This is a genomic window from Blautia sp. HCP3S3_C4, assembly GCF_052064095.1.
GTDB lineage: Bacteria > Bacillota > Clostridia > Lachnospirales > Lachnospiraceae > Blautia_A.
Genome location: NZ_JBQHWF010000017.1, coordinates 1 through 57,671, shown reverse-complemented (window position 1 = coordinate 57,671; position 57,671 = coordinate 1). Strand labels below are relative to the sequence as shown.

General features: G+C 42.5%; 42 protein-coding genes and 3 pseudogenes (1 of these 45 running past the window's edge). 40 read left to right on the top strand and 5 right to left on the bottom strand.

Going from position 1 to position 57,671, the window contains the following annotated elements; translation table 11 throughout:
- The 32 genes and pseudogenes from ACTNC6_RS13895 to ACTNC6_RS13740 form a co-directional block, all read left to right on the top strand.
- Window positions 1–781, top strand: partial view of a VirB4-like conjugal transfer ATPase, CD1110 family gene (locus tag ACTNC6_RS13895; protein ID WP_235360371.1) — the 3' end only. It extends 1,670 nt beyond the left edge of the window; only the last 781 of its 2,451 coding nucleotides appear in the window; the start codon falls outside the window, past its left edge; it ends in the stop codon at window positions 779–781.
- The gene (locus tag ACTNC6_RS13890; RefSeq protein WP_441044388.1) at window positions 781–3,450 is read left to right on the top strand and encodes a CD1108 family mobile element protein; all 2,670 of its coding nucleotides are present in this window, start codon (window positions 781–783) and stop codon (window positions 3,448–3,450) included. The genes ACTNC6_RS13895 and ACTNC6_RS13890 overlap by 1 nt, the downstream gene beginning before the upstream one ends.
- Window positions 3,451–3,469: 19 nt before the next feature.
- Window positions 3,470–3,754, top strand: a complete 285-nt coding sequence (locus ACTNC6_RS13885) for a cell envelope biogenesis protein TolA (RefSeq protein WP_066548945.1) — start codon at window positions 3,470–3,472, stop codon at window positions 3,752–3,754.
- Window positions 3,729–5,342: a CD1107 family mobile element protein gene (locus tag ACTNC6_RS13880; RefSeq protein WP_441044387.1), complete on the top strand. Its 1,614-nt coding sequence runs from the start codon at window positions 3,729–3,731 to the stop codon at window positions 5,340–5,342. Before ACTNC6_RS13885 ends, ACTNC6_RS13880 begins: the two co-directional genes overlap by 26 nt.
- A complete protein-coding gene (locus ACTNC6_RS13875; protein ID WP_441044386.1) occupies window positions 5,342–7,444 on the top strand; it encodes a DNA topoisomerase 3 in 2,103 nt (700 codons plus the stop codon). The genes ACTNC6_RS13880 and ACTNC6_RS13875 overlap by 1 nt, the downstream gene beginning before the upstream one ends.
- Window positions 7,445–7,599: 155 nt before the next feature.
- Entirely contained in the window at window positions 7,600–8,655 is a 1,056-nt protein-coding gene (locus ACTNC6_RS13870; protein WP_441044385.1) for a hypothetical protein, read from the top strand.
- Between the two features lie 113 nt (window positions 8,656–8,768).
- Window positions 8,769–9,074 carry a hypothetical protein gene (locus tag ACTNC6_RS13865; protein ID WP_441044384.1) on the top strand — a complete coding sequence of 102 codons (306 nt, stop codon included), beginning with the start codon at window positions 8,769–8,771 and terminating at the stop codon, window positions 9,072–9,074.
- A 14-nt stretch (window positions 9,075–9,088) separates the two neighbouring features.
- On the top strand, window positions 9,089–9,223 hold the full coding sequence (locus ACTNC6_RS13860; RefSeq protein ID WP_270252716.1) for a hypothetical protein: 135 nt from the start codon (window positions 9,089–9,091) through the stop codon (window positions 9,221–9,223).
- Entirely contained in the window at window positions 9,223–10,326 is a 1,104-nt protein-coding gene (locus ACTNC6_RS13855) for a DUF5688 family protein (RefSeq protein WP_441044383.1), read from the top strand. The genes ACTNC6_RS13860 and ACTNC6_RS13855 overlap by 1 nt, the downstream gene beginning before the upstream one ends.
- Window positions 10,327–10,410: 84 nt before the next feature.
- The gene (locus tag ACTNC6_RS13850; protein ID WP_441044382.1) at window positions 10,411–18,327 is read left to right on the top strand and encodes a DUF3849 domain-containing protein; all 7,917 of its coding nucleotides are present in this window, start codon (window positions 10,411–10,413) and stop codon (window positions 18,325–18,327) included.
- On the top strand, window positions 18,308–18,682 hold the full coding sequence (locus ACTNC6_RS13845) for a TnpV protein (RefSeq protein ID WP_001129922.1): 375 nt from the start codon (window positions 18,308–18,310) through the stop codon (window positions 18,680–18,682). The genes ACTNC6_RS13850 and ACTNC6_RS13845 overlap by 20 nt, the downstream gene beginning before the upstream one ends.
- A gap of 366 nt (window positions 18,683–19,048) precedes the next feature.
- Window positions 19,049–20,968: a tetracycline resistance ribosomal protection protein Tet(O) gene (tet(O), locus tag ACTNC6_RS13840; protein WP_109317840.1), complete on the top strand. Its 1,920-nt coding sequence runs from the start codon at window positions 19,049–19,051 to the stop codon at window positions 20,966–20,968.
- Between the two features lie 50 nt (window positions 20,969–21,018).
- Window positions 21,019–22,239, top strand: coding sequence for a tetracycline efflux MFS transporter Tet(40) (tet(40), locus tag ACTNC6_RS13835; RefSeq protein ID WP_024407615.1), 1,221 nt, complete (start codon window positions 21,019–21,021; stop codon window positions 22,237–22,239).
- 599 nt (window positions 22,240–22,838) lie between these two features.
- Window positions 22,839–23,348: a sigma-70 family RNA polymerase sigma factor gene (locus ACTNC6_RS13830; RefSeq protein WP_105116765.1), complete on the top strand. Its 510-nt coding sequence runs from the start codon at window positions 22,839–22,841 to the stop codon at window positions 23,346–23,348.
- 94 nt (window positions 23,349–23,442) lie between these two features.
- Entirely contained in the window at window positions 23,443–23,868 is a 426-nt protein-coding gene (locus tag ACTNC6_RS13825; RefSeq protein WP_000323895.1) for a sigma-70 family RNA polymerase sigma factor, read from the top strand.
- An 83-nt stretch (window positions 23,869–23,951) separates the two neighbouring features.
- Window positions 23,952–24,426: pseudogene (locus ACTNC6_RS13820) on the top strand (RNA polymerase sigma factor).
- Between the two features lie 154 nt (window positions 24,427–24,580).
- Window positions 24,581–25,613 (top strand): annotated as a pseudogene (locus ACTNC6_RS13815) (AAA family ATPase).
- A 517-nt stretch (window positions 25,614–26,130) separates the two neighbouring features.
- Window positions 26,131–27,096: a MobV family relaxase gene (gene mobV / locus ACTNC6_RS13810; RefSeq protein ID WP_001820668.1), complete on the top strand. Its 966-nt coding sequence runs from the start codon at window positions 26,131–26,133 to the stop codon at window positions 27,094–27,096.
- An 8-nt stretch (window positions 27,097–27,104) separates the two neighbouring features.
- On the top strand, window positions 27,105–27,959 hold the full coding sequence (locus ACTNC6_RS13805; RefSeq protein WP_000743700.1) for a ParB/RepB/Spo0J family partition protein: 855 nt from the start codon (window positions 27,105–27,107) through the stop codon (window positions 27,957–27,959).
- A 45-nt stretch (window positions 27,960–28,004) separates the two neighbouring features.
- Window positions 28,005–28,235, top strand: a complete 231-nt coding sequence (locus ACTNC6_RS13800) for a YdbC family protein (RefSeq protein ID WP_001206986.1) — start codon at window positions 28,005–28,007, stop codon at window positions 28,233–28,235.
- Window positions 28,236–28,306: 71 nt separating this feature from the next.
- Window positions 28,307–28,498 carry a hypothetical protein gene (locus ACTNC6_RS13795; RefSeq protein WP_001820669.1) on the top strand — a complete coding sequence of 64 codons (192 nt, stop codon included), beginning with the start codon at window positions 28,307–28,309 and terminating at the stop codon, window positions 28,496–28,498.
- 54 nt (window positions 28,499–28,552) lie between these two features.
- Complete coding sequence (locus ACTNC6_RS13790) at window positions 28,553–30,409, top strand: recombinase family protein (RefSeq protein ID WP_001820670.1); 1,857 nt, start codon at window positions 28,553–28,555, stop codon at window positions 30,407–30,409.
- A 25-nt stretch (window positions 30,410–30,434) separates the two neighbouring features.
- Entirely contained in the window at window positions 30,435–31,535 is a 1,101-nt protein-coding gene (locus ACTNC6_RS13785; RefSeq protein ID WP_441044381.1) for a helicase, read from the top strand.
- Between the two features lie 95 nt (window positions 31,536–31,630).
- Window positions 31,631–33,010 (top strand): RNA-binding domain-containing protein, encoded by a 1,380-nt coding sequence (locus ACTNC6_RS13780; protein ID WP_441044380.1) that lies wholly within the window; start codon window positions 31,631–31,633, stop codon window positions 33,008–33,010.
- 90 nt (window positions 33,011–33,100) lie between these two features.
- Window positions 33,101–36,982 carry a YodL domain-containing protein gene (locus ACTNC6_RS13775; protein WP_441044379.1) on the top strand — a complete coding sequence of 1,294 codons (3,882 nt, stop codon included), beginning with the start codon at window positions 33,101–33,103 and terminating at the stop codon, window positions 36,980–36,982.
- Window positions 36,983–36,985: 3 nt separating this feature from the next.
- Window positions 36,986–37,192, top strand: coding sequence for a transposon-transfer assisting family protein (locus tag ACTNC6_RS13770; protein ID WP_441044378.1), 207 nt, complete (start codon window positions 36,986–36,988; stop codon window positions 37,190–37,192).
- A gap of 187 nt (window positions 37,193–37,379) precedes the next feature.
- Window positions 37,380–39,491 (top strand): penicillin-binding transpeptidase domain-containing protein, encoded by a 2,112-nt coding sequence (locus tag ACTNC6_RS13765; RefSeq protein ID WP_441044377.1) that lies wholly within the window; start codon window positions 37,380–37,382, stop codon window positions 39,489–39,491.
- Window positions 39,439–40,680: a DUF6070 family protein gene (locus ACTNC6_RS13760; protein WP_441044376.1), complete on the top strand. Its 1,242-nt coding sequence runs from the start codon at window positions 39,439–39,441 to the stop codon at window positions 40,678–40,680. Before ACTNC6_RS13765 ends, ACTNC6_RS13760 begins: the two co-directional genes overlap by 53 nt.
- The gene (locus ACTNC6_RS13755; RefSeq protein ID WP_441044375.1) at window positions 40,680–41,957 is read left to right on the top strand and encodes a DUF6070 family protein; all 1,278 of its coding nucleotides are present in this window, start codon (window positions 40,680–40,682) and stop codon (window positions 41,955–41,957) included. The genes ACTNC6_RS13760 and ACTNC6_RS13755 overlap by 1 nt, the downstream gene beginning before the upstream one ends.
- A gap of 4 nt (window positions 41,958–41,961) precedes the next feature.
- Window positions 41,962–43,230: a DUF6070 family protein gene (locus ACTNC6_RS13750; RefSeq protein ID WP_441044374.1), complete on the top strand. Its 1,269-nt coding sequence runs from the start codon at window positions 41,962–41,964 to the stop codon at window positions 43,228–43,230.
- Between the two features lie 11 nt (window positions 43,231–43,241).
- The gene (locus ACTNC6_RS13745; protein WP_441044373.1) at window positions 43,242–43,682 is read left to right on the top strand and encodes a hypothetical protein; all 441 of its coding nucleotides are present in this window, start codon (window positions 43,242–43,244) and stop codon (window positions 43,680–43,682) included.
- Window positions 43,683–43,706: 24 nt separating this feature from the next.
- Window positions 43,707–44,747, top strand: coding sequence for a WD40/YVTN/BNR-like repeat-containing protein (locus ACTNC6_RS13740; protein ID WP_441044372.1), 1,041 nt, complete (start codon window positions 43,707–43,709; stop codon window positions 44,745–44,747).
- 93 nt (window positions 44,748–44,840) lie between these two features.
- Here ACTNC6_RS13740 and ACTNC6_RS13735 read toward each other — a convergent pair whose 3' ends face one another.
- The 5 genes from ACTNC6_RS13735 to ACTNC6_RS13715 all read right to left on the bottom strand — a co-directional run bounded on the left by ACTNC6_RS13735 (window position 44,841) and on the right by ACTNC6_RS13715 (window position 49,500).
- A complete protein-coding gene (locus ACTNC6_RS13735; protein WP_441044371.1) occupies window positions 44,841–46,640 on the bottom strand; it encodes a BlaR1 family beta-lactam sensor/signal transducer in 1,800 nt (599 codons plus the stop codon).
- 1 nt (window position 46,641) lies between these two features.
- Window positions 46,642–47,028 (bottom strand): BlaI/MecI/CopY family transcriptional regulator, encoded by a 387-nt coding sequence (locus tag ACTNC6_RS13730; RefSeq protein ID WP_441044370.1) that lies wholly within the window; start codon window positions 47,026–47,028, stop codon window positions 46,642–46,644.
- A 209-nt stretch (window positions 47,029–47,237) separates the two neighbouring features.
- Entirely contained in the window at window positions 47,238–47,585 is a 348-nt protein-coding gene (locus ACTNC6_RS13725) for a helix-turn-helix transcriptional regulator (protein ID WP_002582159.1), read from the bottom strand.
- Window positions 47,586–47,806: 221 nt separating this feature from the next.
- A complete protein-coding gene (locus ACTNC6_RS13720) occupies window positions 47,807–49,210 on the bottom strand; it encodes a relaxase/mobilization nuclease domain-containing protein (RefSeq protein ID WP_441044369.1) in 1,404 nt (467 codons plus the stop codon).
- Window positions 49,159–49,500, bottom strand: coding sequence for a MobC family plasmid mobilization relaxosome protein (locus ACTNC6_RS13715; RefSeq protein WP_112483074.1), 342 nt, complete (start codon window positions 49,498–49,500; stop codon window positions 49,159–49,161). Before ACTNC6_RS13715 ends, ACTNC6_RS13720 begins: the two co-directional genes overlap by 52 nt.
- 648 nt (window positions 49,501–50,148) lie before the next feature.
- Between ACTNC6_RS13715 and ACTNC6_RS13710 the strand changes: the two genes are divergently transcribed.
- From ACTNC6_RS13710 to ACTNC6_RS13675, 8 genes and pseudogenes are all read left to right on the top strand, one after another.
- The gene (locus tag ACTNC6_RS13710; RefSeq protein WP_112483072.1) at window positions 50,149–50,478 is read left to right on the top strand and encodes a helix-turn-helix transcriptional regulator; all 330 of its coding nucleotides are present in this window, start codon (window positions 50,149–50,151) and stop codon (window positions 50,476–50,478) included.
- A 531-nt stretch (window positions 50,479–51,009) separates the two neighbouring features.
- Complete coding sequence (locus ACTNC6_RS13705; RefSeq protein ID WP_112483070.1) at window positions 51,010–51,189, top strand: DUF6462 family protein; 180 nt, start codon at window positions 51,010–51,012, stop codon at window positions 51,187–51,189.
- 95 nt (window positions 51,190–51,284) lie between these two features.
- A complete protein-coding gene (locus ACTNC6_RS13700; protein ID WP_066548902.1) occupies window positions 51,285–51,479 on the top strand; it encodes a CopG family transcriptional regulator in 195 nt (64 codons plus the stop codon).
- A 14-nt stretch (window positions 51,480–51,493) separates the two neighbouring features.
- Complete coding sequence (locus tag ACTNC6_RS13695) at window positions 51,494–52,732, top strand: tyrosine-type recombinase/integrase (protein WP_112483068.1); 1,239 nt, start codon at window positions 51,494–51,496, stop codon at window positions 52,730–52,732.
- Window positions 52,733–52,906: 174 nt separating this feature from the next.
- A pseudogene (locus ACTNC6_RS13690) lies at window positions 52,907–53,365 on the top strand (lysine--tRNA ligase); the annotation flags it as partial.
- Window positions 53,366–53,439: 74 nt separating this feature from the next.
- Window positions 53,440–54,801 (top strand): diguanylate cyclase domain-containing protein, encoded by a 1,362-nt coding sequence (locus tag ACTNC6_RS13685; protein ID WP_441044368.1) that lies wholly within the window; start codon window positions 53,440–53,442, stop codon window positions 54,799–54,801.
- Between the two features lie 387 nt (window positions 54,802–55,188).
- Entirely contained in the window at window positions 55,189–55,785 is a 597-nt protein-coding gene (locus ACTNC6_RS13680; protein ID WP_441044367.1) for a recombinase family protein, read from the top strand.
- A gap of 255 nt (window positions 55,786–56,040) precedes the next feature.
- Window positions 56,041–57,600: a cache domain-containing protein gene (locus ACTNC6_RS13675; protein WP_441044366.1), complete on the top strand. Its 1,560-nt coding sequence runs from the start codon at window positions 56,041–56,043 to the stop codon at window positions 57,598–57,600.
- The last annotated feature ends 71 nt before the right edge of the window (window positions 57,601–57,671 follow it).

The window sequence follows — 57,671 nt, the reverse complement described above, 5'->3', positions numbered from 1 at the left end:
GTGTGATCTGATTGCCGGAGGAAAGGACGGTCTGGAGAATGATGAGAAGGGTATCATTGACGAATGTATCCGTCATATCTATGATGCCTATTTCGAAAATCCGGTGCCGGAGAATATGCCTATCCTTGAGGATTTGTATAATGCCCTTTTAGACCATAAGAATGCGAAAGCAGAGCGTATTGCCAATTCCCTTGTACTGTATGTTCATGGTTCGCAGAATTATTTTAATCACCGCACTAACGTGGACAGTAAGAACCGTATCATGTGCTTTGATATCAGAGATTTGGGAAACCAGTTGAAAGAGCTGGGTATGCTCATCGTACAGGATGCCGTATGGAACAGGGTGTCGCAGAACAGGGAGAGAAAAATCGCTACCCGTTATTACTGTGATGAGTTCCACCTTCTTTTAAAGGAGAGACAGACTGCCATTTATTCGGTGGAAATCTGGAAGCGTTTCAGAAAATGGGGCGGTATTCCGACAGGTCTGACACAGAATGTGGGCGACTTCTTAAAGTCGGAGGAAATCGAGGGTATTCTTGGTAACTCCGATTTTGTTTATCTGCTGAATCAGAATGCAAAGGATCAGGCGATACTTGCAGATAAGCTGGGGCTTTCGGAAAAGCAGCTTTCCCATGTAACCAATTCAGAGCCGGGTTCCGGTCTGATTCTGTTCGATAACGTGGTTATTCCTTTTGTAGATAAATATCCGACAGACACAAAGACTTATGCGATTATGAATACCAAACCGGAAGAAAGCGTAAAACAGGAGGATGTTGATTAGTGGCAGAGAATAAAAAAGACAAGTCGGCTGAGTTCGCAAGGGATAAGAGTGCTTTTGCTAAAGGTGGTTCCGAAAAGGGAACTGCTTCGAAAAAAGTACAGCATAAGCATTCCGGGACACATCAGCCAAGAGATGCAAATGACACTTCCGGAGATGTTCTGAAACAGGAACAGTCTGAAGCTTTTGGACAGAATGTCCAGAAGTCAGGGCTGTCAACAAAACGCAGAAATAAAAAGCAGTATCAGAAGCAGGACACTTTTGGATACAGTGAAAATCTTTCCGCAGAGCAGAAGGATTTGAAGTCTGAGAATACGGATGCGGACAGTAAGAAGAAAAGCGATTTTTCGCAGGAAAATAATACTTTTACAGAGGAAGGTAACAGGGAGCAGGAGGAACATCAGCAAAAGGATGATTGCCACCGCAGGGATACCTACCACCAATCCGAGAAAAAAGGAAAATACCACAGACGGGAGTATCAGAACAGGGAACGGACAAAACAATCTGATTTTGAACGTGATTTCCAGACGAAGGAAAAAACCTTTACGGAAGGAGCAGAGCCAGAGTTTCATGGAAGCAAAAAATTAGACAGACTGCAAAGTAAGGCAGAGAAAGCCGGGAAAAAGACCGAAGCTGCAAGAAAGAAGATACCAAAGACAAAGGAGTATTCCTTTGAGCGTGTCTTTGATGAAAAGACAGGAAAAGCAAAGTATGTGCTGACTGCCGTGGAAAAAGAAAAGCATTTCAAACCGGATAGTCCGGTAAAAGTGGTTGCAGGCAGGGTAGGTGCAGAATATTCCAATTTTGCCCACGGCAAGGTTGCTGAAGTGGAGAAAGAAAATTCTGCTGTGGAAGGAGCACATAAGACGGAACAGACAGCAGAGAATGTCTATCATTTTGTGAAACGCAATCATAAAAGCGGATTGCAAAGGAAGAAAGAGAAAGTCGCAAAGCTGGAGAAAAAGCAGTTTAAGAAAGAGGTCAATTTCCGGTATCAGAAGTTTTTGGAAGAAAACCCACAGATGCAGGAAAAGACCTTGAAAAAGCAGATGCAGAAACGATTGCAGAAACAGCGTATCAAGCGGGAGTATGCAAAGGCAAGGCGTGCAGGACAGGCAGCAAAGAATACAAAAGAAGCGGCTGCAAAATCAGCCAATTTTGTTACCAAGGTTGCCAAGAAAATACAGGAGATAGCAAGCAGGAATGTTTCGTTTCTGGTAACAATCGGTATCTTTGCACTGCTTCTGATTATGATCATGACAGCCATATCGTCCTGTGGGGCGATGTTCTCAGATGGTATGAGTACCACACTGGCAGGAAGTTATATGAGTGTTCCAGCAGAGATTGATGCTGCGGACCTGGCGTTTTCCGAGCTGGAAATGGAATTGCAGAAAGAAATCAATGACATAGAAACGGACTATCCGGATTATGACGAATACCGCTACAATCTGGATGCCATAGGGCATGACCCGTTTGTTTTAATCAGTTACCTGTCGGCAGTACATACGGAATTTACGGCAAGTGATGTGCAAAGTGAGATAGAAAGCCTTTTTGAAGAAATGTATGAGCTGACCTTAAATCCTACCACGGAGACGAGGACAAGGACTGTAACAAAGACAGGAACGAGAACTGTAACAGACCCGGTAACGGGCGAGGAAACAGAGGAAGAATATGAGTATGAGGAGGAAGAAGAATACACCGTAACCATACTTGAAGTAACACTGACAGCCACCGATCTGGGTGTGGTGGTAGCCGGACACATGAATGAGGAGCAGAAAGAAATCTATGCTCTTTACAATGAAACCCATGGACTGACACAGCAGTTTTATACACCGCTCAATCTGTATTGGTATAGCTATGTGTCGAGTTATTACGGCTACCGTATCAATCCGGTCACAGGGCAGGAACAGTTTCACCGTGGTGTGGATATAGCGGTGCCCACAGGGACAACCGTGCTGGCAGCGATGGATGGAACGGTTACAACAGCAACCTATGATGCTTCTTATGGTAATTATGTTGTGATAGAGGACAGCAATGGTTACTGCACCAAGTATGCACACATGGATACATTAAGTGTCAGTGCCGGACAGACTGTTACACACGGAACAACCATAGGAACAACGGGAAATACGGGAAGCAGTACCGGAAGCCACCTTCATATCGAGTGTTTGTATAACGGGGAGTATTATAACCCGTTATTTTACTTTGATGTGGGTGAGGAAACTCTTTATGGAGAAAGTCCGGGTGGTGGCGGTTCGCCGGGAAATGTCATACCACCTGATTCCTATGATGATGCAACAGTACAGGCACTAATGGAGGAAGCAGCAAGATATCTTGGCTATCCGTATGTTTGGGGCGGTTCTTCTCCGTCCACAAGTTTTGACTGTTCCGGCTTTGTATGCTGGGTATTTACCAACAGCGGCGTACATAACCTGCCAAGAACCACGGCACAGGGCATATATGACCAGTGTACTCCGGTGTCAGCGGCAGATGCCAAGGCTGGGGACATTATATTTTTTACAGGTACTTACAATTCGCCGGGACCTGTCAGCCATGTGGGTATCTATTGCGGAAACGGTGTGATGATACACTGCGGTGACCCAATCAAATATGCTTCTATCAATACACCATACTGGCAGAGCCATTTCTACAGTTTTGGAAGATTAAATTAAAAGCAGGAAGTGAGGATAAATGACAAAGGAAAGAATTGAAAAAGAGCTTCTGAAAGTCCGGGAGCAGCTTGCAGGATTGCAGGCAAGGCAGAAGGACTTGGAGGAGCAGTTACAGATGGCAGAGGATGCGGAGAAGATGAAATTCATTGAGAAAAATAAAATCTCTCTGGAACGGCTGATTTTACTGAATAAAGTCAGTGAGGAAGAAATTCTGCATCTGTTAAAGAAAAAGGAACAGGAAGAACAGACACAACAATCAGAAAAGGAGGCAGTAAGCCATGAAAAAAATGAAACTATCATCTAAGGCGGTGTTATCGCTTGTTTTATCAGCAGTTTTGTTCTGTATGCCCGCTTTGGGATTTGCCATGAACGGGAATTATGCAGTGAGTGTTCATGCGGAGGATACAGAGCCGGAAAGTGGTTCTGAGGAAAACAGAACCGAGAATGATACAGAGCCGGAAACAGAAAGCGGTTCTGAAGAAAACAGCACGGAAGAGCATATGGTATCCGGTGGTGATGTAAAAGAACCGGAGTGTACCTGTGAGGATAAATGTGGTGCGTATGAATACGACCATAATTGCGAAGTATGCGTGAAAGATTATAAGCTCTGTGCATATAAAAAGCCGAATGTCACAATCCAGATCAATCAGCCGGATGGGTGGCATAATGACAAAGCAACCGTGACATTTACGGTTGCGGATGTGGCACACACAGGAAATTTTGAAATTGCCAAGATTCAGGCGAAGGTAGGACAGAATGGAAGCTGGACGGATGTGACAGAGGACAGAAAGCTGGAGGTTTCTGAAAACTGTACGGTGTATGTGCAGGTCACTGACCAGAAGGATCATACCTATGAGAGAAGCCGTGCAATCAAATGTTTTGACACCACAAAGCCTACGCTTAATGCTGCGGTCAGTGACGGACTTCTGAGTGTACAGGTACATGATACGGATTCCGGAGCGAAAGCAGTCTATGTTAACGGATATGAATTTACAGACCTTACAAACGGAACTTTGAATATCCGCCTGCAGCAATTTGATGCGGGGTATGAGTATTTTACCATTTCTGCAATGGACAATGCCGGAAATATGTCGGAGGTCTACAAGACGAAAAATCCATACTACAAAGACCCGGCAGATGAGAGTGATGACAATCCGGCAGAACAGCTTCCGGTCAATGCAGAAGCTACAAAGCCGGGAAGTGCCACAGGAACCGTAACGGAGCATACCAAGACAGACAGTAATGGGAATACCACTTCACAGACAAATCCTGCGGAGCAGAAGAAACAGGCAATGGCGGAAGCGGATGCTTCGGAGAAAGCAGAGAATGAGGATAAGGAGAGTAAGCAGTCCGAGCAGGGCAAGGAATTTTATACCATTCAGACAGCGTCGGACAAGGTGTTTTATCTGATTATCGACAGGGATGGAGAGGAAGAAATGGTCTACTTCCTGACAGAGATTACGGAAAATGACTTGCTGAATACCACATCTGATAACAACGAAACCTTACCGAAAAACTCTGCCGCATTAGAGTCTGCAATCCCGACTTCTGAAAGTGCATTGCCAAATAATAATGCAGAACAGGAAAATAAGGAGGAGGAAGCTGCGGAAGATACAGAGGGAACCGAAGAAGATACAGAAAGCACCGAGGAACCGGAAGAAACGGAGGTTAAAGAGCAGGCAAATCCTATGATTTCCTATATCCTTATGGGAGGTCTTGCAGTGGCAGTAATCGGAGGTGCGTATTATTTTAAAGTGGTACGCAAAAAGAAAGAGGATTTCATCGAGGATGAAGATGAGGACGAGGAAGATAACGAAGAATATGAGAACGAAGATGAGGAATCAGAGGGAAGTTCGGATGATGATTTCTTTGAGGAACAGGAGGAAGAATAATGCAGTTAGTGATAGCGGAAAAGCCAAGTGTGGCACAGTCAATTGCCAAGGTGCTTGGTGCAGATGAAAGAAAAGACGGATACATGGAGGGAAACGGTTCTATCGTTTCATGGTGCGTGGGGCATCTGGTTGAGTTGGCACAGCCGGATGCCTATTCTGATGCATGGAAAAAGTGGACTTACGACAGCCTGCCTATGATACCGGAGCATTGGCAGCATGAGGTCAAGAAAGACACGGTTGCACAGTTCAGGGTATTAAAGGAGCTGATGCATGATACTAAAGTAGACAGCGTGGTATGTGCCACGGATGCAGGACGGGAAGGAGAGCTTATCTTCCGTCTGGTGTATGAACAGGCGGGATGCAGCAAACCGATGAAACGCTTATGGATTTCATCTATGGAGGAAAGTGCCATAAGAGAAGGATTTGAGAACTTAAAGCCGGGAAGTGACTATGATCACTTATACCATTCCGCACTGTGCAGACAGGAAGCGGACTGGCTTGTGGGTATCAATGGGACAAGGCTTTTTACCGTTTTATATGGCGGCAAGGTGTTAAAGGTGGGCAGAGTACAGACACCTACCCTTGCAATGCTTGTAGAACGTGAAGCAAAGATTATGAATTTCAAGAAAGAGCAGTATTTTATGGCTCATATTCTCTGTGGCGGCGTGGATGCGGTCACAGAGAGGATTGACAGTAAAACAGAAGCAGAAAATGTTGCAGGAGCTTGTCTGAACGGACAGGCTCTTGTTACGTCTGTGGCAAAGGAAGAAAAGACGGTGGCACCGCCGAAACTTTATGACCTTACCACACTCCAGAGGGATGCCAACCGTCTATTCGGTTTTACAGCAAAGCAGACCTTAGAGTACACCCAGAGCCTTTATGAAAAGAAGCTGTGTACCTATCCGAGAACGGACAGTCAGTATTTGTCTGATGATATGGAGCAGACAGCCGGAAATGTTATTGAAGCAATTTTTGGTTACATATTGTTTGAGGAAAATAGGATGTTCAATCCGGATATTAAGCGTGTGTTAAACAGCAAAAAGGTCACAGACCACCATGCGATTATCCCCACAATGGAGATTGCCAAAGCTGACCTTGCAGCCCTGCCGGAAACGGAGCGAAAGATTTTATCCCTTGTGGCCAACAGGCTGCTGTGCGCTATGGGGGAGAAACATCTTTATGAAACAGTCAAGGCAGAGTTTTCCTGTGGCGGTTACACCTTTGCCACTTCCGGCAAGTCGGTCTTAAAAAACGGGTGGAAAGATTTTGAAGATGCTTTTAAGCGTTCTTTTAGGACAACGGAAGATAAAGAGCAGGAGGATAAGAAACTGCCAGAGCTTTCAAAGGGGCAGACCTTTGACGGGGTACAGACGAAGATCAGCGAGCATTATACAAATCCCCCAAAGCACTTTACGGAAGATTCCCTTTTGTCTGCAATGGAGCGAGCCGGAAGTGAAGAAATGGGAGATGATGTGGAACGTAAAGGACTTGGCACACCTGCCACCAGAGCAGACATCATTGAGAAGCTGGTCAAGGACGGTTTTGTGAAGCGTGAGAAAAAGCAGATGATTCCCACAGAGGACGGAATGAAACTGATTACGGTGCTTCCGGATGTGGTAAAGTCCCCGAAACTTACCGCTGACTGGGAAAATGCCCTTACCCTTGTTGCAAAGGGAGAGTATTCCATGCAGGAATTTATGGATGGCATTGCGGATATGGTAAAGAACCTTGTGCAGACTTATCACAGCATTAGTGACGAGCAGAAATCCATGTTTGGAGGAAATCAGAGCGCACAGGAAGCCCTTGGAAAATGCCCGAAATGTGGCGGTGATGTGGTAAAGGGAAAATATGGAGCCTACTGCAAAAATAAGTGTGGTATGAATGTCGGCAAGGCTATGGGGACTGTACTTTCCGATACGCAGATTAAGAGTATGCTGGAGGGAAAAAAGACTTTCGTCAAAGGATTAAAGGGAAAGAAGGGAAGCTATGATGCCTACCTTATCCCGGAAGGAATTGAGGATTATTCCTATACCAAAGATGGTAAGGAAATCAAAGGCTCACAGTATAAGGTCAAGCTGGAGTTTCAAAAAAGCAAGAAATAATAGCAATTAACAGCGTAAAGGCGTGTGAAGTGTAACAGTTTCATACGCCTTGTTTTCGTAGGATAAGGGACACTTCGTTGTGGTTGAAAAGGATAAATGTTATAATCTCAGTGTTGCAGAGAGTGATAAATTGCAATTTAAAGGAGAGATTGTAAATGGCTATGAAGGATGAGGAATATTTGAAGCGAAACATTTTAGCAGTTTATTATAAACATGAACCTCAATACACGAACCTACCATATTACCGTTTCATGGGACAAAAGGAACTTGAAACATTATTTTTTAATAAGGTGATGTATTTTACAGACCCGGTTGAATGGAAAAAATCAAGTACTGGAGATGCGAACGAAACTTATTTTGAGGATTGGTTTAGAGATAAAGACAATATATATAAGGCATATAGATTGATTAAAGAATCATCGGAAAAGAGGTTAGGGCAATATTGCACACAACAATACATAATGGGTGTATATAGTGACTTTGTGGCAGCGGCAGCATTGTTGCAACAACGAACCTTTTGTTATTGTGTATCAAATAAATATGCAGATGCAAAAATGGTTCAGGAATACCATAAGAAATACGGAAGAAATTTTATTATAAAATACAAAAATGATTTTTATAAAAAACTTTCAATTCTTGATCAAGGAAATTATGTCCCAATGGGTATTTATCTGTTTGCAGATATTATGCCGATGGTATATATAAATTGCTTTGAAGATTATATCGAAAAGTATATTTGTGAAAGCCATACTTTGGATCAGGTTGCGAAAAATGCGTTTGATTTTGGTGCGTTTTTAAAGCATAGTAGTTTTAGTTATGAACACGAGATAAGAGTTAAATTAAGAATACATTTAGATGAATATTATAATTTGCAAACTTTATCAAATGAATTTTATAGAGTAGTATTTGCTTTGCAAAATGATGATGAGATAGTAAGTAAGAGCATGGCATTTATTGATTTTGTTGAAGATAAGGTAAATTATATATTTGATGATGTTCGTGATAAGATTAAAGATATTGCTGGTAAACAATGCTTTGAATTAAAGTTAAGTGCTGAAATCAGCATAAATGATATAGTTGATAGTATTGTATTACATGACAAAGCCAGTACTGAAGAAAAAAGCTTAGCATATAAGTTGAGGGATTCCAGTGGAATATCAATCATAGAAACAGATTTTGATAAATTTGCAAATGGATTTCGATTGACATGATATTGTATGGTCTATAAAACTAAATAACAGTCACAAAAGTAATGGTGACATAACAAGCGGTAAGACTTTCCAGTTTTGCCGCTTTTTATGTGATAAAAAAGGAGGACAAAATAATGAATGAAGAAATGAAAAATGTAACTGTAAACAATGCCGAGGTGCAGGATGCAGAGCCTGCAGCAAAAGCAAATGAAACTAAAGCAGAGAAATTTATCCGTCTTGGAGAATACCGCATGAATAAAGCGATTGATGCGCTTGGAAGGTTGGAACACCTTGCCAACAGGTCTGCTTATGAATATACAGCAGAGCAGGTAGAGGCTATGTTTGGTGCTTTGGAAAATAAGGTAGCAGATGTAAAAGCAAAATTTAATACAAAGAAACAGGATAATACATCTTTTTCTTTTGGAACACATGCAGAGTAAGGAGGAAACCAGGAATGAAACAGTTAGAAAAAGAAATTGCGGAAACAAACAAGCAGAGCATGATGAAACGTTATCAACTGTATGGAACGAAAGCATCAAAGCTGGCAGACAAATCACAGAAGAATACCGGGAAGGGAGAGAGAAAGTAATGGAATATAAGGATTTTGTAGAACAGGTAAAAGATCAGATACAGGATTTTTTACCGGAAAAATTTGCAGATGCAACGATTTCTGTTCATCAGGTAGTAAAGAATAATGACTGTGTTTTGGATGGTCTGACAATCCGGACGGAAGAAAGCAATATTTCTCCAACCGTATATCTGAATCCGTATTTTGAACAGATACAGGATGGAGCTGAGATGGATGATGTGCTTGGGCAGATTGCAGCCACATATCAGGCACATTATATTGACCATGATATGGATGTATCTGCGGTTACTGATTTTGATAACGTCAAAGACAAGATTGTGTGCAAGCTCATCAATGAGGAAGCCAACAGGCAGTTTCTTGAGGACAAACCATACACCAAGGTGGAAGATTTGGCGGTTGTGTATCAGATTTTAATGGACAAAAATGCGGAAGGCACTGCAACCATAACGATTACAGATAATCTGATGGACAGGTATGGGATTACCCTTGAGGATTTGCACGAACAGGCTCTTTTGAACATGGATGTTTTACAGCCATACAGCTTCAAGGGAATGAGCGAGACCATTATAGAAATGATGGCAGGGGACATTGCAAGGGATAATGATATGGATATATCAGAGGCAAGAGAAATGGCATCCCAGATGATACCGGATGTTCCTGACACGATGTTTGTCCTGACAAATGATACAAAGGTAAATGGAGCAGCCGCTATATTAAATGATGATACCAGACAGGAAATAGCAGACAAGGTTGGAGACTTCTATGTACTGCCTTCATCTGTGCATGAAACGCTGATTATCCCGAAAGATGCCGGAATGGAGTTAAGAGACCTTGAACAGATGGTGCAGGAAGTGAACCAGACACAGGTAGCACCAGAGGAACGACTTTCAGATCATGTGTATGAATATGATGCAAAAGAACATGAGCTGTTTCGCAGTGACCGTGCAGAGGAACGTGCAAAACAGAAAGCGGAAAAGCGTGATGAGAAAAAAGAACGTCCTTCACTAAAAGAGAGACTTGCAGAAAAGAAAAATGATGTGATGAAGATGGATGCTGACAGGAAACAACCGACAGCAGATAAAAAGAAAGAAGCGGTGATTTAGCCACTTCATACATAATAAACAGGAAGGCAGCCACTTTGGGCTGCTTTTCTGTTACTAGGAGAAATTGAATCGAAAGGAGTATCTATGGCAGGAAAATATCATTATATATCTGCACTGGCAGAAATGACAGCAGGAGATATTGTTAAAAACGAAAATGAATGGACCAGATTTCTGACCACGGCTGCAAGACTGTATAAATATCCCTTTAACGAGCAGATGTTAATATACGCCCAAAGACCAGATGCTACAGCCTGTGCTTCACTTGAAACGTGGAATGAAAAGATGAATTGCTGGGTCAACCGTGGAGCGAAAGGAATTGCCCTGATTGATACGGACAGCGAACGTCCGAGATTAAAATATGTCTTTGATGTATCAGATGTGCATAAGGCAAGAAGAATCGGGCGTGACCCAAATCTGTGGGAACTTAAGGAGGAACATAAGGCTCCTGTGCTTGCACAGCTTGAAAAGACTTATGGTGGAACCGATGTAAATATGCCTTTTGAAGAGAGGATTATGGAGATAGCTGACAGGATTGCCCAGGATTATTATGAGGAACTTTTACCGGAGCTAAACTATGTGAAAGAGGGCAGTTTCCTTGATGATCTGGATGAACTGAATCTTGGAATTAGGTTGAGGGAAACGCTGGCTTCCAGTATCTCCTTTACCCTGCTATCCCGATGCGGTGCCGATATGGATTTGTGGAAAGATGACATGAATTTTGAATATATCCACGAATTTAATAATACAAAGTCATTAGCTGTCATTGGAAATGCAACTACGGAAATGTGTAAGCCCCTGCTTATGGAAATTGGAAGGACAATAGGGGCATACGAGCGTCAGATTGCCCGAAATAAGGCAAGAGAAAAAGCGGCTGGGGAGCATATTGGAAGCCATGAAGAAAATGTTGAAAAAGGACTTGCAAATGCACCAAAATCAGACTATAATGCTTTAAAGCGTGAAAGTGAAACGACAATAGAAAAACCAAAGGAAACTGAAAATCATACAGAAATGGAGGGCATTGCCAATGAAACTGACATACGAAAAGAACGGGGATTATCTGATTCCGAACCTGACAGCGAACGAGGAGCCGGAGAAGGCACTGACCAAGTACGGACTGATGAGGAAGAACTTTCTGAAGGAGCACAGGAGAGGGATTTATCAGGGAATGATTCTGACAGGGGAGCTGAAAGCACATTGTCTGCAGATACAGGAGCAGGCAGAGCAGAGAATGGAACTTCTGACCGGACAGATGGCGAAGTCGGAGGGAGTGAACGAGGAACTGAAAGCAGCCGATCAGATGCGCTGGGTAGCGAAGATGAACAACATCAGACACTCAGCGGAGGAAATCGTGCTGACAGAACTGATCTACATTTAAGCAGTGAGGAACAAGCTAATATTACCATGCAGGAGCCGGATAGTGACAGCAATTCATTATCCGGTTCTTTTTCGGATAAAACCGAAGATTTCACGGAGCTTCAAAAGGGAGTCTTATGTTTTGATAATCACCTTATCCATAAAAGACCGGAGATTGCGGGATATTTCCAGTCAGAGCAGGATGCGGTTTTACAGACGGAGTATCTGAAAAATTCTTTCCGTATGGAGGAATTTACAGAGCTGTATATTGGGGATGTAAGAGCCGGGTATCGAGCTGATGAGGATGGGCTTACCATGTGGAAAGGCAATTATCTGACCCGTGAAGCAGAGAGCAGGTTGTCATGGGAAGATGCAAGATACTGGGTCAATTCTTATATCGAGGATGGTGTCTATTTACTTCCGGGGGAAGTGGCAGAGCAGATTGATACAGACGGTATGTTCAAACAGCTTGACCTTTTTACCATGTTTTCGGAGCAGGTCGGCAACATTGCCATGAAGCAGGCAGAAGAAAAAAGTGTTATGCCGGCAGGTTTTGTACTGCCGGAGCAACAGATTGATGATATTTTAAGAAGCGGTGGGGGCAGGGATGACAGCCGCAAGCGTATTTATGCCAAGTACCAACAGAGAAAGACACCGGAGGAAATGACTGCCTTTCTGAAAAAAGAGTATGGAACCACCGGAAAAGGCTTTGAGTTTGACGGAAAGCAGATAGCCGTATGGTTTGATGAAGGCGGCATGCGTGTTGGATACGGTACGTCAGCAACGGAGCATCCGATACTCACGATGGAATGGAAAGAGATTGAGCAGAATATCCGCAGGCAGGTAGAGAATGGCACATATATGGGTGCAAATGAAGCTTATCTTGTGGATGAGGTGGAGCGTAGCAGGATTGCAAACCATTTATTTTTCTTTTTCCGTGACGGTATGGGAGAAATGCCGGAAGAATTGGAATTAAAGGCGGGCAATTACCCGGATGCCCATGCAAGACTGGTGGAACTTCTTTCTACACCGGAAGAGGTGGAGAGGATAGCTGCCCACATGGATCATGCTCTGCATCAGTTGGAAACCGGAGAAAAAAGCCTGCGTTTCCGTTCTGTTATGCCAAAAGAGGAGCTTCGTGCCGAACTCGATAACCTTCTGGTAGACAGGCTGACATTTCCAGCTGCTGAGCATGTGGAAATTAAACACGAGGATTTTATCACGCAGGATGAGATTGACCACAGGCTTGGCAGGGGAAGTGGTTTTTCAAATGGGTCTTTTCGTATTTATGATTATTTTAAGGAAGGGCATGACAGCAAAGAAGCAGCTAATTTCTTAAAGAATGAATATGGAACAGGCGGCAGTAGCCATGCACTTGCCGGAGCTGACCACAGCTATGAGGATCATGATGCAAAAGGAATAAAGCTGAAAAAGGGAAATATCGGAAAACCATACGCAGAAGTGCTGTTGTCCTGGAAGGTTGTGGAGAAACGTATCCGAAAGCTCATTGAAGAAGATAAGTATTTATCTACGGAAGGAAAAGAAGCCTATGTACAGTACAGAGTGGAGCAGGAGCAGAAGGCTTTGGAGCAGGCACAGGCAAAGATGGAGCATGAAACCAAGGTAGCCTGTAAGAATGCCATTGAAAAGGCAATCGCTGAGAAGTTTGACGGGTATCGTCTGCCAAAGGATACAGCGGAGGGAGTCATTCAGGAATATGGCTCTGAACGAGTAAGTTATGTGCTTGCCAATTCTGTCATGCACAAAAGGCAGGATGGACGGTTTTCTCCGGAGAATAAGGAGTGGGCAAAAGCTATTGAGCCTTATGCCATGGTGAAAAATGAGGATATGGTTGTGGATTCCCACCCGGCTGTATTAAATGGATTTATCAACCAGACAAGACGGTATATCGAGCAGGAGAAAGAGCTTGCGGCACAGGCGGCTGAGAAAATCACGATTGATGGACAGGAGTGCATCAAAGTCGATGAATGGGGGACTGAGGAAGAAACCTATGTGCTTGGAAATTCCGTAACAGATAATCAATTTTTTTATGCAGAGGTAAATGGTGTTGCCTTTGAGTACGATTATCAGCCACAGCGGGGAGAAGTCGAGGAAGATTATCTCAACGAGATGACGGAAAGGGATATAGACCGTCACGAAACAGAGGTGTTTACACAGATTGAAGGAAGCGAAGATTATCCTGAAGGTGTTGAGGAATCACCATTAACGGCAGAGGATGTGCAAAATCTGGTTCTGATTAACAGGGAGTATTCTGCAGGGACCAGAACCACGGTTTATGATTTTGAGTGCGATATTCGTGGAGAACATGACACATTGCAATATACCTTAGAGCATCACGATGATGGGGAAGGTTTTACCATTCATACGCAAAAGGATGATATTTGGGAACGGATGTCTGAGCCGGAACTTGAGCGTCTTGAGGGTATTATCAGCCGTGAAGCCTTGTATTTTAAATACCATGATAAAATAGCAGGGGCAAAGAGCATAGAGGATATGGAGGAGATTCAGTTCAGTATTATGGAAGATGAGTCTCCTTATTTTTCGGCAGTTTCAGATAGGGTATGGAAAGAATTTAACCAGAAAGAAAATGAGCTGTCTGGAGAAAATCGGGAAACTTCCGGACAGGATGTCCAAAAGCCGGAGGAAGTGTCAGACACATCATTAGAGCCGGATATCGAAGTACCTGTGAAGCAGGCAGAACCGCAGATTGATAAGACCGGGGCTGTCAATTTCCGTATCACGGATGATGCTTTAGGAATTGGCACTGCAAAGGAAAAATTCCGCAGAAATGTGGAAGCTATACATACACTGGAGAAAATAGAGAGCGAGAACCGTATTGCAACACCGGAGGAACAGGAGATTTTATCTCAGTATGTCGGCTGGGGCGGGCTTGCGGATGCCTTTGATGAAAGCAAGAGTGCCTGGGCGAATGAATATCAGGAGTTAAAGGGACTGTTATCGGATCAGGAGTATGCTTCAGCAAGGGAGAGTACCTTAAATGCCCATTATACAAGCCCTGCCATAATCCGCAGTATCTATGATGCCTTGGATAAAATGGGATTTGAAAAAGGAAATGTGCTGGAGCCGGCAATGGGTATAGGAAATTTCTTCGGAATGCTACCGAAGAAGATGCAGGAGAGCAGACTATACGGTGTGGAGCTTGACGGCGTTACGGGAAGGATTGCAAAGCAGCTATATCCGAATGCCGACATTAAAATCACAGGATTTGAAAAGACGGATTATCCCAATGATTTCTTTGATGTGGCAATCGGAAATGTGCCATTCGGACAGTACAAGGTGGCAGACAAGCAGTATGACAAACAGAATTTTTTAATCCATGACTATTTCTTTGCAAAGACCTTAGATAAGGTTCACCCCGGAGGTGTGGTTGCCTTTGTTACCAGTAAGGGAACAATGGATAAGAAAAGTCCGGAGGTCAGAAAATATCTTGCACAGAGAGCAGAGCTTCTTGGTGCGGTCAGACTGCCCAACACAGCATTTAAGGAGAATGCCGGAACAGAGGTCACTTCTGATATCCTATTCTTAAAGAAGCGTGACCGTGTGATGGATTTGGAGCCGGACTGGGTGCATCTGTCAGAGGATGAGAACGGCATTGCCATGAACAGCTATTTTGCCGAACACCCGGAGATGATTGTGGGAAAAATGGAAATGGTCAGCGGACCGTATGGCATGGAAAGTACCTGTATGCCCGATACCACAAGACCATTTGCACAGCAGCTACAGGAAGCAGTCAGCCATATTGACGGAGAGATTGAAGCGGTGGAACTGGATGAGCTGGCAGATGAGCTTGCGGATGCCACCATTCCCGCAGACCCGGATGTCAAGAATTACAGTTATACCATTGTGGATGATAAGGTATATTACCGTGAAAATTCCATTATGAAGCCTGTGGATATGTCCGATTCCATGCAGGGACGTATCAAGGGAATGGTGGGTATCCGAAACTGTACACAGGAGCTTATCAATCTACAATTAGAGGAATATCCGGATACGGTAATTAAGGAAAAGCAGGCGGAGTTAAACAGCTTATATGATGCTTTTTCCAAGAAACATGGCTTGATCAACTCGCAGACCAATAAAAGAGCATTTAATCAGGACAGCAGCTATTGTTTGTTGTGTTCTCTTGAAAAATTGGACGATGAGGGCAATTTCAAGGGCAAAGCGGATATGTTCACGAAGCGTACCATTAAAAAGGCAGAGGTTGTCACAAGTGTGGATACGGCAAGTGAAGCACTGGCAGTGTCCTTATCGGAAAAAGCAAGGGTTGACCTTGACTATATGGCAGAGTTGACCGGAAAGGATGTGGATACGGTAAAGGAGGAGCTGACTGGAATTATATTTCAGAATCCATTGACGGATCAATGGGAAACTGCGGATGAGTATCTGAGTGGAAATGTCCGTGACAAGCTGGAAACAGCAAAGGTCTATGCAGAAAGTCACCCGGAATATGCTGTGAATGTGCAGGCACTCACACAGGTACAGCCGAAGGAGCTGGATGCCAGCGAGATTGAGGTGCGTATCGGTGCCACATGGATTGACCCAAAGTATATCGAGGATTTTATGCGGGAGACCTTTGAAACGCCGCAGCATTTGTTTGACAGGAATGTCGTAGGAGTACAGTATTCCGATGTGACAGGACAGTGGAACATAAAGGGCAAAAATGCGGACTACGGTAATTCCCTTGTCAATATGACCTACGGTACAAGCCGGAGAAATGCTTACACCATTCTGGAGGATTCCCTTAATTTAAAGGACAGCCGTGTTTACGATACCATAGAGGAGGACGGCAAGGAAAAGAGAGTCCTGAATAAGAAAGAAACCACCATTGCATCACAGAAGCAGGAAGCCATAAGGGAAGCATTTAAGGATTGGGTATTTCGTGATCCGGAACGCAGACAGGTACTTGTGGCAAAATACAACCAGCTTTTCAATTCCACAAGACCAAGGGAATATGACGGTTCACATCTGAAATTTCCCGGCATGACACCGGATATTGAGTTAAAGCCTCACCAGAAAAATGCGGTGGCTCATGTACTTTACGGAGATAATACCCTGCTTGCCCATTGTGTGGGAGCCGGAAAGACTTTTGAAATGACAGCGGCAGCCATGGAGAGCAAGCGTCTTGGATTATGTCAAAAGAGCCTGTTTGTGGTTCCGAACCATTTGACGGAGCAGTGGGCAAGTGATTTTTTGCGGTTATATCCCGGAGCCAATATCCTTGCTGCAACAAAGAAAGACTTTGAGCCTGCCAACCGTAAGAAATTCTGTTCCAGAATAGCCACGGGAGATTATGATGCGGTTATTATCGGGCATAGTCAGTTTGAGAAAATTCCGCTTTCACAGGAAAGACAGGTAGCCATTATTGAAAGGCAGATTGATGAGATAGAGCTTGCCATTGCACAGGCAAAAGCCGACAACGGAGAACGCTACACCATTAAGCAGATGGAGAAATCAAGAAAATCACTTCTTACAAGGCTTGAAAAGCTGAATGATGCATCAAGGAAAGATAATGTAGTGACCTTTGAGCAGCTTGGCGTGGACAGGCTTTTCGTGGATGAGAGCCATAATTACAAAAATCTGTTTCTTTATACCAAGATGCGAAATGTGGCGGGAATCGCACAGTCAGAGGCACAGAAATCCTCGGATATGTTTGCAAAGTGTCAGTATCTTGATGAATTGACAGGCGGTAAGGGTGTAACTTTTGCGACAGGTACGCCGATTTCAAACAGTATGACAGAGCTTTATACCAATATGCGTTACCTTCAGTATGGTACGCTTCAGAAGCTGGGACTGGGACATTTTGACAGTTGGGCATCCTCTTTTGGAGAAACGCAGACAGCCATAGAGCTTGCACCGGAGGGAACCGGATACCGGGCAAAGACAAGGTTTGCAAAGTTCTTTAATCTCCCGGAGCTGATTGCACTTTTTAAGGAGAGTGCGGATATTCAGACACCGGATATGCTAAATCTTCCTGTGCCGGAAGCAGAGTATGAAAATGTGGTGCTAAAGCCAAGTGAATATCAAAAGGACATGGTGGCATCTTTGGCAGAAAGGGCAGAAGCCGTGCGTGACAGACAGGTACAGCCTTATGAGGACAATATGCTAAAGATTACCAATGACGGAAGAAAGCTGGCATTAGACCAGAGGCTTATCAATGATATGTTGCCGGATGATGAAAATTCAAAGGCAAGCAACTGTGTGGAAAAGGCATTTGAAATATGGGAGCAGACAAAGGAGCAGAAATCAACGCAGCTTATTTTCTGTGACCTGTCAACACCGAAAGGAGATGGTACATTTAATGTTTATGAGGACATCCGAAACAAGCTGATCGAAAAGGGTGTCCCACCGGAAGAAATCGCATTTATACATGAAGCAAATACGGAGCTTAGGAAAGCGGAGCTGTTCGGAAAAGTAAGAAGCGGACAGGTCCGTTTTTTGCTTGGTTCCACACAGAAGATGGGAGCCGGAACCAATGTGCAGGACAGACTTATCGCACTGCACCACCTTGATGTGCCTTGGCGTCCTTCTGATGTAGGACGGATTTTGCGGACATTCAAAATAAAAAAGAATGTGGAGGTAACAGACAATGGCAAAATCATTATTTGAGGAACTGGGCGGCAAATACGAAAGGCAAGGGGATTATTTGATACCGTGCTTAACTGTACCCGCCGAAGAAGAACAGGCAATAGGCATCTGGGGGCAACGGCATTTAGATTATCTAAAACAGTACCGTAAAGTTACATACACCAATCTTCTTACAAGCGGCAGGCTAAACGCCTACCTTGCCGACATCAACAGACAGGCACAGGAACGCTTTGAAAGGCTCATAGAGGGTATGAAACAGGCACAGGGCATAACGGAACAGCTAAAGGCAGAAAACGCCTTAGAATGGACAGGATGCCTCAATAACATAAGGGCTTGTGCGAGGGAGATTGTGGAAAAGGAAATTATTTTTGCATAAACAGATGATTAGTGGCAGGGGGAAATCCTGCCGCTTTTTCTGCTTTAGTTTGTCAGCTTGACAAATAAAGGGTTAAGGAATATAATTAGATTCAGTATTATACAAGGAGTTAATAAATATGCGGCAAGGTATTCTTAAATAAACTGTCAATTTGATAGTGGGAACAAAAAGTAGCAGTCCCGTTTCACTTTTAATATGGGGCTTAGTTTTTTGTACCCAGTTTAAGAATACTTTTATCATGTAATTTTATATGCCCGAAAACATATAAGTGTTTTGGGGCTATTGGAGTTATTTACCCAGTGATAGGAGTATTTATCACTGGGTATTTTTATGCCCTTTTTTGGGTGTTGATAGGAGGAAAATCACATGAAAATAATTAACTTAGGCATTCTGGCTCACGTTGACGCAGGAAAGACAACATTAACGGAAAGTTTATTGTATACCAGTGGTGCAATTGCAGAACTAGGGAGCGTAGATGAAGGCACAACAAGGACAGATACAATGAATTTGGAGCGTCAAAGGGGAATCACTATCCAGACAGCAGTGACATCTTTTCAGTGGGAGGATGTAAAAGTCAACATTATAGATACGCCAGGCCATATGGATTTTTTGGCGGAAGTATACCGTTCTTTATCCGTATTAGACGGAGCAGTATTATTAGTTTCTGCAAAGGATGGCATACAGGCACAGACCCGTATACTGTTTCATGCACTACAGATAATGAAGATTCCGACAATTTTTTTCATCAATAAAATTGACCAAGAGGGGATTGATTTGCCAATGGTATATCGGGAAATGAAAGCAAAGCTTTCTTCGGAAATTATAGTGAAGCAAAAGGTTGGGCAGCATCCCCATATAAATGTAACGGACAATGACGATATGGAACAGTGGGATGCGGTAATTATGGGAAACGATGAACTATTAGAGAAATATATGTCAGGGAAACCGTTTAAAATGTCAGAACTGGAACAGGAAGAAAACAGGAGATTCCAAAACGGAACGTTATTTCCCGTTTATCACGGAAGCGCTAAAAACAATCTGGGGATTCGGCAGCTTATAGAAGTAATTGCCAGTAAATTTTATTCATCAACGCCTGAAGGTCAATCTGAACTATGCGGGCAGGTTTTTAAGATTGAATATTCAGAGAAAAGGCGGCGTTTTGTTTATGTGCGTATATATAGCGGAACATTGCATTTGAGGGATGTTATTAGAATATCTGAAAAAGAGAAAATAAAAATCACAGAGATGTGTATTCCGTCAAATGGTGAAATCGTCCCGGCTGACCATGCCTGTCCGGGAGAAATTGTTATTTTAGCTGATGATACTTTGAAACTGAACGACATTCTGGGAAATGAAAAACTCCTGCCTCACAAAACATGGATTGATAATCCCATGCCATTACTTCGGACAACGGTAGAGCCGCAAAAGCCGGAGCAAAGGGAAGCCCTGTTAAATGCCCTCGCAGAGATTGCTGATACAGACCCTCTTTTAAAATATTATGTGGATACTACAACGCATGAGATTATACTTTCTTTTTTGGGGAATGTGCAGATGGAAGTCATTTGTGCCATCCTTGAGGAAAAATATCATGTGGAGGCAGAAATAAAAGAGCCTACTGTTATATATATGGAAAGACCGCTTAGAAAAGCAGAATATACCATCCACATAGAAGTCCCGCCAAATCCTTTCTGGGCTTCTGTCGGGTTGTCCATAGAGCCGCTCCCTATTGGAAGCGGAGTGCAGTATGAAAGCAGAGTTTCACTTGGATATTTAAATCAATCGTTCCAAAATGCGGTTATGGAGGGGGTTCTTTATGGCTGCGAGCAGGGGCTGTATGGATGGAAAGTGACAGACTGTAAAATCTGTTTTGAATATGGATTGTATTATAGTCCTGTAAGTACCCCCGCAGACTTTCGGCTGCTTTCCCCTATCGTATTGGAGCAGGCTTTAAAAAAAGCAGGGACAGAACTATTAGAGCCATATCTCCACTTTGAAATTTATGCACCGCAGGAATATCTCTCACGGGCGTATCATGATGCTCCAAGGTATTGTGCAGATATTGTAAGTACTCAGATAAAGAATGACGAGGTCATTCTGAAAGGAGAAATCCCTGCTAGATGTATTCAAGAATACAGGAACGATTTAACTTATTTCACAAATGGGCAGGGAGTCTGCTTGACAGAGTTAAAAGGATACCAGCCAGCTATTGGTAAATTTATTTGCCAACCCCGCCGCCCGAATAGCCGTATAGATAAGGTTCGGCATATGTTCCACAAGTTAGCTTAACAGCTTGCAAAAGTCATATAAAATGAGATTTGAAAGGAGAATGTAACTTCATGTTTGCTAAAAATTCAAAGGCATATTCTGTCTACCTGCTGTTCCGATTTGTCTGTTCCCTGGCGGTTTCTATGTCCACAGTGCTTTCCATCGTGTACCACCTGGAGGTGGTGCAGCTGGATGCTTTCCAGCTTGTCCTGGTAGGGACGGTTCTGGAGACCTCCTGCTTTCTGTTCGAGATACCCACCGGTGTGGTGGCGGATTTGTATAGCCGTCGGCGCTCGGTGCTGATTGGAATGTTCCTCTACGGCCTGGGCTTTCTGATGGAGGGTGCGCTACCGTGGTTCGCGCCGGTTCTGCTGGCCCAGGTTGTCTGGGGTTGCGGTGATACCTTCATCACCGGCGCTCTGGAGGCGTGGATTGCCTCGGAGGAAGAGGACAAACCCATAGACAAGGTGTTCCTGCGGGGCAGTCAAATGGGGCAAATCGGCGGCGTTCTGGGCGTGGTGCTGGGCACACTGCTGGGAAACATAAACCTGCAAATGCCTGTCATCTTGGGGGGCAGTTTGTGCTTGTTGTTGGGGCTGGTGATGGTTCGCATCATGCCAGAAACCAACTTCTCCCCTGCTATTGAGGAACGGCAGGGCTTGCTTAAAGACTTTGTCTGCCTGTTCAAGCTCAACCTGGGCTTTGTGAAAGGCGCACCTGTGTTGCTGGCGCTCTTAGCAATCACACTATGCGGGGGACTTGCCAGTGAAGGCTTTGACCGGCTCTCCACCGCTCATTTTCTGGATGACACGGTAATACCCGTTATCGGGCCGCTGAACAGCGTCACTTGGTTCGGTGTTATCAGTCTTATCGGCAACGGCTTAGGTATTCTGGCTTCTCAGTTGCTCATCGCCCGCATGGAGAAAAAAGGGACTGTCAGCCGAACCAGTGTGGTCATGTCCACCAGCGCCGGGTATATCCTGTGCCTGGTTCTCTTCGCGGTGGGGCGGAGCTTTTGGTTCATGTTGTTGGTGTTCCTGCTGGCGGGGCTTATGCGCACCATCAAGGAGCCTGTGCTGGCCGCCTGGATGAACGACCATGTGGATGAGAAAATGCGCGCCACAGTCTTTTCCACCAGCGGACAGCTGGACTCTTTCGGGCAGATCATCGGCGGGCCTATTGTGGGGCTGGTAGCCCAGCAGGTGTCCATACCCTGGGGGCTGGTCTGTACCGCTTTCCTGCTGTTGCCCGCGCTGTTCTTAGTGCCGGTGGCGGGAAAGAAGCGGGATTGATATGGCATAGTTAAGTTTACTGACGAGCGGGAGATTACTTCCGCTCGTCTTCATTTAGTAGCGCAAAATTTGAGGACTCTTTATTTCCTTATTCGGTATAGCGGAGGCGGCTGTCAATTCGACATAATTTTCTTGTGATACTTTACCGTACATGAGCATTTGTTTCGTATTTGAAAGAACAAACTCACCAAATAAAAAAAACGATATTCGGGTGGGTTATTTTGTTATACCCTAAATTACCCTCTGAATTTGTTTTTAAATTTGGAGGGATTTTTTTATGTCCTTTTTTCGGGCAGTTATCTATCTGCTCATACGAAGCAAAATTTATCAATACATAGCATATCAGAGAACGGCAGGAAACCAGTTAAAAAAATTTCTGCCAGTGCAACGGTACTTCTCACCTTGAAAGTAGAAGTACAATCTCCATACAATAGAATTACTATTTCCTATAACCGTAAAGGTCACAGAGCCTTTGCGGTTTTTCTTTTGTCGATTTTTGTTGGAAAGTGCCGTAGGGCTGTTTCTGATATGCGGTGTCGTTCTCCGCCTCTCCATCTGGATTTTTTACATTTCAAAAATTCAGATGGGAGGTATTTATGGTGAAATATGCACCAAGAAAGGTATATATCAGAGAAAGTGGCGGCTATGTGGAATTATCCTACACGGAGTTCTGCCGTTGCAGGGAATCCGACCAGACCTATATGGACAAGCTGTTTATCCCCATTCAAGGCTGTCTGCTTGAAGTCGTGAGGGAGCAATACACAGACTTCTACCGTGACAAGGAACGGTGGCGTTATCTGCAAAAATTAGATACAAAGAATAGACTGCTATCTCTCGACGGATTTACGGACAGCGAGGGGAATCCTCTGGACTTTATCACTGATGAAGCGGTGGACATTGCAGAAACCGTTGTCAATGCGGTCATGGTGGACAGGCTGAAAGCCGCCCTGCCTTTGCTGTCGGATAGTGAACAGGAGCTGATACAGGCAATCTTTTTTGACGGACTTTCCGAGCGTGAAGTCGGGGCGAGGTTGGGCATAACCCAGAGCGTTGTAAACAAACGCAAAGCCAGAATCCTAATAAAACTAAGAAAGATAATAGAAAATTAAAATTTAAGGCGTTCAGCCCCCTTGTTTTTTCCTTTGGGAAGATGAGGGGGCTTTTCTCTGCCCTCTCAATCAATTCTGATTGGAGGAAGTAAGAATGGCATACAACCACGGACGGGAGGACAGGAAATGGCGTATCTGGAAAGAAGCGGAGGAAAAGCTGCTGCGTGAGTGCGGCGTTGATGAAGCGACCATTGAGCAGATACGCATGGCGGACAGGGCAGACTTCAATTCCAACAGGCGGTTTTACCGATGGACGAATGACGTTGCGGAATATCTTGAGGACATGGCAGGCAGGGAGCGGCAGGCGGAAGTGGGTACGGTTGCGGAGTTACTGGAAGAGATTGAGAGCGAAAATCTCTATCAAGTATTAGTCACGGTGGACGGGCGTACCTTGAAAATCGTCCTGCTGAAAATGCAGGGGTATTCCACAAAGGAGATTGCCCCGCTTGTGCATTTGACGACTGGTGCCATCTATGCGAGGTTAGACCATCTGCGGAAGAAGCTGCGGAAAATTTTATAGCTTCTAAAACAGCCTGCCATCCTGCGGGCTACTGGGTGAGGGATGGAAATCCCCTCACTCATTTTTTGCAGGAGGACAACAGGATGGCATACAGGGTTAAGGCATACACGCTTCGGGAGGAATCCACGGAAAGCGGCACAAGGTATTTTATCAGCTTTAAGGACGGGCAGGGCAAATCCCACGAGTTGGAAGTGTCGGAACAGTTCTTTATGGAGTTTCGGCAGATGGAGCGCAGGAACAGGAATCTTTTCTAATGGGACGAGCGGCACAGGGAGTTTAACGAGGTATGGGACGAAACCCTTTACAGACGGGCGTTGCGTGTGCCTAAGAGCCTTGATGAACGCATGGTTGAGGAAGAACGGAATGAAACGCTCTATAAGGCGGTTGGGAGCCTTCCAGAGATACAAAGGCGGCGTTTCCTGCTCTACTACGAGTATGAGTTCAATTTTTACCAAATCGCCGCTATGGAGCATTGCACCGCTTCGGCAATACAGAAATCTGTTGCGATTGCAAAGGAGAAAGTAAAGGCGGAAATTGAAGAAATATCTCCAACCGTGACCGACACCGCCCGAAAAAGAAATCTGTTTTTTATTTGTGTGGGATTGGCGGCATTACATACTCTCACTTTTTTCCGTGGGAGTAAATCTATTTTTAAGGAGGTCAACGCCTATGTGCAACGAAAACAAAGACACCGCCCGAAAGGAGGAAAGCCATGCAGAAGTTACAGACAGTCAACGCCGAAACGCTCCTTTATGAACCGCTTGAGAAACCATCCTTTGTGGTGGACAGCCTTATCCCGACAGGCTTATCGCTGTTCTGCGGCTCACAGAAGATAGGCAAAAGCTGGCTCATGCTGAAGCTATGCTTATGCGTGTCGCAGGGAATCCCTTTATGGGATATGCCGACAATGGAGGGCGATGTGCTTTACCTCTGCCTTGAGGACACGTTCTGCCGCATACAGGACAGGTTATTTCGTTTGACGGACGAAGCAAGCGGGCGGCTCCACTTTGCCGTGGCAAGCTGCAAGCTGTCAGACGGTCTTATCGTGCAGCTTGAAGATTATCTGAAAGATTACCCAGACAGCAGGCTCATTGTCATTGATACCTTGCAGAAAGTCCGTACAGCTTCAAAAGACAATGCCTATGCAAGCGACTATGGGGACATCTCCCTCATCAAAGACTTTGCCGACAGGCACTCTCTGGCGGTCATTGTCGTACACCACATCCGAAAGCAGAATGACAGCGACGTGTTCAACAAGGTGTCTGGGACGACAGGATTAACGGGGAGTGCGGACGCTACCTTTGTTCTGGAAAAGGAGAAACGTGCGTCTGACACCGCCAAGCTGTATGTGACGGGCAGGGACACGCCTTATCAGGAATACACGCTGCGTTTCCGTGATTGCCGTTGGGAGCTTGTGGAGCGGAAAACGCAGGAGCAGCTTGCGAAAGAAACGATACCAGATGTCCTTTTTCGGTTGGTGGATTTTATGAGGGATAAGGAAGAATGGATAGGCACGGCAACGGAACTGTTAGCCGCTATGGGGGAAACGGAAACCATACCCACGGTGATTACGAAATGGCTGAATGAATACCGCACCACATTTTTAAGCGAGAACCGTATCTGCTACCAGTACAGCCGCAGGAAAGACGGCAGGCGGATTGCCCTTGCAAGGAGGGCGGGTGACAGCGGTGATGGTGGTGACAGCGATATTAGGATACCCCCCTGTTACTGTCATTGACGCTTAAAGCCATGTAAAGCTGGCGGCTCTGCCCTGCGGGTGACAGCAGTGACGGTGGTGACAGTGATTTTAGGATACCCTGCCGCTGTCATCCCTACGGGAGAACACCCCGTAAACGCAAAATGCAGGCGTGAGATTTACTCGCCCTTTTCGGTCGTGTAAAACCACCCCTGCGGTCAGAAAAATCATTCCGATTTTTCCGACTGCGTTTACAGGGTGTAACACACTACACTTTGCCCTGCAAAGTCGTGTGCCAGACGTTCCCTCTGGACTCCCTTAAGGCAGGGCTGTGCCCTGCTATCCTACGCCTTACGGCTTCGGATAAAAGAATGGCGGCATGACGGTGACGGCTCTTGCGAGGGGGGTATCCCAAAAACACCGTCATCATCGACATGACCGTCATGCAGGGGGTGAGGGTGACAGTTGCGGCAGTCGGCAGGGGGTATCCCAAAACTGCTGTCACCACCGTCACCGCTGTCACCCCAAAGGACGGTCACCCGCCGAAAGAAAGGAGGAATCCGCCTATGCCTTATGCAATCCTGCGTTTCCAGAAACGAAAAGCGGGCGGCGTTGCGGCTTGTGAACGCCACAACGAGCGGAAGAAAGAAGCCTACAAAAGCAACCCAGATATAGATATGGAACGCTCTAAAAACAATTACCATCTCATAGCACCACCAAAGTACACCTACAAGAAAGAGATTAACCGCATGGTAGCCGAAGCGGGGTGCAGGACAAGGAAAGACAGCGTGATGATGGTGGAAACGCTCATCACAGCTTCACCAGAATTTATGAACCAGTTACCGCCCGAAGAACAAAAAGCGTATTTCCAGACGGCTCTTGACTTCATTTCGGAGCGTGTTGGAAAGCAGAATATCCTCTCCGCTGTCGTCCATATGGACGAGAGAACGCCCCATATGCACCTCTGCTTTGTGCCGATTACGCCAGACAATAAGCTGTCAGCGAAAGCTATCTTAGGCAACCAGAAATCATTATCCGAGTGGCAGACCGCCTACCATGAGCGGATGTCCTCACGGTGGAATCAGCTTGAACGGGGGCAGTCCTCAATGGAAACCAAGCGGAAACACGTCCCCACATGGCTCTATAAATTAGGCGGCAGGCTTGATAAACAGTATGAAGAAATCGTGTCTGCCCTATCCGACATCAACGCCTTTAACGCAGGGAAGAAAAGGGATAAAGCGTTAGATTTACTCTCTGCATGGCTGCCAGACGTGGAGAAATTCTCTAAGGAAATCGGGAAACAGCAGGCGTATATCGACAGTTTGAAAGAGAGAATTGGGCAGGAATCAGACTATGCGGGGCGTATGCGTGATGAAAAGTACGAGCAGGAACTAAAGGTGCAGAAAGCGAATCAGAAGATATTTGAATTGCAGAGAACCAACGAGCAGATGGGGCGGCTGCTGTCAAAAATACCGCCCGAAGTGTTGGAAGAATTGCAGAAAAATCATAGAAGCAGAGCGAAAGAAAGGTAGATATGTGAATGAAGAAACAGGATTTTAAGGTGTTAAAGACCAAAGACTTGTACCCGTTCCCCGACAATCCGTTTCATGTGGCAGAAGATGAAACACTGTCAGAGTTAGCGGAAAGCATCAAGGAATTTGGCATTGTCACGCCGATAATCACACGCCCGAAAGAGGACGGGGACGGTTATGAAGTGATTGCAGGACAGCGGCGTGTCCGTGCTTCTGAACTTGCAGGGATAAATACCGTGCCTGCGTTTGTCCTGCCCTTAGACCGTGACCGAGCCATCATCACCCTTGTAGACAGCAATTTGCAGCGTGAGAATATCCTGCCATCGGAGCGGGCGTTTGCTTACAAGATGAAATCCGAAGCCATGAAGCGGCAGGGTTTCCGCACAGACTTAACCTCGTCACAAGTTGTGACGAAGTTGCGGACGGACGACAAGGTGGCACAGGGCTTCGGCGTGGGCAGGATGACCGTGCAGCGTTTTATCCGCCTGACGGAACTGATACCGCCGATTTTGCAGATGGTGGACGAGGGGAAAATCGCCCTCACGCCTGCGGTGGAACTGTCCTTCTTGAAGAAAGACGAGCAGGAAAACCTCTTTGCCACGATGGAGAGCGAAGAAGCAACGCCCTCACTCTCACAGGCACAGCGGATGAAACAGTTAAGCCAGAGCGGGCGGCTTGACATGGATACGATATTTGCGATTATGACGGAGGAAAAGGGCAACCAGAAAGAAACCTTGAAAATCAACACAAGCAAGCTGAAAAAATACTTTCCGAAGAACACAACGCCGAAGCAGATGGAGGAAACCATCATCAAACTTTTGGAGCGTGAGTTGCAGAGGAAACGCAACCGTGACAGCCGCTAATCTTCTTTTTTCGGGAAGTAAATACAGAGAGTTGAGGTATGGAGAATGAGAGAAATCCAGTATGAAATCGTAAAGGAAATCGCAGTATTGTCTACGGGCGACAGTGGCTACACAAAGGAAATCAATCTCATTTCATGGAATGGGAAAGAGCCGAAGTATGACATCCGCAGCTTTTCCCCGAACCGTGAAAAGTGCGGCAAGGGAATCACGCTGAACGCTGATGAAGCGGCGGCACTCCTTAAAGCATTACAGAAAGAATTAAACAGCGAGGATTAATGGTATCTGATTGGCAGGGCGGGGACATTTCCAAACTCTTCCCTGCCCTGTCTGGAAAGGAAGATTTAAGTATGGGCGAGGATAAGAAAGCAGATAAAAAGAGAAAGCGTATCGTGCCAAAAGCACCAGTGCAGATGATAATCAGCCGTGAATATGTCGGCACACAGACCGTTACAGAAGCGTTTGTCCCGATTATCTCCGAGGATATTCGGAAGAAGATTGCCGAGGGCGACACCTTCGACAATGAGGGGCTGTCCGCTTAGAATGTACGCAATGGGACATGAAAACAGATAGGACAGATACGGAGGTTTTACAGTATGGCAGGAATCAAAGAAGAAAAGAAAATCTATTTAGTCGGCATTTATTGCCGCTTATCTAAAGACGATGGTACGGATAACGAGAGTGCGAGCATTGCGACACAGAAATCCATCCTCACGGATTATGTGAAAAAGCAGGGATGGCACATAGCAAAAACGTATGTGGACGATGGTTATTCTGGTACAAATTTCCAAAGACCAAGTTTCCAGAATATGATAAAAGACATTGAAAGCGGTCTGATAAACTGCGTGATTACGAAAGATTTATCCCGTCTGGGGAGAAACTATCTTGATTGTGGGTTATATCTGGAAGTTTTCTTCCCAGAGCATAACGTGAGGTATATAGCGGTCAATGACGGCGTAGATACCTTGAATAAATCTGCTATGGACATCACGCCTTTCCGCAACATTTTAAACGAAATGTATGCCGCTGACATATCTGTTAAGATAAAATCGGCATATCGGGCGAGGTTTCAACAGGGGAAATTCATGGGAACTACCGCCCCTTATGGCTATATCAAAGACCCTGCCGACCACAACCATCTGCTGATAGATGATAAAGTGGCACATGTTGTAAAAGAGATATTCGACCTTGCATTAAAAGGGAATGGAGTTGCCAAAATTTGCAGACATCTTAATAAACAGCATATCCTACGCCCTGCCGCTTATGCGGCGGAGCGTGGCGAAACAGGCTTTGAACGTCATTTTGAGGGGAACGAGGACAAACGCTATATTTGGAGTGGGAACAGCGTGAGGAGCATTTTAAGAAGCCCGATATATGCGGGAAATCTTGTAGGCTACAAACGGATTGCCGCCAATATGAAAAGCAAGAAACGCCCCTCTAAGCTGCCCGAAGAATGGGAAGTGATACCCAATACCCATGAGGGAATAGTCACGCAGGAGGAATTTGATATTGTCCAACAGCTTATTACAAGTCGTAGGCTTCCACAGAACAAGGGAGGATTTGTAAATATTTTTGCAGGCGTTATCAAGTGTGTGGACTGCGGATGTGCTCTGCGGGCAATGAACGTACACAGGAGGAAACGCCCAGAGATTATCGACTGTGTACAGTATTCATGTAATAATTATGCAAGAAACGGAAGAAGCGAGTGTAGTGCCCACAATATAGAAGCAAGGGATTTATTCAATGCCGTTCTTGCCGACATCAACTGTTTTGCGGATATGGCAGTGAATGATGAAAAGGCGGTCAGGGCCATAGAAAAGCGGCTCACGGAAACAGACCAGAGCAGGGCGAAAGCATTAGAGAAAGAACGTAAGAAGCTGAACAAACGCCTTGCGGAACTGGACAGGCTGTTTTCCTCTCTCTACGAGGATAAGGTCATGGAGCGTATTACCGAGCGGAATTTTGAGATGATGTCGGGGAAATACCAGAAAGAGCAGCTTGAAATTGAAGCAAGGCTGAAAGAGGTGACGGAAACTCTTAATGAAAGCTACGAGAAATCACGGGGAATCCGTGACTTCCTCGCCCTTATCCGAAATTATCAAGGCTTAAAAGAACTGGATGCAACAGTTATAAACGCACTCATAGACAAGATACTTGTTTCGGAGCGTGAGAAGATGGCAGACGGAACAGTGAAGCAGGAAATCAAGATTTACTATAAATTCATCGGCTTTGTCGATGAATTACATATCATACCTACAAAACGGTGGGCAGCAATGCCCGCTAAAAATTGTACGGTGTGCGGCGTTGAATATGTCCCGGGCTCTGGTGCATCAAGGTATTGTCCTGCTTGTGCCAAGAAGATACGGAGGGAGAAATCAAACGAGAGCAAACGCAGGAGCAGAGAACAGAAAAGGATAGCATGTATGAACTGTCCGCAAAAAATGACCGACTGATATTGAACAGCAGGAAGGGCGTATTTTGCGACAGGGCAATCTTAATCCAAAGGTCAAGATTTTCCGCTATGTGACGGAAGGAACCTTTGATAGTTATTCGTGGCAACTCATTGAGAACAAGCAGAAATTCATCGGTCAGATCATGACAAGCAAATCTCCGGTACGTTCCTGTGAGGATGTGGATGAAGCAGCACTTACTTATGCGGAGGTCAAGGCTCTGGCAACAGGAAATCCTTACATCAAGGAGAAGATGGACCTCGATATTCAGGTTTCAAAACTGAAACTTATGAAAGCAAACCATACCAGTCAGAAATACCGACTGGAGGACAACATCGCAAAGCATTATCCCCAGCAGATTACAATTTTAAAGGAGCGTATCAGCGGGATGCAGGCAGACATTCAGGCTGCGAAAGCCAACCTTCCGGTGGATAAAGAGCAGTTTTCCATGAAAGTGGGGGACAAGCTCTATACGGATAAAAAAGAAGCCGGAACAGCCCTTGTGGAGATGTGCAAAGAAATAAAAACAGTCAATGCCCCTGCGGTCATTGGCGAATATGCAGGTTTTAAGATGGCAGTATCTTTTGATGCGTTCAACCACAAATTTGTGATGAACCTGAAAGGTCAGCTTTCCCACAATCTGGAAGTCGGTTCAGACCCGATTGGAAATATTGCCCGTATCAACCATGCACTGGAATCCATGCCAAAGCAACTCATGGAAGCACAGACAAAACTTGAAACTGTGGAGCATCAGCTTGAAACCGCAAAGGTGGAGGTAACCAAGCCTTTTGCGCAGGAAGCGGAGCTTGCAGAGAAGTTAGAGCGTCTGTCTGCATTAAATGCCCTGCTTAACATGGATGAAAAGGGCAATGATGGGATTGATATGGATGATGAGCCGGAAGCTCCAAAGAGCGAAAAAGAGGTTGCAGACCGTCCGGCGAAGAATATTCCGATTGCAGAGAAAACAGTGGGTACAGAGCAGGATAAGGGCATCAGACAGTATGCAGATGCACCTGCAGAAAGAGTGTCTCTGAAGGCGAAGCTGGAGGTGATGAAAGCAAAGGTTGCAGGAGGAGATACAGAAAAGCCTATGCCACAAAAGGCAAGGGGAAAAGAAGAAACCTTATAAAAAATTTGAAGTTTTTTATTTTTATTCCCAACTTTATTCCCAACATGTTATAATTATTTTGGTTGGGAATAAAAGTTGGGTAAAGGAGCATACTAATGGATATTAAACAAATTGTTTTAGATTTATGTGCCTTAAGTGATGAACAGGAATGGTTTGAATTTAAGGAAAACTGGTTTCAGCCTGAGGCATTAGGCGAATATGTATCTGCCCTGTCAAATGCGGCGGCTTTTCATTATAAAAAATATGCGTATTTCATTTGGGGTGTAAATGATACAACCCATGAAATTGTAGGAACAACATTTAACCAGTATTGTGAATATAACAAGGAACCGTATCAGAATTATCTTGCGAGAAATCTGTCACCAAGCATAAATTTTAGTTTTGAAGAAACAGAAATTTATGGAAAGAGAGTCGTTGGTTTGGTAATTCCTGCGGCAACCGAAATTCCTACGGCATTTAAAGAAAAGAGGTTTTTAAGGATAGGATCATCAAAATGTAATATGAAAGATTACCCTAAGAGAGAAATTGAACTTTTCAAAATACTTGATGGAAGAACGGAAACGATAGAAACGGTACCGGCGAAGTATCAGGACCTTACATTTCAAAAACTCTTTGGATATTATGGTTCAAAAGGGATTGTTTTAAATCAAAAGACGTTTATTAAGAACTTAGGATTAAAAACAGAAGAAGGAGAATTTAACATTCTAGCACAGTTATTATCAGATAATTCTCATTTTCCGCTTCGTGTATCTATTTTTGATGGAGAAACAAAAGGCTCTAATCTTTTCTCAGTGCGTGAATTTGGAAATGACTGTTTATTATACAGCTTGGACGAGTTATTGCGTTATGGGGATGTGTTGAACCTAATCCAGACGGACGAAACAGACAGGGTTGTTGAGAGGAAAGAGGTTCCTTTATTTGATAATAAGGCATTTCGTGAGGCTATCATAAATGCCGTTCTGCACAATAAATGGGTGGAAGGAAATGAGCCTATGATTTCGGTTTTCTCTGACCGGATAGAGATACTATCGAGAGGAACACTTGCTCCGGCACAGACCATGGAGGGATTTTTCTTAGGAGAATCAATCCCTGTAAATGAAAAGTTGTCCGAGATATTTCTTCAACTGCATATAAGTGAGAAATCCGGACGAGGGGTTCCTAAAATTACGGAAATGTATGGAAAAGATGCATTTTCATTTAGGGAGAATTCCATTGTTGTTACTATCCCATTTGAGAGAATAAATAAGGTTGGGAATAAAGTTGGGAAAAAGGTTGGGGATAAGAAACCCTTAAATTCCAGAAGACAAAAGATTATTGCAGAAATGAGAGACAATCCAAATATTACAACTGCGGAACTTCATAACATATTAGGCGTGAGTGAAACAGCAGTAGAAAACAATATATCATTTTTAAGAGAAAATGGTTATATAGAGCGGGTTGGCTCAAAAAAGGCAGGATACTGGAAAGTATTATAGCAGTTTAATTTAATAGTGTGATTATGCAGAAGGCAGTCCATAGTGGGCTGCCTTTTGTCGTGCAAAAAAATGAAAATATGGAGGTTTATTATGGCAGACGAAAATATGAATACAATTCATATAACAGAAAAACAAAAAGTACAGGAAATTACAGACAAGCTGGAGGAAGGATTAAAGGAACTTTTTGAGAGTGAAAAGTACAAGACTTATCTTTCCACCATGTCAAAATTTCATAATTACAGCTTTAACAACACTTTACTTATCGCTATGCAAAAGCCGGAAGCAACGCTTGTAGCCGGATATAAGGCATGGCAGAAGAATTTTGAAAGACACGTTAACAAAGGAGAAAAGGCAATCCGTATTCTTGCACCTGCCCCTTACAAAATTAAAGAGGAACGGGATAAATTAGACCCTGTGACCGGAGAGATGATGTTTGATGAAAACGGTATGCCCCAAAAGGAGCAGGTAGAGGTCACGATTCCGGCGTTTCGTGCTGTGTCTGTATTTGATGTATCGCAGACAGACGGAAAGCCAATTCCGGAACTGGAAGCACAGGAGCTTTTATCTACGGTGGAGGGATATGAGGACTTTGTGCAGGCACTTATGAATGTTGCCCCGGTTCCCATTGGATTTGAGGATATTCCCGGCGATTCCAAAGGATATTTCCATACAGAGGAAAAGCGTATTGCAGTGCAGGAGAATATGAGCGAGAGCCAGACTTTAAAGACAATGGTGCATGAGGTAGCTCATTCCATGCTGCATAATAAGGAAATCAATCGGGATGATTTGATGGAGGCACCTGCAAAGGACAGAAATACAAAAGAAGTAGAAGCAGAAAGTGTTGCCTATACGGTATGCCAGCATTTTGGCATAGATACCTCGGATTATTCCTTTGGTTATATTGTAGGGTGGAGCAGTGGCAAGGATATGAAGGAACTGAAATCTTCGCTGGACATCATACGAAAGACATCATCAGAGCTTATTACAGGAATTGAGGGAGTGTTAAGGGAGTTGCAGCTTAATCGTGAGATGGAGCAGGAACAGAGTAAAGAGTGTATCCTGTTGATACAGAATGAGGATTTGACGGAGTTCAGCCTTGTAAATGTCCGTGGAATGGATACTCAGGAGCTTGTAGCTGCTCTTTCTAACATGAGTGAGGATGATAAACTCAGTATACAGGCATACTTGGAAAGTAAAGGTGCATGGACAACAGAGCTTGGCAATGAGAAATCAAGAGAATTTGAGGAGTATCATCTTGATGTTCGTTACAATCTTGATACAGATGAGATTATTGATGTGAAAGCAAAAATTGCAGAGCAGATTGACAGTAATCATTCGGTTATGGAACAGGCAGAGCAGCTTATCAATCAGTTGGAAGCGAAGAAAAACATATTTACATCAGATGAGCGAAACCTGATTGTGAATTACGCTTATAAGCTTGATGATATGGACAAGACGAGGGAGCTTGCAGAAAAGCTGGCGTATCAGATTGAATATGCACAGCAGGATGTGGGTCTGACTATCATAGATGCACAGGCAGAGATTGATGCACTTCCAGACCCGATGATTGGTTTGTCTGAAATGCGTGAGTACGGTTATACATGGAATGAAATGCTGCCACTGACGCAGGAGAAAGCATTGGAATTGTTTGACCATGATTTGCCCGTGTATCTGTTACACAATGATGGTTCGGAAACCACGGTAGAAGATAGAAAACAGATTACGGGGCATGAAGGAATTTTTGGCATTGAAAAAGGTGATTGGGAAAATGAAAGAAAACTTCGTTCTATACAGGCTGAACTTTCGGACAATGAAATAAATAAAGAAGCAAAGCTTTTGTACGGCAGTTCTGACAAGTACGGTATTTATCAGTTGAAGCATAATCCGGAATTAGATCATTTGCGGTTTGAGGGCACAGAGTCTTTAAAGCGTATGGGTATTACAAAGGACAATTTTGATGCTATCAAGCCAGAAAATTATGAACTGATTTATGTAGGAAATCTGTCTGAACTGCAAGAGCAGACAGAGGGCGAAATGCTGGAAGCAATCTATGAGAAATTCAATATAGACCACCCGGAAGATTACAGAGGGCATTCCCTGTCTGTCAGTGATATTGTGGTCCTGCATCAGAATGGGAAAAACAGTGCTCATTTTGTGGATTCCTTTGGATTTACCGGACTTTCTGATTTTATGCAGACTTTGGAGGGAGTAAAAGAGCAGGAAGCGGAGATTGACACCTCTGGACAGGATGTCCAGAAGTCAGAGCCGGAGAAACAGGAGCTGGAGACTTCGGACAACACGTTGGAAGATGGGGATGAAATCATTGACCTTGGTGATGAAAAGGAACAGGTGCTTGCAGATATGAAGAAATCCTTGGAGATTGGGGAAGAAACCGAGCTTGCCTTTCAGATTGCAGACCGCTATATCAGTATCCAAGAGGTGGATGGAGGCTATGATTATTCCATTATGGGAGCCGATTATAAGGAGATTGACGGTGGAGTTTATGACAATCCGGATGTGACAATTAGGGAGGCACTGACAGACATCATAGATGATTTGAAATCCGCTCCAGACCATAACGGAGCGAAAGGGAGTATTAAGGAAAAGGATGAGCTGATACCGATTGATTATGATGGATTGATGGAAAAGGTTGAGGAAGCCAATGAAGTTGTACCAAAAAATCAAGAGAGCAGCATCATAGCAGATTTCAGGGCAAAGACCAATGAAATGTTCCATGACATTAGTGAAATGAATCCGGCAGAAATAGAAGAAACGATAAAATGCCATGTACAGGCAAAGATTGATGAGTATGATATTGATGCCACAATCATTGATGCTGTTGTTGTAGGAAGCAGGTGTAGAGGTTTGGAGAAGGACAGCTCTGATCTTGATGTGGTAGTGGAACTTTCTACGAATGAGAGAGAGGATGACTTATTCAATGCGTTTAATGAGGACGGGTTACATATCGGTGAGGTAAAGGTTGACATCAATCCGATTACTGCCCAACGTACCGGGACACTGGAAACGTATCTGCCACAGGCTGAGAAGTATCTGGAGAGCATCCGGCAGGAAAGGGAGCAGGAGCTGACACAACAGATGCATACACAGGGCGAAATGAAGAAAGAAGAGGTTGAAGTAACATTGATGGTATCCGAGTGTGGAGAATTTCATAATTTGGGAGAATTTTATGAGAATATTCCCACAGTAGAGGAGGCAATCGCTATCTGGAAACAGATACCGCCAGAACAAATGCATGGCATTCCTGCAATCGGCATCAATGTTCACAGACCGGGAGAAGAAAACTATATGGATGACGAAGTTGACCTGTTATCGGGTAACCGGATTGATCTGGAGATATTAGAACATATCCCAAGTATAACCGGTGAACCGAAGGCTATGGAAGTCATTGCAGAGCTTGTAGCAAAGCTGCCTGAAATGGAGATAGATGGTGTCATGTCTGAAGATATGGAAGCAAAGGTATGGGAGAAACGTATGCCGGATTTGACACCTGCAGAACAGCTTGCTGTGGAAATTGACCGTTTCAGCCATGATTATGATATTTATTCCTACCGCAACAACAACCCAAATATGACGGAAAGCGTGTCAGAGATTTCCGAGATGATAGTTCAAGGGAATACGGAGCCTATTACAGACTGGTTGAACGAGGTTATTTCCGAGGGAGCTTTGCCAGACGAAATGCAAAGGGCAAAAGTATTGCTGGAAAAATTGGCTGAATACAAGCCTCTTGCCAAGATTGAAGAAATGGAAGAACAAAATTATAACATGATTGACAATGTGCTGAATAATGGTGCAGAGAAAGCACAGAGGGAAGCAAACAAGAAGAATCAGGAACAATCTGCGGTAAAAGTTTCCTTAAAAGCTAGATTGGCTGAGAAAAAAGCACAGGTGGAAGGTTGTGGACAGGAACATGAAGTACAGGAAAATACAAAGAAAAATCAGAGGGAGATATAAGCGATGAATAATAAATTTACAGTAGAAGAAGTTAATTTAATCTGCATTTTTGAGTGTAAGAGCAGGACAAAGGTTATAAGTGATATTAAAAAAGCGATTAAGCATTTGGATGATGGTGAAATGGTAGAATTGTCAAATCGGGTAGTTGCCAAGTTGAATAATATGACAGATAAAGAATTCGAAGTGATGGAGTTTGTAGTAACGGAATAGAAATAGTTTTGCTGGCAGAGCATGGAAATGCATGTGTTTTGCCAGCATAAATTATATTAGCTTGACACAAAAATATTACGGGTGTAATATTTAACACGAGAGAATTTTTTTTAGTTTAAAATCTTACAAGTGTAATATTAAAGGTGAGTAGGAAATATATTTTGTAAAGAACGGAGGTTAGACAAAGGTGAAGCGTAGAGTAAGAAGGAAAAAGAAACAAAGAACGACAATTTGTTTGACGGTATTTGTGTTGGGAATAACGTTTATTGGAGCTATTGTATGTATTGGCATTTTGTATAGAAAGCAAAATACATTGGTTTCTCCAGAAGAACTTTTAGTTGAATATATGAATCATATTCCAAAGCAGGAGTATGAAGAAATGTATGCGATGTTAAACATTGAAGCATCAAGAAATATAAGTCAGGATGATTTTGTAAAGCGAAATTCGGCTATTTATGAAGGTATTGAAGTGGACAATATGGAGATTGAAGTTACAGCATATGATGAGGAACGAAAAGCAGTAACTTATCAAACTTCTTTTGATACGGTAGCAGGTAATATCAGTTTTGAAAATGAGGCAATTTTTCAGAAGGACGAAGAGGGATATGAGTTGGTATGGGACGATTCACTGATCTTTCCGAAATTAGGTTCAACAGACAAGGTAAAGATTTCTACCACGCAGGCAAATCGAGGGGATATTTTGGATAGAAATGGGCGGGTTCTTGCCGGAAAAGGCGTTGCATCTTCGGTTGGAATTGTACCGGGAAAATTGGAGGATAGAGATGAAGCTATTCAGCAAATAGCAGAGTTGTTGGAAATTGAACCAGAAGTGATTGAAAAGATGCTGTCTGCAAAGTGGGTAAAAGAAGATTCCTTTGTACCAATTAAAACGATTCCTAAAGTGGCAGAAATTGAGTTAATGAAAATCGAGCCGGATGAAGAGGTGTTGAAAGAGAATGAAAGACAAAAAAAATTGCTTGAAATTCCGGGAGTGATGATATCTGACACTGAGGTGCGAGAGTATCCATTAGGTGAGGCAGCTGCGCATTTAGTAGGTTATGTACAGAGTGTTACCGCAGAAGATTTAGAGAACCATGCGGGAGAGGGATATACAGCCAATAGCGTAATGGGTAAAAGCGGAATGGAAGGTTTATTTGAAAAAGAACTGAAAGGACAAAACGGCTGCGACATTTATATTGTAGATTCTGATGGGAACAAGAAAGCGGAACTTGCGAGCATATTTGTACAGGATGGAAAGGACATACAACTAACTATAGATGCTGAACTTCAGAGGTCATTATATAAGCAGTTTAAAGAAGATAAAAGTTGTTCTGTAGCGATGAACCCGTATACAGGAGAAGTTTTGGCTTTGGTCAGTACACCGTCCTATGATAATAATGATTTCATCATGGGGTTATCTAATGAACAGTGGACTGCACTGAACGAGGACGAGAATAAGCCGATGTATAATCGCTTTCGACAGGTATGGTGTCCTGGATCGACTTTCAAACCGATAATTGCAGCAATTGGGTTGGAATCAGAAGCAATTGATCCGATGGAGGACTATGGAAATGAAGGGTTAAGTTGGCAAAAAGATTCTTCATGGGGGTCTTATTGTGTGACTACACTTCATACATATGAACCTGTCATTTTAGAGAATGCATTAATTTATTCAGATAATATTTATTTTGCAAAAGCTGCATTAAAAATTGGTGCAGAGGAGATGGAAAGATCATTAACGGAACTGGGATTTAATGAAGAGATTCCATTTGATATTAAGATGGCAAAATCACAATACTCTAATACAGAAAACATTGAAACGGAAATACAATTAGCAGACAGTGGTTATGGACAAGGACAGGTTTTGGTAAATCCTTTGCATATGGCATGTATCTATTCTGCTTTCTGTAATGAGGGAAATATTGTAAAACCTTATCTGGTATATCAGGCTGAAGCGACTGTTACGTTTTGGAAGCCGGGAGCATTTTCTAAGGAAACAGCAAACCAAGTATTAGAAGGCACAAAAAAAGTTGTGAATGATTCTCATGGAACCGGACATGCAGCTCATCGTGATGATATTGTTTTGGCAGGAAAAACTGGTACCGCAGAGATTAAGACATCAAAGGATGATACTTCAGGTACGGAACTGGGATGGTTTGCTATCTATTCGACAGAGGAAACAGTGGAACATCCTATATTGATTATCAGCATGGTTGAAGATGTAAAAGGAAGAGGAGGAAGCGGCTATGTCGTTAAAAAGGACAGTGCAGTATTGGAGGATTGGTTTCATAGCAATTAGTATTATGATATTGCTTAGCGTTCCTGGGTGTGGTGATACACATTTGGAAGATGAACAAGTAGTAGAAAGTGAAATTGCAGTTCAAGATCAACAACAAAATGTGAAGGACAATGAAGATGAGATTATAGAAATTTGTTCGCAGCTGTATAAAAAAGCTTCAGAGGAGAATAAGATAGCAGATTTAGAAATGATTCGTATTATTGTAAATCAGTTTGGAGAAAATGGGTATCCGGCTGTTGACAGCAGAAATCAGATTGATATGACTGAGGCAGAGCAGGTAGAGTGGTTCTGTGAAATGGTGGATACGCAGGAAGAGGCTGAAATAACAATTATTGAGGTCAGTTACTTGGGCGGATTTATAAAATATGATTTGGAAACAAAAGACGGAAATGTGGATGTGGTCAGAAGCTATTATAAGTACGAAAACGGAAACATGAAACGAGAGGTGACAGGAAGTTATCAGGCGGAGTATTGGAATTATACAGAAGACGGTTATCTTATGTTTTCAGGAGTTTGGTTTTCGGAAGAATTATATGTACTGACATTGAGCGGAGCGGAGGAGCATACTGCATTACGAGTACAGCCTTTGGATGAAACATACAGAGAGTTGAGTCGGAAGTATCTTCTTCCAATCGGCTTTGAACAGAATAATATGTTCATTGTAGATTGGAGCGAGGATGATTTTGGAGAATTGAATTTCTACGATATGTTTGACCTGCTCTATCCAAAAGTTTATGGGACAAATATTCCTTATGTTGCAGATGACAATTTGGGAGTTGGCGCTGTTTATCAAATACCTAAGGATGATTTTGAGCGTGTTATCCTGCCCTATTTCGATATTGATAGTGAAACATTGCAATCCAAAACCATCTATAATGCAGAGGATAAAACATATGAATATAAACCGAGAGGATTTGAGGAAGTGGAGTATCCGGAATACCCATATTCAGAGGTAATCGGATTCACAGAAAACGGCGATGGAACACTTACTCTGACAGCCAATGTGGTGTTTCCGTATGTGGGGGATTCTAAAGTATATGCACATGAGGTTGTAGTTCGTCCTTTAGAGAATGGAGGAGTACAGTATGTGTCTAACCGAATTATACCATCCGAGGATAATTGTGAGGAAACATGGCATACACCTCGCCTGACAGCGAAGGAATGGGATGAAATATATGGAGGTAAATGATGGAAGATGTGAAATGGATGTTTAGAAAGTGCGGATTTCCAATTTTGATATTCTTGTTTGTTGTTATAGTTGGTACGGTCTGTTGGGAAAAATTGAAAACGGAGAAACCTCAAAGTGTAGCAGAGGAAGTATGGGAACCTCCTGTAGAAATCGAGAACAGCGAAGAGGTATCGGTAGAGGAAACAGATACGGAATCTTCTATGGAGTCTGTATATTGGTTCGTGCCTCAATCTGAGGAGTGCTTAATTACAGATGAGGAAAAGAAAGAATTACAAAGTATGGTATTATCAGCAGCCGAATCAGTCAGTGAAATATATGTGGATATAGTAATTTCAGATGCACCAAACTATTCTTCTGGTATTAGTGACTTCACTAGCGAACAGCGAAAAGTTGTTGTAGAACACTTGGGCAGTAAAGGATTGGTGAGTGTAGAAGAAGATACCAATATGCAGAATTATGAAAAAATAGAGACATTCTATGCTGAATATTTGGATGGTCATGATTCAATGGTAACAGTATTTGATGTACATAGAGATGGGTTGTTGGGTGCAGTAACTTTTATCTATCGTAAAAATAAATTGCAGACTTATTACATAGGAGTGCGATGGAAAGAAGGTGGGGTGCCGGAGATACAGGGTACTTCCGTTAGTGATGTGGCGGAGATCAAACTGACAGAAAAGGGTTATTTTATCTATGCGTATGAAGAAGTAATGGCTCATGCAGGTTTACGGGAGTATTGGAGAATAAAACCACTTTCAGATAAATGCAGAGAACTTACGGAAAAGTACATATCAGGATTAAGCTATGTGAATTACAATGTGCTTGTCACAAATTGGGACAGCAGCAATGTAGAGGACATTCTGATGCCTTGTATGTATGAAGATATTTATCGGATTTCTACGGGCGAAAATCTGAAAACTGAAGATTGGAAGATTCCGGCAGAGGAATATGAAAGGATAATGACTACTTATTTTCCGGTATCGGTAGAACAGTTGAAAGAGCATTGCGGGTATGCTGAGGGCAGCAACAGCTATGAATATGAGATGATTTATGCCAGCCCATACCCACCTTTTGGAGAGGTGGTTGACTATACAAAAAATGCGGATGGAACGATTACACTTATCGTAGATGGAGTATGGCCGGATTATAATTCTGATCTCGCTTTTCGGAATACGGTTGTGGTTCTGCCATTTGAAGACGGAACTTTCAGATACCTTTCCAATTCTATAGAACAAATTGAGTTGGAACTGCCGCCGATAGCAAGAAAGAAAGGATGATATTATGGCATTAAAGAAAAAAAGCATTCTACTGATTATGGCATTTCTGATTGGATGCGACCTGTGTGCCTGTGGAAAAGAAGATAGCGTTGTGGGTGAATCTCTTGTGGAAGATACGGAAGAAGTATCTTTCACGGAGGAAACAAAAAGTGCCGAGGAAGAGGCTGCAGAACAATGGGAAAAGGGCTACGACCTTCCAGTAGATGAACAGGAAAGGGAAGAAGCTGAGACTGACTGTAAAAAGCTGATGGAACATTATCTTGATATTTATGAAACTGCAGATAAAGGGATAGCATCCAATGTTGTTTTGGATGATCAAACGGTTCTTGAAATGCAGAAGAAGGTAAAGGACGCAGGATATCCAATTGCTACGATGGTAACGTATTCTAACATGGGGAATTATGAAAGTGTCGATAGTTTTCTTAAAGAATGTATGGAAGGGCAAAGCGGTTCTGTAGTAATTTATGAAATCCACAACGATGGTGGACTGGGCAGAATGAAATTCATTTTTGATGGAACGGATATGTATGTTGTAAGTACAAGAGGAATCTGGAATGCTGACAACGAGCCGGGAATTTCGTACATTTCATATACGAGACTCAAGGAATGGAAATACACGGAAAAAGGATGGTTCTGCTATGAGTTATGTGTGCCGGAGCCTCCAGAGGTCAGTGAAATCGTGGATGGAAGCTGCCTAATCAGAGTAAAGCCAATGACAGAAGAACAGCGTGAAATATCTGAACGTTGTGTTCAGGGACTTGGTTATCAGGGACAGAATCTTTTGTGTTCTAATTGGAATGCAGAAAATATGAGTGAGTTGGATTATAACGGAATGTTTGAATATCTGTATGGAATGAAATATGGAGAAAAGTTCAATTCTGAAGATTATCCAAATGGCATTCCGAAAGAAGAATTCGAAAGTCTGATTATGGAATATCTTCCCATAACAGCAGAGCAGATACGGGATTACGCAGTATTTGATGAGGAAAACCAGACCTATTATTGGGTGCGACTTGGATGCTTTAATTATGCGCCTACCTTCTTTGGGACATCTCTGCCGGAGGTTGTCGACATCAAAGAAAATGAGGATGGGACGGTTACGTTAACGGTGGAGGCAGTTTGCGACATGGTCATTTGCGATGATGCAGTCATTACCCATGAACTTACGGTAAGATTTGCAGAGGATGGCAGTTTTCAGTATTTAGGGAATCAAATTCTGAATGATGGAATTAAGCAGATTCCAGATTATCAATATCGTATCAATGTGAATTAAGGAGGCAGAGTATGAAAAAAGCAAAAATAGCGGGGATATGCTTGATTGTTTTGATACTTGCAGCATTTGTATCGGTTCCTGTTTACAATAATTACTGTGCATATAATGTAGAGAAAATGTTGTGTGAAACACCTTTGCCAGAACAGACAGAATTGATAGAAGCTATATCACAGACAGGGAAGCTGACGGGGAATGGAAATGGGATGCAATATTTCGGGGCAATTCTAATCAAGAGTGAATTGTCTTTAGAAGAACTGGATGATTACTATTCAGATTACAGGAGTAGTGAATGGGAATATCTTGTGGAAGTTCAGGAAGGGCAGTCTGTTGAGATGATTGAACACGGTGGACTACAATTTTCAGAAGAAATAAAGGACAACAGTTATTATATTGTATATTCTTGGGGAAGTGGAAATTCTTTATTGAGGGAATTGGATATACGTGGACACTAAAATGGATTGGAGATGATACTGATTATGAAGAAATATTTCAAAGTTATTATTTGTTTTATAGGTTTAGTTTGTGCGATGATTTTAATTTTGGGGATATCCTTTTCTTATATTACAAATTATAAGAAGATAACTATTGATACCTCGAATTCGCCAGATAGAAAATACGAATTGACACTTCAGGCAGTCGGAGAACCAGACTGGCCTTTTGGTTCAGCAAGTGGACGATTAGTCCTTATGGAAAGCAAAGATAAGATATCTCAAACAGATTTTGAATTGGACAATGACGGTGGAAGCATCACCAGTAGTTGTTGGAAAGTTACATGGTATGAGGACTATGTAGAAGTAATCCTGTCAGGCGAAGAACAATTTGATGAGCAAGTCATTTTATATTTTGATGGTACGGTAGATATGAAACAGTTGCCTAATACAGAAGTTGCAGAGCAAGAAAATGATACATCTGTTGAATATACCACGAAGCCTGATAGCATTGATCTGGGAGAATCAAATCAAAAAAATATTACAGAGCAGGTAGATAAAGCGAAAAAAGCAGAAAGCTGGACAATGGATGAAAGTAATGGAACCATGTATTTCTTTTTGGATGAACAGAATGGATGGCGTTTAGTGGTAGTAGATGCGGCTGCTGGAAGTAGATTTTACGTTATGGAACGGACTGCTGATGGCGGTGATACTTGGGAGCGAATTAACGAAGATCCTTTTGATAATCAAGCAGGCGTTGCTGAAGGGGTGATGTTTTTGGATGATAATTTTGGAATTGCAGGACTTGCAGGTGCATCTCAGTCTGATTCTACACTATATATTACAAAAGATGGAGGAAGATCATTTGGTGAGATAAAATTGCCAATGAGTACGGTTACTGAATTACCAGAATCTGCAAAAGAATATGGATTTACAGTAGAGGATTATGATTATTTAAATATGCCTCAAATAGGTGCTACAACATTGATAATAATGGTTACAACAGATAAAGTGGAGAACGATGGAATTGTATTTGAATCAGAAGATGGTGGAGACACATGGAAATATAGAGGGGTAACTCAAAATTAGTAGTATTATTATAAATTGGGTAAAGGTTCAGTGGTATTGGCCTTTACCCAATTTTTTCCATGATAATAGAAAGTTAGCTGTACAGGAGATACTTTATTGTGTCCAGATATTCATGTCAGATAATATAGACATGGTTATTTCAGCAGCATTACTTCCGGTAGCGTTGTTATCGGCTCCAATATTAGTAGCAAAAAAGTATGTATTATTTACGATTTCGATATAGCCGATAAACCAGCCATTCACATCTTGTCCACCTACACGTCCGGTTCCTGTTTTTCCGTAGAATTTTCCAGTATTGGAAGAGGAAAGGCAGATGGAGTCTTTTACAGCATTGATATTTTCAGAAGAAAAACCTAAGCTATTGTTTTGCAGTTTCATCAAAAGTTCAACTTGCTCCACTGGGGAAATCTTTAAGGAGGATTCCAGCCAATAAGTGGAGAGATCGCCACTCACATTTTCATTTCCATATCCGATTTGCTGAATGTAGTTGTAAATGTTAGTGGATGCAAGTTGTTCGTCTATTGATTGGAAATACCAGTTAACAGAGGATGTCATCGCAGACTGTAAGGTCTGATCAGCGTTCCATGCTTCAAACGGATAGCTTTCTCCATTCCATGCAATAAAGGAATCTTCTGGTGTAATGACACCTTCTTCCAATCCAAATAAAGCATCATATATCTTGTAAGTGGAATCCGGCGCAACTCGTAGCGTAGCATGTTCTATATCATGTATGCTCCAGGCATCATTTCCCAGATCGTATAAAACAAAGCTTCCTTCGTATTTTCCAAAGTATTTAGAAAAATCTACATATGAAATATTTTCTGAGGAAGATTTCCATTGGTAGTGACTTTCGTCCACTGCATATGTAGAAATAAAAGGTGTAAGTCCCATTATTAGAACTGTGGTCAGTATAAAAGCAGTCATGCCTTTTAACTTCTTGTAAAACGTTGGTTTCTCATAAGAAGCGATGTTGATAATGCGACGCTTTATTTGTTTCATGTTTCCGCTAAGGTTGGCGGCAAATGGAAAAGGAGAAAAGGAGACCTTTTCTATAAAGTTGATCAGCGTATTTCCGTAATCCTCATAATCGTCCTCTTCAAGCATTTTTAGAACAGAAGTGTCACAAGCAACTTCTCTGTCATTACGCATTTCTCTTAGTGCAAACCAGACAAAGGGGTTAAACCAATAAAGCACTCCGGCAAAGTTCATAAGATAATTGGCAATAGCATCTTTGTGCTTATAGTGCTGCAGTTCGTGTAACAGTATGTACCGCATATCGGATTCGTTGTAATCAGAGATCAGATGAATCGGCAGATAAATACATGGTTTCAAAAGTCCCACAATAATCGGAGATTTCAAAAATGCAGTACTGTAGATAGGGATATTTCTGTGAATTCCCATTTCCTCCAAACATCGATAATATAGTCTGCGTACTTCTGGGTTCTGAAGGGGAAGTGCAGATTTCTCCAAATTGCGTAGGCGGAGTGAGGATTTGATTACTAATATGATCATTGCAAAAATGCCTACAATCCATATCCCCAATAATATGTATCCGGCAATGGATGGTGTCTCGCTATTTACAGAAAGTGCGAAATCATTCATCCAGTCTGTATTTCCGATTGGATGAATTCCGACAGCTTCTCCCATAGCAGTTGCGGCACTAGAAGCAGGAGAGCTTCTTAAGCTACCAAGCCACGAGAAGATTTGTGGAGATCCGATGAGACGGAACGGTATAAAGGGAACTGCCAGCAACCCAAGAAGCAGGAACCACAGATTATACTGCATCCGGCTGGACAGGTTGTTTTTGAATATCCGCTTGGCTATCAAAAGAATTCCGATGATACCGCTGATAAATACATTGCATAATAAAAAGAGTATCATAAAATTAGCCACGTTAATTTCCTCCTTTTTTTGACCTATTGGAAAGAAGGGAGCGAAGCGTTTCTATCTCTGTTTCGGATAATTTGTCATTTTCAATGTAGGCAGACAACATAGCAGTAATATCCCCATCATAATAGCGATTCAGGAAGGAATTACTTTCCTGACTAATGTATTCACTTTCTTTTACTACTGGGGTGTAAACGAAAACACGACTCTGTTTTTCATAAGTGAGTACACCTTTGGTAACAAGACGCTTAATGAGTGTCTGTATCGTTTTAGGACTCCAATTTGTGGTCTGTAGTAGTCTGTCTGTGATTTCGTTGGTACTGATTGGAGCATGTTTCCATACGATTTTCATGACTTCAAATTCTGCTTCGGAAATCTGTGGTAAATCGCCCATCTAATATCCCTCCTTAAATCTTACGAATGTAATAAAATTATTATAAATGTTAGTATTCATACTGTCAATTCAAATAAATAGGTTGATTTTAAATCTTACTTATGTAATAATTAAAATATTACATAAGTAAGATTATTGAAAGGAGATAATAAGTACAAAAAATTGGAAATAAGAAACCCAATAGTTTCGCACAGCTACTATTGGGTTTATCAATAAGTAGGATTATCTTGTTTTCGCAGTAATTCAAGCAAATAGCGAACCATAGGTAATAAATCATTAGCTTCCTGTTCCGTGCAATCATTTAATAAGGTAAGGAGCTTCTGTAGATTTGGCTTCTGGTCGTTGCTATCCGGGTAGAAAATCTTGTCAGCTGGTATCTTCAAATATGTAATCAATGGATACAGCTTCTCAAATTTTGGGTTACCACGTCCGGCTTCTATGTTCAGTATGGTACGTTGATCAAGATTAAGAATTTCTGCCAGCTTTTCCTGTGAAAGACCGAGTTCTGTGCGGTATTCACGTACTGCGTTGGCAAGATTTTGTTTTATATCCTGCATTGTAATTCACCTCGATTGTAGTTTATATTACACATCGGCATGAGTGAATTGCATTGGAATACAGAGTGAATATGGAGTACAGTACATGATAAAACATAAGTGGAAAATACGAGAAAAAAGAATATCAGTAGAAAAAGTAGCAAGAACTTACTACACACATCGAGGTGTATCGTAATGAAGTTAAAAACTTCAATTCGATACACCTTTTTTGATGGGCAAAATCAGAGAGTAGTTTGGTTCTTTTCCGATTTTCTGTCATTAGTCTGCTGAACTGACGAACTGCGGTTAAGATATTGATTCAGATTATCTAATTTTCTGTTGAGAGCATTGATTTCTTTCTCAGCAGATTTATAGGTTTTCTGTAAGGTTTCTTTCTTCGAATACAAAGAATTGTATTCGTTACGGAGCTTTTCAATATCTAGAGTTTTAGGGTTCATTCCAAGGCGTTTTAACATATTTTCTGCACCGTCATGGAGTAGAAGTTCTGTTTCGTGACTTCGCAGGTAAGCATCCGGATTTTTGGATTTTTGATATCGGACATGATAGATATGATTGGTCTGATATTGCTCAGCATATTTCAAAATCTGTCCTAAATCCTTTAACTGATGCTCGGTTTCAACAAGACTGTTTCGTGCAGTTTTGGCAAGAACCGACTTAGCTGCAAGCTGTTTTTCCAACTCGGCAATGGATCCTGTTTCACTGTAACTGCTGGCAGCAATTTTAAGGTTTTGGATGTCCGCCCAGTGCTTCAGACCGGGACTTTGTTCAAACTTTTCTTCCGAGGTGTCAATGAGCTTTTTGGAAGAATAATCTTTGACAAGCTGCCTCTTTCTTGTAGGAAATGGAATACGCTTTTTAGGCTGTATCAATGCCTTTTCTTCGATCCGTTCCTTAATTCGTTCTTTGGTGTATTCCGAACCTAAAGAGTTGGCTCTGCCACGGATAAAATGCTCACAGTCAAGTGGTCGGAATGAGATATATTTTAAAGATTTTTCATCAAAGGTTTCGCCTTTAATCTCGTATCCTTTGGCACGGATAAGGTCAAGAAAGTCCTCATAAGTATCAGCAGTTTGGATGGCTTCGTCAATGTCATTTTTGAGCCTGGTTTTCCATGAGGAATTGTTTTTATTAGAGAGCCATTCCTTGTATGTTTTTCCACGCTGGTCAGTTGGTGGCAGGACGGATAACTGATGCTCGGAACACAGCTCATCATTCAGATGCCGTATGTGATAGTAGGTCTTTTTACAGTCATGGTATTTCTCATGATTGATGTTATCTGCAGCACAGAAAATGATGTGGTTGTGAACGTGTCCTTTGTCAATGTGGGTAGCCACAATGTAAGAGTATTTTCCTTCCAGTAGTTTGTCGGCAAGCTCTATGCCGATTTGATGAGCTTTCTTATAAGATACTTCTCCGGGCATAAATGCCTGTATTAGATGAAAGGCTTTGTTTGGGTCTGCCTGATTGGTTTTTGACAGGGCAAACTTGAAATCAAAAGCAGCAGTTTCCGGACTGCATCCAAAGGAAGAAATGAGAATGCTTTCATCTGTCTTTGCAGGGTTGCAGATGTAATCTACTGCTTTATTGACGGTTGCTTGGATAGCATGGATTTTTGTGATTGCCATACCTGTTTCATCAGCTCCTTTACCTCTTTTACATCGGCTTCATAGACGTTGCCCGTGGCGTTCATACGCTTGGCAATCTGGTTTAAATTGTTCCCGATGCGAGAGAGGATTGTGTTGTATTCCCGTAGGTGTTCATAGTTTACATCATAGACATATCCGTACAAAATCAGATGTCGGATAAAGACGGATTTGCTTTTCATATTGGAGGCTTTCCACTTCTGTTCTAGGATGTACTGTTCATCATCGCTAAGATATATTTTCAATTCATTTTGTCTTTCTCTTTTTGCCATTGCTTTGTCCTTTCCCTTCCTTATTTATGAAGAAGATTTTGTAATATGCCGTATCCGGCAGTGTGCTTTTTGAACGTAAAAATTCAGAAATTCCCGTGGAGTTATTACTGAGTTTTTGAGTGCAAAGGGGGTCAGGGGATATGCCCCATGCAAGCCAATTTTATCAAGTTTCTACTTGGAAGAAATTTGGGGAAATGGTGCCTGTGAGGGAACACAGGCAGTGCTTGCTATCTTTGGCAAATTGCCCGCAGGGAATTTGCGAGTTTTAGGCTGCATAGGCAGCCTGTCCAAAACTCATACGGGCGATACCGCCCATTTATGGACAGCGTCCGGCTGTCCGGCTTCGGAGAACGGCATAGGTAATAAAAAAACTGCCACGGTTCACAGCAGGCATCAGATGCCTGTGAAGTTCCATAGCAGTTTGTGTGTCTTTTTATGAATTTGTGATTTTATCCATAAAAGATTTTAGCAACCAGAAGCTGCAAAGTCAATAAGAGAAAGCAGGAGAGAAAAGAGTATTTATTTTGGGATAAGTTTAGTTGATTGTATCAAAAGTGGTTGCGGAAAAAAGCCTGCTTTAATATGAAAGGTTTTTTCCGGTTCGTTTTTTACAATGAGATTGGAGAATTTACAGAAAGGAGGTAAAGCATGAATACGGCAGATCGCAGAGCTGAAATAATAAATATTCTGCTTGTCAGACGTCGCATTACGGCGAAAGAACTGGCAGACGAATTTCATGTTACGGTTCGCACAATACAAAATGATATTCAGGCTTTATCTCTTGGTTTTCCAATCTATACGAAACAGGGAGGCGATGGTGGAATTTTTGTTGGAGAGAATTATAAGCCGTATATGAATACGCTGACTCCTCTTGAACTGAAAGTTTTACAGGAAATGTATGAACTGGCAGAGGGGATACATAAGAAAGTTTTATTTCAGGTTATCTGCAAGTATGGACCGAATAAGCTGGAACTCTAATCTTGTCATTCCGCTAAAGCACATAATTTTTACAACACCGTTTATAGCAGACGGAAGTGTGCTTATGTGCTTTTTGGACTGATAAGTCCAGAGTTGATTTTATCCCAAATGCAGGCAGAAGCCTGTGAATGTACCTTGACAATTTCATATACAAATGCGTACAGGACGTGTGGAATATGTGGAGCCACTATGCGGACACGCCAAGAGATACCTGCTTTCTTTTATAGAGAAGGTTCATACGAAGGAATACTGAAACTTGGTATTGAAGTTAAGGTAAGTAGCGAGGAATGTCTGGCAAAATGTGTAGCAGTTGCACGGGGCAAAGATACATATTTTTGATAATGATACTTCCGGAGAAATCCGGTCAATTTGGATGACGGTGCGATACCGATGTGGGCAGAGTAATGAACTGCCACCTGTATGGATTTTTTATTATCTGCTGATGAGAGATAGGAGCATGGGTTCCTGTTTGTCATGGGCAGATAAATTGCTGCCTATTTTATTAGGAAAGAGGTGATAGTTGTGGAGCGAATGAAAAATGGAAAGAGGTTTGTTCGCTACAAAGAGGGAGCAGAAATGTATAGTATGTGCCAGAGCAAGTTTGAGCAGATGGCAAAGGATGCAAAGGCAATCTATAAGGTAGACAAGCTGGTGCTTGTAAACTGCGATATTTTTGAGGAATATTTGGAAACTTTTAGAATGTATGTGTGATGATTTTTATTCAAGAGATTTTGCAGTAGAAAACACTTGACTTTTCGTATACGAAAAGTATAATGGTATATAGAAGTGATTGGAGGTGCATACAGATGGCTAAAATGGGTAGACCAAAATCTGATGCCCCAAAGCTGAATACATTAAGTGTAAGGGTAACAGATAGCGAGCTGCAAAAGCTAAAGGAATATGCGGACAGTCACGGAATGACCATAACTCAATTATTGCATACAGGTGTTGATTTATTACTTAGGACACCGGATGCAGAGGTGCAAAATCTCTTTCCTTGAAGAAAGGAGTAGAGATGGCAAAAGCAAGAAAAGACAACAAAGGCAGAGCATTACGGAAGGGGGAATCTCAGAGAACGGATAATACATATGTATATACTTACACTGATCCGTTCAAGAAACGCAGATTTGTATATGCCAAAGATTTGCAGACACTAAGACAAAAAGAAGCAGATTTGATAAAAAATCAGCTTGATGGATTAGATGTTTATGTAGCTGGTAGTGCGACTTTGAATTTTGTATTTGACAGGTATATGTCAACGAAGTATGACTTACGCAAGACAACACGTTCCAATTACAATTATATGTATGACCATTTTGTAAGGGACGGATTTGGACAGAGAAAAATAGGAGAGATAAAGTATTCCGATGTGATGTATTTTTATTACTATCTGTTGAATGAGAAAGACTTGCAGGCAAATACAGTCGATACGATTCATACGGTGCTTCACCCTACATTTCAGTTGGCAGTGCGTGACGGAATAATCCGCACAAATCCTTCTGATGGTGTCATGGCAGAAATCAAAAGAAAAGCAGGGAAGAACAAAGGCATTAGACACGCTTTGACGGTGGAGCAGCAGAGGGCTTTTATGAATTATACCGCAAACAATCCAATCTTTTATCATTGGCATCCATTATTCACAGTTTTATTGGGAACCGGATGCAGAATTGGAGAAGTGATTGGTTTAAGGTGGGAAGATTTGGACTTTGAAAACCGTCTTATCAATATCAATCATAGCGTGACCTATTATGCCAGAGAGGGCAGTAAAACACGCAAGTCAGAATTTGCGGTGTCACTTCCAAAGACAGAAGCGGGTATCCGGACTGTTCCGATGATGGATGCGGTTTACAATGCATTCAAAGAGGAATATGAGGTGCAGAAAGAAAATGGTTTCAACAGTACCGTGATTGATGGTATGACAGGCTTCATTTTTTGTAACCGCTTCGGTAATATTCATAATCCACAGACTGTTAATCGGACGATTAAGAGGATCTTGGAGAACTATAATGCTGAGGAAGTAGTCAATGCCAAAAAGGAGAGACGGCAGCCTGTTATTATTCCACATTTTTCCTGTCATCATTTACGGCATACCTTTTGTACGAGGTTCTGCGAAAAGGAAACAAACATAAAAGTCATTCAGGCTGTCATGGGACACGCTAACATCGAAACAACGATGGATATTTATGCGGAGGTCACAGACGCAAAGAAAAAAGAAGCAATTGAAAATTTATCACACAATCTTGATATATTTTAGGGAAGAGTCCTTAAAATTGAATGTGTGAATTACAACTACAAAATCATTGATTTACTACTTAGTTACTACGAATTTTGCTTGCATGGTACTGAATAATACATGATAATACGTTGCAGAGAGTTAGCAAATACGTGGTAATACTTCATAATAGGGAACAATACCTCTTCTTCTTGGGTATTCCCGACAATGAAGTCACAGGGGGCAGCAAAGAACGAAGCAAACAATGCTGCACAGGAAACAAAGCCAGTTGAGAAGATTGATTTTTCCAAAGTAAAAGTTGAGCCATTATTCGAAGAAATGGTTGATTTCGATACTTTCAGCAAGTCAGATTTCAGAGCTGTAAAGGTAAAAGCATGTGAAGCAGTTAAGAAATCCAAGAAGCTGTTACAGTTCACTCTGGACGATGGAACAGGCATAGATCGTACCATTTTAAGCGGTATTCACGCTTATTATGAGCCAGAAGAACTGGTTGGAAAAACACTGATTGCTATCACAAACCTGCCGCCAAGAGCTATGATGGGAATTGATTCCTGTGGAATGTTACTTAGTGCAATCCATGAGGAAGAGGGCGAAGAAAAACTTCATCTTCTGATGGTTGATGACCATATTCCAGCAGGTGCAAAGTTATACTAAGAGCAAAAAATAATAATAAATAATCATGTAGTTTGTACCAATTTTCGAGGTTTTGTACCAATACGTTCCTTTCTTTGGTCTATTTTTGCATTTCTCGTTGTCAACTTAGAAGCTTTTTTGCCGCGCTGCTGCTGTTCGGCATTATTACGGGAACGCTGATTACACCGGAGGAGCTCACTGTCAACTACATTGTGTTCATGGTGGCCGCGCTGCTGCTGTTTACCGCCAGAACGGCGGTCATGAACGGGCTGATTCTGAGCAGTATGCTGCTCTATATCGGACTTGCTTTCTTTGCGCAGCACAACCCAATTCTATCCAAAAACCTAGTGAATGTTATTCTGTACGGGGTGCTGAGTATGCTTCTGACTGCCACGATGATGCGAAGCAAGCTCCAGAGAATCCTGTACCATAAGGAAAAGGAAACGTTGGAAGTCAGCAAGCGCGAATCGCAGGAACGAATCCTGAATTACGAGAGATTCCTCACGGACATGGTTCGGTATGCCGCTTCAGAAGAAAATCCGGACAAAGTACTGAATCAACTGGTGGAGTATATCGGACAGCGTGTGACCGCCGATCGAGCGTACATCTTTGAACAGAATGACCGCGGAACGTTTGACAACACCTACGAGTGGTGCAAAGCGGGCGTATCCAAAGAAAAAGATAACTTGCAGGATGTGCCGTATGAAGGCATCATTGAAACATGGTTTGCACAATATCAAGAATCCAACAATGTCATCATCCATGACATTGAAGAATGCAAAAAAACAAGCGAAGCCATCTATGAACGGCTGAAACCTCAGGGTGTCAATACCCTTGTGACAGGGCCAATCAAAATCAACGGCAAGATGGTCGGATTCTACGGTGTGGACAATCCTCCCGAAGAGAAACTGCATGAGATCTCGAATCTGATAGATATGATCGAGTTTATGATTTCTTTTATGATAAGACTGCGCGATAATGCAGATGCACTGGAGTACAGTGCATTATATGACCAGCTCACAGATTGTAAAAACAGAAAAGCACTGGATTGGGCGTACACAGAAAAGCTGGAGAAGTACTTTCCCCTGGCGGTTGTCATGTGCGACATAAATGGCCTAAAGGAAATAAATGACCAAAAGGGACATGATGCCGGTGATAAATTCATTGTGCAGACCGCACAGACGCTGAAATCTGTGTTCGGAAAGCGTCATGTGTATCGGTTTGGCGGAGATGAGTTCATTGCGGTTCTGCCAAACATCACACATCCGGCGTTTCAGAAACTACTGGAAACGGCAAAAAGCCAACTGGGTGCTACCGCGTCCCTCGGTACGACGATAAGCGGCACAAAGGACACGGATTTTGAGTCGCTTCTGAAAGCCGCAGATGCGGAAATGTATGAAAACAGGAAGCAATACTACATCGTGACAGGAAAAGATCGGAGAAAGCACAGCTTGTGAGAGGGAAAGACCGTGAACCTGATAATTGAATTAAAAAAAAGGAAGAGATATTGACCCTGGCGCGTTGATATCTCTTTTTTCGTGAAAGAAAAGACTACTCTGCAATTGTCCATAAAATGAAGAGTAGCCTGATCCAATGCCCGGATGGAGGGTGATGCATCTCCTGTATTTAGGGGTGCATTAGGGGGTGCAATTGTTTCCTTGTACCAAAATGGTGGTTGCAATGAATGCAAAGTAGGCTGTTATCTGTACTCCCGAAATCCTTTATTTTCAATGATTTTTGCATTTTTATATACAGTTAGCCTAATCTGAGTTATAATGAGAACAGCCTATACGGGTGTACTCTATAACGATAACGCAGGAGGGCATTATGGCTATCGTTAAAAAATGAAACAGCATCCGCCATTACCGCCGTCAAGGTATGAGGTTGGCATCTATTGCCGGGTCAGCACTGCAAGTAAAACACAAGTCGTGAGCGCTGGTCATCAGCTTTCCGGCCTTATTGCGGATGTGGCTAATAGCCAGCAGGAGCGGCTGTATGACGTCTATTTGGATATTCAGTCCGGCAGGACATCAGATAACCGTAAGAATTTAATGCGGTTCCTGGACGATTGCAGAGCCGGGAGAGGGACTCTTGTGTACACCAAGTCCATCAGCCGATTTGCCAGAAACACGGTGGATGTTCTGACTATTGTTCGGGAACTGAAAAAGGTGAATGTCCCGGTCTACTTTGAGAATGAGCAGCTGTATTCCTTTGACAAGGAAGCGGAACTTGCAATCAGCCTTCATGGAGCCATTGCCCAGGGCGAGTCTGAGAACAAGAGTGAGAATATCAAGTGGAGTCTGGATAAGGCTGCCCAGAACCCGGATGCACAAATATATAACCGAAAATGCTACGGATACAGCAATTCCGAAGATGGCAGCCTGGTAATCAACGAGTCGGAGGCAGAAGTAACATTGAGCGCCATGCAGATGGTACGGTAACCAGAAAGGTCAAGAGGTACACTGGGAAGAAAGAGTGAATATTGGTTTAAAGAGTATTTTGACTCGTTGTTTAGCGATTTGGTTAAATCCCAATAAATTAATTTTATAGGGAACAGAAAATTTGAAGTTGCAGAATTGATAAATTTACCTTTCGAAGAAAAAACAGTAATCTTGTATAAGAATAAAAAAACAAGCATTATCCATCAATTCAAATATAAGGTAAAAAAGAGTATCAACCGACGAGGAGAAAAATAGATGAATATTACAAGTCTTGAAATTGCACAGGCAACAATGGATATGTTCTTTTGTTTGTTCTGTCTAATAATATTTGTTTCAATTAAAGCAAATAATCCAAAACAGAAGAGTATGAGGATGTTCGTTCGATTATTTCTTATTGCTACAGTTCTGTTTTTTGGAGAGACTTTGGCATATATTTTTAGAGGTAACCTTGGTCTTTTTAATATTTTAGTAACTAGAATTGCTAATCTTATGGTATTTGCTATGAACATAGCAATGGCAAATACCTATGTTAGGTTTGTTAGTTCTGTTTTTGTTGAAAAAGGTGCTGAAGTAAGTGGCAATAGTGTTAAAATTGCCAATATCTTTTCGTGCATTAATATTTTCATTGTTGTGGTTAATTTGTTTTATCCATGGATGTATTATTTCGATGAGGCAAATTATTATCACAGGAATAATTCCTGGTATGTATATACACTAATATTACTTGTCGTCATATTTATAGGAGCAGGTATGGCGATTAAGTATAGAAAGTATTTGAAAAAACGAAGCTTCATTTCAATGATGCTGTTTTCGTTTATTCCAATAATTGCAACAGTTGTACAGTCCTTTATTTATGGATTTTCTATAACCAATTTAGGACTGGGAATAGGTTCATTCGTAATGTTTGCTGCATATATGTATGATTGGTCTCATAATGGGGATGAACATACGAATATGATTAATGACAGCAGATTTGATTCTGTTATTATGTTTATCATAATGCTACTTAGCATGAGTGTTTCCATCATAGCATGTGTGAATGTGATTCAGCAGGTAACTAAGGAAAACTCTGAAATACAGAGCAGAACAATTGCGCAGATGGTTTCAGCAAAGGTTGAGAATGAATTTATTAAGCTAATTACTGTTTCTCAGACGATTAGCAGTGATATTGATATAAGAACCTACATAGAGGGGAAAACCAGAGAAGAGGCGGAGAGTGTCAAAGACGATATAACTAATCGTCTGGTATCCATTGGTAATGAATTTGATTATAAAATGGTATTTGTTGTTTCGGATAAAACAAGAGCATATTATACATATAGTGGAATAAGTAGGTATCTTGATGTTGAAAATGACAGCCATGATATATGGTATAAGGATTACTTGGATTCAGGGAAAAGATATATAGTTAATGTTGATACTGATGAAGATAATAACGGGAGTCTTTCGGTGTTTATTAATTACGGTATTATTGACACGAATGGAGACATTTTGGGAGTATGTGGTGTCGGAGTTGATATGAATGACCTTGTAGACATACTTGCCAGGTTCGAGGAAGAATACAATATCAAAGTATATTTAGTTAATCATGATGGACTTATACAGGTTGATACGGATGTAAGTTCTATAGAAACAGGCTACTTGGATAATTCATATTTTGGCAATATATCAGATGATGATTTTTATTATCAGTTATCGGAGAATGGCTGTTATATGACCAAGTATCTCGAAGGATTTGATTGGTATATAGTAATAAGAGATAATAATCCTGTTAAATTGGATGTAAATAAAATTATACTGTTACTGATCTCATGAGCTGTCACCAGACTGCTCACACGAATTGTCACCGGTTTGCTTAAGTTCTTGTCATCGGTAACAGCGAGTTC

Coding starts and splice junctions, on each gene's coding strand:
- ACTNC6_RS13825 (WP_000323895.1), top strand. CDS start 23,443: ATGGCATACAACCACGGACGGGAGGACAGGAAATGGCGTATCTGGAAA.
- ACTNC6_RS13755 (WP_441044375.1), top strand. CDS start 40,680: ATGGAAGATGTGAAATGGATGTTTAGAAAGTGCGGATTTCCAATTTTG.
- ACTNC6_RS13885 (WP_066548945.1), top strand. CDS start 3,470: ATGACAAAGGAAAGAATTGAAAAAGAGCTTCTGAAAGTCCGGGAGCAG.
- ACTNC6_RS13680 (WP_441044367.1), top strand. CDS start 55,189: ATGAAACAGCATCCGCCATTACCGCCGTCAAGGTATGAGGTTGGCATC.
- ACTNC6_RS13730 (WP_441044370.1), bottom strand. CDS start 47,028: ATGGGCGATTTACCACAGATTTCCGAAGCAGAATTTGAAGTCATGAAA.
- ACTNC6_RS13880 (WP_441044387.1), top strand. CDS start 3,729: ATGAAAAAAATGAAACTATCATCTAAGGCGGTGTTATCGCTTGTTTTA.
- ACTNC6_RS13700 (WP_066548902.1), top strand. CDS start 51,285: ATGGCTAAAATGGGTAGACCAAAATCTGATGCCCCAAAGCTGAATACA.
- ACTNC6_RS13780 (WP_441044380.1), top strand. CDS start 31,631: ATGGATATTAAACAAATTGTTTTAGATTTATGTGCCTTAAGTGATGAA.
- ACTNC6_RS13675 (WP_441044366.1), top strand. CDS start 56,041: ATGAATATTACAAGTCTTGAAATTGCACAGGCAACAATGGATATGTTC.
- ACTNC6_RS13790 (WP_001820670.1), top strand. CDS start 28,553: ATGGCAGGAATCAAAGAAGAAAAGAAAATCTATTTAGTCGGCATTTAT.
- ACTNC6_RS13775 (WP_441044379.1), top strand. CDS start 33,101: ATGGCAGACGAAAATATGAATACAATTCATATAACAGAAAAACAAAAA.
- ACTNC6_RS13870 (WP_441044385.1), top strand. CDS start 7,600: ATGGCTATGAAGGATGAGGAATATTTGAAGCGAAACATTTTAGCAGTT.
- ACTNC6_RS13740 (WP_441044372.1), top strand. CDS start 43,707: ATGAAGAAATATTTCAAAGTTATTATTTGTTTTATAGGTTTAGTTTGT.
- ACTNC6_RS13860 (WP_270252716.1), top strand. CDS start 9,089: ATGAAACAGTTAGAAAAAGAAATTGCGGAAACAAACAAGCAGAGCATG.
- ACTNC6_RS13705 (WP_112483070.1), top strand. CDS start 51,010: ATGAAAAATGGAAAGAGGTTTGTTCGCTACAAAGAGGGAGCAGAAATG.
- ACTNC6_RS13695 (WP_112483068.1), top strand. CDS start 51,494: ATGGCAAAAGCAAGAAAAGACAACAAAGGCAGAGCATTACGGAAGGGG.
- ACTNC6_RS13770 (WP_441044378.1), top strand. CDS start 36,986: ATGAATAATAAATTTACAGTAGAAGAAGTTAATTTAATCTGCATTTTT.
- ACTNC6_RS13855 (WP_441044383.1), top strand. CDS start 9,223: ATGGAATATAAGGATTTTGTAGAACAGGTAAAAGATCAGATACAGGAT.
- ACTNC6_RS13845 (WP_001129922.1), top strand. CDS start 18,308: ATGGCAAAATCATTATTTGAGGAACTGGGCGGCAAATACGAAAGGCAA.
- ACTNC6_RS13725 (WP_002582159.1), bottom strand. CDS start 47,585: ATGCAGGATATAAAACAAAATCTTGCCAACGCAGTACGTGAATACCGC.
- ACTNC6_RS13715 (WP_112483074.1), bottom strand. CDS start 49,500: ATGGCAAAAAGAGAAAGACAAAATGAATTGAAAATATATCTTAGCGAT.
- ACTNC6_RS13800 (WP_001206986.1), top strand. CDS start 28,005: ATGAGAGAAATCCAGTATGAAATCGTAAAGGAAATCGCAGTATTGTCT.
- ACTNC6_RS13750 (WP_441044374.1), top strand. CDS start 41,962: ATGGCATTAAAGAAAAAAAGCATTCTACTGATTATGGCATTTCTGATT.
- ACTNC6_RS13865 (WP_441044384.1), top strand. CDS start 8,769: ATGAATGAAGAAATGAAAAATGTAACTGTAAACAATGCCGAGGTGCAG.
- ACTNC6_RS13720 (WP_441044369.1), bottom strand. CDS start 49,210: ATGGCAATCACAAAAATCCATGCTATCCAAGCAACCGTCAATAAAGCA.
- ACTNC6_RS13745 (WP_441044373.1), top strand. CDS start 43,242: ATGAAAAAAGCAAAAATAGCGGGGATATGCTTGATTGTTTTGATACTT.
- ACTNC6_RS13710 (WP_112483072.1), top strand. CDS start 50,149: ATGAATACGGCAGATCGCAGAGCTGAAATAATAAATATTCTGCTTGTC.
- ACTNC6_RS13805 (WP_000743700.1), top strand. CDS start 27,105: ATGAAGAAACAGGATTTTAAGGTGTTAAAGACCAAAGACTTGTACCCG.
- ACTNC6_RS13875 (WP_441044386.1), top strand. CDS start 5,342: ATGCAGTTAGTGATAGCGGAAAAGCCAAGTGTGGCACAGTCAATTGCC.
- ACTNC6_RS13795 (WP_001820669.1), top strand. CDS start 28,307: ATGGGCGAGGATAAGAAAGCAGATAAAAAGAGAAAGCGTATCGTGCCA.
- mobV (WP_001820668.1), top strand. CDS start 26,131: ATGCCTTATGCAATCCTGCGTTTCCAGAAACGAAAAGCGGGCGGCGTT.
- ACTNC6_RS13850 (WP_441044382.1), top strand. CDS start 10,411: ATGGCAGGAAAATATCATTATATATCTGCACTGGCAGAAATGACAGCA.
- ACTNC6_RS13760 (WP_441044376.1), top strand. CDS start 39,439: ATGTCGTTAAAAAGGACAGTGCAGTATTGGAGGATTGGTTTCATAGCA.